The sequence below is a fragment of the Roseateles sp. GW821-FHT09G03 genome, assembly GCF_059416045.1.
This window is the reverse complement of record NZ_JBWKOK010000007.1, coordinates 1-57,671: the sequence shown is the minus strand read 5'-3', so window position 1 is coordinate 57,671 and position 57,671 is coordinate 1. Positions and strand designations below refer to the sequence as shown.

Genomic DNA, 57,671 nt, shown 5'->3' with positions numbered 1-57,671 from the left:
GCATCGACCTGGCGACGGGCGCGAGGGAAGTGATCCTCGAGCAGCAGGGCTGGCTCGGCCATCCGCAATACCGGCCGGGCGACGACAACACCGTCGCGTACTGCCACGAGGGACCGCACGACCTCGTCGACGCGCGCATGTGGTTCATCGACGAGGACGGACGCAACGTCCGCTGCGGCCGCCGCCACGATCCGGGCGAGAGCTGCACCCACGAGTTCTGGGTGCCGGACGGCTCCGCGATGATCTACGTCTCCTACCTGAAGGGGCAGCGCGACCGCTGGATCTGCTCGCTCGATCCGGTCACGCTGGAATCGAAGCGCCTGACGCGGATGCCGCCGTGCTCGCACCTGATGAGCAACCAGGACGGCACGCTGCTGATCGGCGACGGCTGCGATTCGCCGGCTGACGTCGCCGACACCGGCAGCCACCAGATCGCGACGGATCCCTTCCTGCACCTCTTCGACCTGAAGGCCGGCACCGAGCGCCGCGTCGCGCGGCATGACAGCTCGTGGCGCGTCTACAAGGGCAACCGGCAGGTCACGCACCCGCATCCGTCGTTCACGCCGGATGAGAAGCAGGTGCTCTTCAGCGCGGACGCCGAGGGCGAACCGGCGCTGTATCTGGCGGACCTGTGATGCGGATGGCTCGTGTCGCCGTGGCGGTGGTGGGCGCGATGACGCTGCCGGTCGCTTCGGCACAGGAGCGCCCGCAGCTCAGCGATGCACAAGCGGCCACGATGACCGTGGCGACCTACCTCGGCGACTGGCAGCCGGCGCCGCTCGATCCTTCGCGATGGGCGCCGACCTTCGTCGTTGCGCCGGACGGCAGCGGCACGCATCGCACCGTGCAGGCAGCGATCGACGCGTTGCCGTCGAAGACGGCAGGGGCGTCGGCCGCGCCGCGCGCCTACGTGCTCGTCAAGCCGGGAACGTACCGGGAACCGCTGTGCATCCAGGACAAGGCGCCGTTCGCGCTGTACGGCGCCGGCGATGCGTCCGAGGTCGTGATCGTCGAAGGCCGCTACAACGCGCTGCCGAAGGCGAAGGGCGAGGCGGCTCATCGCTGCATGCAGTTGCTCGACGCCGAAACTCATGGAACGCCGGGAAGCGCCAGCGTGATGCTGTTCAGCGACGACGTTCAACTCGCTCGCCTGACCATCGCGAACGATGCGATGGACCGCGTTCGCGATGGGCAGGGCTATCCGGCCGGCGTCGGTGAAAGCGGCGGTGCGCAAGCCGTGGCGCTGATGACGCGCGGCGACCGGATCCAGCTGGAGCAGGTGAGGCTCATCGGGCACCAGGACACGTTCTACGCGGAGCGCAGCGCGGCATCCGCATCCGCATCGGTGGGCGGGCACGCGCCGCACGGTGCGCCCGACGAGGCGCGCGTGCTGGTGCGCCGCGGCGAGATCCGCGGTGATGTCGATTTCATCTTCGGCGGTGCGACGCTGGTCATCGACGACAGCTTGATCGTCAGTCGCGCCGGTCGCCGCGTGCCGGGCCACGGCGGACACGTGATCGCGCCCAGCACGCCGAACGCGTTGTCGCGCGGTTTGCTGATCCAGGACTCGCGTTGGCTGGCGGAGCCCGGCGTGGCGCCGGCCAGCATCAGTCTGGGCCGGGCATGGGACCGCGGCGTCGCGCGCGGCGAATGGCGCGCGTCGCCGGCGATTCCGAACGGGCAGGCGGTGCTGCGCGGCAACCTGCTTGGTCCGCATCTGGCGCCGTGGTCCGTGTCGACCTCGCGACGCCCGTTCAGCCCCGTCGGTGAGGCCGCCAACCGGATGGCCGAGTACCGCAATGTCACGCTGCCCATCGCGGTGCCGGTCGCCGCGTTCGATGCGATCCGGTCGGGCGACGGCTGGGCATCGATGAACGGCGGCACGATCGGCGGCGCGAGGGCGAAGCCCGAGGCGGTCCGTGTCGTGCGCACACGGGCTGAACTCGAGGCGGCGCTGGCGCTCGGCGAGACGCCCAAGCTCATCGCGCTCGCCGCGCGCATCGACCTTGCCGCCGACGCGACCGGACGGCGTCTGAGCATCGAGGACTTCCGCGATCCCGCCTTCGACTTCGACGCCTTCGTGCGCCAGTACGACCCTGCGACGTGGGGCCGGCGCGCACCCGAAGGCGCGTTGGAAGAGGCGCGCAAGCGCTCGGCGAAGAAACAGGCCGCGCAGGTCGTCGTCAAGCTGCCCTCGAACACGACCATCGTCGGCATCACGCCCGACGCCGGCTTCGATGGCGGTTCGCTGATGCTCGACAAGGTCTCGCAGGTGATCCTGCGCAACCTGCGCTTCTCCGATGCCTACGACTTCTTCCCCGCCTGGGACCCGAACGACAACGGTCACGGCGAGTGGAACTCCGAGTACGACACCGTCTCGCTGCGCGAGGCCACGCAGGTGTGGGTCGACCATTGCGCCTTCGACGACGGCGAGCGGCCCGATCCGCGCGAGCCGGTGGCGCTCGGCCAGCGCATGCAGCGGCACGACGGCCTGCTCGACATCACGCGGCGCTCGGACTTCGTGACCGTGTCCTGGAACGTCTTCCGCCGCCACGACAAGACGATGCTGATCGGCGGCAGCGACGGGCATCGCGACGATCGCGGCCACCTGCGCGTGACGCTGCACCACAACCTCTGGGAGCAGCTCAAGGAGCGAACGCCGCGCGTGCGCTACGGCCAGGTGCACGTCGCCAACAACCTCCATGTCGCGGCTTCGGGCGGTGACTATCCCTACGGCTACTCGATCGGCGTGGGCATCGCGTCCCAGGTACTGAGCGAGGCCAACGCCTGGGAGGCCGCCGCGGACATCAGGCCTGAGCGCGTCGTGCGCCTGCTCAAGGGCGATCGACTCGAGGATCGCGGCTCGAGCTTCAACGGTGCCCCCTTCGATCCGGCGCGTCTGTTGCGCACCGCGAACCCTGACAAGGCTGTCGTCGGCGACGCCGGCTGGACGCCGCCGTACCGGCTGTCCATCGATGTTGCGGCCGATGTGCCTGCCCGGGTTCGCGCGGGCGCGGGGACGGGCCGGCTGTGGTGAAATCTCCCCTTTCCAGGAACACCTTGCGCATGGATGACGATCTGAACGATGGCAAGCAGCAGCCCGAATCGGTGGCCGCGGTGCTCAAGGTTTTCGCCATCCTGCAGGCCCTGTCAGAACGCAGTGATACCGGTATCTCGGAGCTGTCCGTGCGGCTGGCCATGCCCAAGGCGACGGTCTACCGCTTCCTGCAGACGATGAAGACGCTGGGCTATGTCCGGCAGGAGACCGACAGCGAACGCTACGGCCTCGCGATGAAGGTCTTCGAGATCGGCGCGAAGGCGCTGCAATACCCGGACCTGGTCGACCTGTCCAAGCACCACATGCAGATGCTGGCCGACGCCACCGGCGAGACGGTGCACCTGGGCACGCTGATCGACAGCGAGATCATCTACGTCCACAAGGTCGACTCGAAGCACATGCTGGGCATGTACTCGCGCATCGGCCGTCGCGCGCCGCTGCACTGCACGGCGATCGGCAAGGTGCTGATGGCCTGGGAGCATCCGGAGCGCCGCGCCCGCGTGCTGGCCGGGGCCGAGTTCCAGCGCTTCCGCGACAAGACCATCACCGAGCCGGCGGCCTTCCAGGCCGAGCTGGAGCGGGTGAAGGGGCAGGGCTTCGGCGAGGACCGCGAGGAGTTCGACGACCACATCCGCTGCCTCGGCGTGCCGATCTTCGACCGGCTGGGCCAGCCCATCGCCGGCATGAGCGTCAGCTTCCCGACCTTCCGCTACGACGACGCCAAGGCGCCGGAGGTCGTGGCGATGCTGCAGGCGGCCAGCCGGGACATCTCGGCCCGCCTGGGTTGCACGAAGTTTCCGCTGGACGCCGCCTGACGCACTCAGCGCATCCGGTCCGGGACAATGCGCGTCCCGCCTGCCGGCACCGCGCTCCGTCGCCGTCCCTCCAAAAACACGCTGCATCGGCGCGACACCGCGATAACGCGGTTGTCGTGTGGGTGCATGTTGTCGTACAACTGATCCCGTGATGAATGCTTCGCTGACCCGTTCCCGCCCGAAATCCCTGGCGCTCGGCCTTGTCCGTGCGCTGGAGGACCGGATCCGTGCGGGTGCGCTCGCCAACGGCGACAAGCTGCCGACCGAGGCGGCGATCATGGCCGAGTTCGAGGTCAGCCGGACGGTGGTCCGGGAGGCGATCTCGAAGATGCAGGCGGCGGGGCTGGTCGAGACCCGGCACGGCATCGGGACCTTCGTCCTGGGGCTGGGGGAGGGCGGTCCGTTCCGGATCGGCGCGGAGCAGATGGCGACGCTGCACGACGTCGTGGCGGTGCTGGAACTGCGGATCGGCATCGAGACCGAGGCGGCGGCACTGGCCGCGCAGCGGCGCAGCGATGCCCACCTGAACAACATGCGCGCGGCGCTGTCGGCCTTCGCGGAGGCGGCGCTGGCCGGCCGTGACGCGGTGGCGTCGGACTTCCAGTTCCACCTCGAGATCGCCCGCGCCACGGGCAACCCGCACTTCGAGCAACTGATGGCGACGCTGGGCGCGCCGAGCATCCCCCGCGCGCGTCTGGCGAGCCTGGCGGCCGCGGGCGACGAAGACCCGCTGGCGCAGCGCGACTACCTGCTGCGCGTGAATGCGGAGCACGAGAGCATCCTCGACGCGATCGCCTCGCGCGACCCCGAGGCCGCGCGCGCGGCCATGCGGACGCACCTGGCCAACAGCCGCGAACGGCGCCGCCGCGCGGCGCTGGCGTTGCAGGAAAAGCGCTGAGCTTGCGCGGCGTGATCAGGCTTCGACGGCCTGTTCGCTAGAGCCTTCCTTGGTCTCCTCGACCTTGAACTTCCAGCCCTTGCGGCCAGAGGTCGCCACGATCTTCTGACGCACGAGCCGCTCGACGGTCATGATCCGATCGAAGGCGGACCTGACGGTTTCGTCACCGGCGGCATGCGCGAGGAAGTACAGCCTCAACAGCGTGTCGTTGGCCCTGGGCACCTTGCCGTGCCGTTCCCATAGGCTCACGTTCTGTTCGCTGACGCCCTGGACCTTTGCCATGGCAGCTTGCGACAGGCGCAGATGGACGCGCAGGAAGCGGAACTCCTTGCCGGTGAGTCGCCCAGGCTTGTGTGCGACCCGGACAGCAATCTCTCGCAGCAATTCGTCAGCTGCGGTCACGGAGTAGGCCTTTCCATAGGCGGTGTCGATTTCGTTGTAGCCATTGGCGAGCCACACGTTGTCCAGGCCGCATTCGGTGTAGTGGTACATCATCAATTCCTCAGGCTAGGCGATCACCGTGACGACGAGCAGGCCGGGCCGGGCGTCATCGAGTGCGACGCAAACGACCAGATCGGATGAGGGGCCATACCAGTGCATCCTGCAAACCAGATCGCCGCTCTTCATGTCTTCCTCGCCGGGCGTCAACAGGCGCCCCAAACGCAAGCAGTCGAACACTTCCTCCTTCAGCACACAACGTTCACGCATTCGCGCCACCGCGTGCCTGGTCAGGTAAATCAGCCCGGTATCCCGTGCCGTCTGGCGGATATGTCGCTCCAGTTGGCTCAGGGTCAGTCGTTTGAACGTCACTTCAGTCGCGCCTCCGCGCCAAGTTGCTCCCCATAATTTTTATGGGTTGCATCGTAGGTGCGTCCGCGGAGGCGGCGTGAAAGCGGTGTTGCGTTCTTCCCATAGTTTTTATGGGTTGATTGCTGACTGCAATCGGTAGTTCTGCGTGTTTCCCCTCATCGTTGAGCGATTGACGCCGTCTTGTCATCCGCTCGACTCAACTTGTATGATGACTGACAACAAGACCGCCAAAGCGTCTCCGGATTGAGCCCGAAGTCGCACCAAGAGCGGTTTCCACGGTTCCTTCCCGGAGACAAACCATGACCGTTCTGACCCGCCGCCTGGCCGTCAAAGCCGGTGCCGCCCTCGGCGCCGCCGTCCTCTCCACCTTCGCGGCCGGCCTGGCCCACGCCAGCGGCTTCCCCGAGCGGCCCGTGACCATCGTGGTCCCGTTCCCCGCCGGCGGTTCCACCGACATGCTGGCCCGCGCCATGGGCGCCGAGCTGCAGAAGAAGTGGGGCCAGACCGTCATCGTCGACAACCGCCCCGGCGCCACCGGCACCCTCGGCACCACCCAGGTCAAGCGCGCGGCGCCCGACGGCTACACGCTGCTGGTGTCCTCGCTCGGCCCGTTCGTCATCGCGCCGCATCTGATCAAGGCCGTCCAGTACGACGCTCTCAAGGACATCGACCTGCTCACCGTCGCCATCCAGGCGCCCAACGTGCTGGTCGTGCCCGCCGCCTCGCCGCTCAAGAGCGTCAAGGACGTGATCGACACGCTCAAGAAGGAGCCGGGCAAGATGAGCTTCGCCTCCTCGGGCAACGGCTCTTCCGACCACCTGACCGCCGAGCTGTTCTGGCTGCAGACCGGCACCAACGGCCTGCACGTCCCCTACAAGGGCGGCGCCCCGGCGATCAGCGACCTGCTGGGCGCACAGATCGACGCCTCGTTCCAGAACGTCAACGCGGTGCTGCCGCACATCCTCGGCGGCAAGCTGCGCGCGCTGGCCGTGACCGGCGACAAGCGCTCCGCCGTGCTGCCCAACGTGCCCACGCTGTCCGAGTCCGGCATCAAGGGCGCCGACGTGTACTCGTGGCAAGGCGTCGCCGCGCCCAAGGGCCTGCCGCCCGCCGTGCGCACGCAGCTGCAGAAGGACATCGTCGCCGCGCTCCAGGACCCGGCGGTGAAGCAGAAGTTCTCCGACATCGGCATCGAGACCGTCGCCAACACGCCCGACCAGGCGCAGGCCTTCCAGAAGACCGAGTTCGCGCGCTGGAAGCAGGTCATCGAGACCCGCAAGATCACCGCCGACTGATCCACGATCGACCGCAGACCGACCAGGAGTTCCGCGTGAGCGCAAGTAGTCCCATCGTCACCTCCGCCCGCGCGATCCCGGTCGCCGGGCGCGACGGCATGCTCATGAACCTGAGCGGCGCGCACGCGCCGTTCTTCACCCGCAACCTGCTGATCCTCGAGGACAACGCCGGCCACGTCGGCATCGCCGAGATCCCCGGCGGCGAACCCATCCGCAAGACGCTCGAACAGGCCGGCGCGCTGCTCGTCGGCCAGCCGGTCGCGAAGTGGAACGCACTGCTCGCGCAGGTCCGCGAGAAGTTCAAGGGCCTTGACAGCGGCGGCCGCGGCCTGCAGACCTTCGACCTGCGGACCACGATCCACGTGCTCACCGCGGTGGAATGCGCGCTGCTGGACCTGCTCGGCCAGCACCTCGGTGTGCCGGTGTGCGAGCTGCTCGGCGAAGGCAAGCAGCGCGACAGCGTCGCGATGCTGGGCTACCTGTTCTTCGTCGGCGACCGCACGAAGACGGGCCTGGCCTACAAGACGCCCGAGGACGAGGCCGGCAGCGATGCCGCGACCGACGCCTGGCTCAAGGTCCGCCACCACGTCGCGATGACGCCGGAGACCATCGTCGAGCAGGCCGCCGCCGCGCAGGCGCGCTACGGCTTCAAGGACTTCAAGCTCAAGGGCGGCGTGCTGGCCGGCGAGGAAGAGGTCGAGGCGATCAAGGCGCTGAAGGCCCGTTTCCCCGACGCGCGCGTCACGCTCGATCCCAACGGCGGCTGGCTGCTGAAGGACGCGATCCGCCTGCTGCGCGACCTGGGCGGCGTGCTCGCCTACGCCGAGGATCCCTGCGGCGCCGAGGAAGGCTTCTCCGGCCGCGAGGTGATGGCCGAGTTCCGCCGCGCCACCGGCCTGCCGACGGCCACCAACATGGTGGCCACCGACTGGCGCCAGTTCACGCACGCGCTCAGCCTGCAGTCGGTCGACATCCCGTTGGCCGACCCGCACTTCTGGACGATGTCCGGCGCGGTCCGCGTCGCGCAGACCTGCCGCGACTTCGGCCTGACCTGGGGCTCGCACTCCAACAACCACTTCGACGTGTCGCTGGCGATGTTCACGCATGCCGCCGCCGCGGCGCCGGGCCGCCTCACCGCGATCGACACGCACTGGATCTGGCAGGACGGCCAGTTCCTCACCGAGAAGCCGCTGCAGATCGTGGACGGCGAAGTCGCCGTGCCGACCGCACCCGGCCTGGGCGTGACGCTCGACATGAAGGCCGTGGAAGCGGCCCACCAGCTCTACCTGCAGCACGGCCTGGGCGCGCGCGACGACGCCATCGCCATGCAGCACCTGATCCCCGACTGGAAGTTCGATCCCAAGCGGCCCTGCATGGTCCGCTGAACGATCCCCCCGAACGAAACCTGGAGAGAGACAACATGCAAGACAAGACATTCGCCCGCCGTGCCCTCATCGCCGCGGCCGCCGTCGCCGCGGTGGCAGGTGTTGCCCCCAGCGCCTTCGCGCAGGCCGCCTGGCCCAGCAAGCCGCTGAAGATCATCGTCCCGTACACCCCGGGCGGGTCCTCGGACATCATCGCCCGCATCATTTCGCCCATGCTCGGCGAGATGCTCAAGCAGACCGTCATCGTCGAGAACAAGCCCGGCGCCAGCGGCAACATGGGCGCCGACCAGACCGCCAAGGCCAACGACGGCTACACCATCATGCTGTGCGACGTCAGTGCGCTGGCCATCAGCCCGTCGCTGTACACCAAGCTCAACTTCGACCCGTCGAAGGACCTGAAGGGCGTGGCGATGCTGGCGTACTCGCCGCACATGCTGGTCGTCCACCCGTCGGTGCCGGCCAACAACCTGAAGGAACTGGTCGAGCTGTCCAAGAAGTCCAAGATCGACTTCGCCGTCACCGCGATGGGCAGCGCGCCGCACCTGGCCGGCTTCCAGGTCGCCAGCCTGACCGGCGCCAAGTGGGAATACATCCCGTACAAGGGCGGCTCGCAGGCCGTCACCGACACCATCGCCGGCCAGACCCAGGTGCTGATGAACGGCATGCTCGCGACGCTGCCCTTCGTGCAGCAGAACAAGCTCAAGGTCATCGGCGTCAGCAAGTCCACCCGCGTGCCGCTGCTGCCCAACGTGCCGACGCTGGCCGAGCAGGGCGCCACCGGCTTCGAGTCCGGCACCTGGCAGGGCATCCTGGCCCCGGCCAACATGCCCAAGGCCAACATCGACAAGCTGTCCGCCGCGCTGATCAGCATCATCCGCTCGCCGGAAGTCCGCGCGCGCCTGGCCGCGCAGGGCGCCGAGGTCAGCACGATGAACCCGACCGAGATGGACACCTTCTTCAACGCCGAGCGCAAGAAGTGGGCGGGCGTCGTGGCCAAGAGCGGGCTCAAGCTCGATTGATCTTCGATTGACGCATCGATAGCCGTATCGCTGGATGCGGTCGTTGATGTGGCTGTGGATGCCCGTTTTGATTCAGACCTGAGGAGCCCGTCATGCCGACGCCGACCACGCCTTACTCCGCCTTCCCCAACACGCTGCGACAACGCCTGATCGCCGGCGAACGCCTGATCGGCTGCTGGTGCTCGCTGGCCAGCCCGATCAGCACGGAGGTGCTGGGCCTGGCCGGTTTCGACTGGCTGCTGCTGGACGGCGAGCACTCGCCCAACGACGTCAGCAGCTTCGTGCCGCAGCTGATGGCGCTCAAGGACAGCGTCAGCGCGCCGGTCGTGCGGCCGAGCACCAACCACGCGGTCGAGATCAAGCGGCTGCTGGACGCGGGCTTCTCGAACCTGCTGATCCCCTTCGTCGAGTCCGCCGAGCAGGCGCTCTACGCGGTGCAGGCCACGCGCTATCCGCCGCAGGGCTTCCGCGGCGTGTCGGTCTCGCAGCGCAACAACCGCTACGGCACGGTGCCGGGCTACTTCCAGGGCATCAACGAGCAGATCGCGGTGATCGTGCAGATCGAGAGCCCGGTCGGTGTCGCCGCCGTCGCGGAGATCGCCGCGGTGGACGGCGTGGACAGCGTCTTCATCGGACCGCAGGACCTGGCCGCGGGGTATGGCCATCTCGGCAACCCGAGCCACCCGGACGTGCAGGCGGCGATGGCCGCGATCTTCTCGGCGTGCAAGGCGGCGGGGAAGCCGGTCGGCATCCTCGCGCCGGTCGAGGCCGATGCGCGCCGATATCTCGACATGGGCGCGACGTTCGTCGCCGTGGGCAGTGACCTGGGCCTTTTCCGCTCGGCGACACAGGGCCTGCGCGACAAGTACAAGGATTGATTCAGGAGTATCTCAATGAGCATCAAGATCGGTTTCATCGGCCTGGGCATCATGGGCGCGCCCATGGCGGTGCGTCTCGCGCAGGGCGGGCATCAACTCTTCGTCCAGACGCGCAGCAAGGTCCGCGAGGAAGTGGCCGCCGCCGGCGCCACCGTCTGCGCCAGCGCGACGGAAGTGGCCGAGCAGGCCGACGTGATCTTCACGATGGTCCCGGACACGCCGGACGTCGAACGCGTGCTGTTCGGTGACGGCGGGATCGCCGCCGCGTTCGCCGGCGGCAAGGGCGCGGGCAAGACGGTCGTGGACATGAGCTCGATCTCGCCGATCGCGACCAAGGACTTCGCGGCGCGCATCGAGGCGCTCGGCGCCGAGTGGCTGGACGCGCCGGTCTCCGGCGGCGAGGTCGGCGCCAAGGCCGGCACGCTGTCCATCATGGTCGGCGGCAAGGAGTCGACCTTCGCGCGCATCAAGCCGCTGTTCGAGCTGATGGGCAAGAACATCACGCTGGTCGGCGGCGCGAGCGCGGGTCAGGTCACCAAGGTGGCCAACCAGATCATCGTGGCGCTGAACATCGCCGCCGTGAGCGAGGCGCTGGTCTTCGCCTCCAGGGCCGGCGCCGATCCGGCCAAGGTGCGCGAGGCGCTGATGGGCGGCTTCGCCTCCAGCCGCATCCTCGAGGTCCACGGCGAGCGCATGATCAAGCGCACCTTCAACCCCGGCTTCCGCATCGCGCTGCACCAGAAGGACCTGAACCTCGCGCTGCAGAGCGCCAAGGCGATGAGCGTGGCGCTGCCCAACACCGCCAACACCGCGCAGCTGATGCAGGCCGCCGCGGCGCAGGGCTGGGACCAGCTCGACCATTCGGCGCTGGTGCGCGCGCTGGAAGTGCTGGCCAACCACGAGGTCGGTAGCACTACGGACGCCGGCTGAGGGGACAGGTCTCCACAATCGCCGGTCATGAGCACGCCCCACGACGCCTCCGCCTCTCCGGCCGCCTCGGCCTCCGCAACGTCTGCTCCAGGTTCGCCTGCTCCCGGTTCGCCGGAAGCGGCCGCATTGGTCGCGGATCCGCGCGCGCTGCTGAAGCACCTCTACCGCGTGGCGGTGGACCGGGCGCTGCCGGGCAAGATCCTGGCAAGCCACCTTCCGCCGCCTCCGAAAGGGCGGACGCTGGTGATCGGCGCGGGCAAGGGCGGTGGGTCGATGGCGCAGGCCTTCGAAGCCGCCTGGCCGGCGAGCGCGCCCATGACCGGGCTGGTCATCACGCGTTACGGGCACATCCCGCCGGACTACCGGCCGCGCCGCATCGAGATGGTCGAGGCCGCGCACCCGGTCCCCGACGCCGCCGGCGAACGCGCCGCGGCCCGGATGATGCAGAAGGTGCGCGACTTCAACCCGACCGCCGACGACCAGGTGATCTGCCTGATCTCGGGCGGCGGCTCGGCGCTGATGCCGCTGCCCGCGCCGGGACTGACGCTGGCCGACAAGCAGGCGGTCAACCGCGCGCTGCTGGCCAGCGGCGCCAACATCGTCGAGATGAACTGCGTGCGCAAGCACCTCAGCGGCATCAAGGGCGGCCGGCTGGCCGCCGCCTGCGCGCCGGCCAAGGTGCTGACGCTGATGATCTCCGACGTGCCCGGCGACGATCCGCAGGTGATCGCTTCCGGCCCGACCGTGCCCGACGCGAGCACCTGTGCCGAGGCGCTGGCGATCTGCCGCCGCTACCGCATCGCCTTGCCGCAGTTGGCGGTCGACGCGCTCGAGCGCGGCGAGTGGGAAACGCCCAAGCCCGGCGACAAGTGCTTCGACGGCCATGAGCAGCGCATCATCGCGGCGCCGCGCCAGAGCCTGCTCGCGGCCGCCGAGGCGGCGCGCGCGCTCGGCATCACCGCGCACGTGCTGTCCGACGAGATCGAGGGCGAGTCCCGCGAGGTCGGCCGCGTGCACGCCGCGCTCGCCCGCTCGGTGGCGCGTCACGGCGAGCCCTTCGCCAGACCCTGCCTGATCCTGTCCGGCGGTGAGACGACGGTGACGCTGGTCCCGCAGCCGGGACGCGGCGGCCGTGCGGGCGAGTTCGTGCTCGGCTGCGCGATCGCGCTGGACGGGCAGCCGGAGGTCTGGGGCCTCGCCGCGGACACCGACGGCATCGACGGCGTCGAGGACAACGCCGGCGCCTTCCTCAGCCCGAGCACCCTGGAGCGCGCCCGCGCGCTGGGCCTGAAGCCGGCGGACCTGCTGGCGGCCAACAACGGCTACGCGCTGTTCGAGGCGCTGGGCGACCTGCTCATCACCGGGCCGACGCAGACCAACGTCAACGACTTCCGCGCGCTGCTGATCCGCTGAGGCGTTTCACGGACATCCCCCCATCGAGCGAATCGAGGGGGAAATTGACCGGATGTTGACGCGCCTCAAGGCAATTTCCGCCGAGGGCGAGGACAGTCCGGCATTCCCGGTTTCCGAGAGTGCCCGTGATCGCCCATCTGATGTCCGACCCTGACGGATCCGCTGACGCCAGCGTGCCCGTCCCCGCTTCCGCCTCCATGGCCACCGCCGCGGCGCTGACGCCCGAGGCGGCCTGTCCAGCCGCTTTTCCCCCTGCGAGCGCCGGACTGATTCCCGGCCCGGGCCACCCGATCCCGTGGCGCGCGCTGCTCGGCGACGTGCTGCTGGACGGCGAGAGCTGGTCCGCGCTGGCCGCCATGACGCAACTGCGCCGCTGCAAGGCCGGTGAGCTGGCGGTCCGCCGCGGCGACGCCGCCGTGGCCATGCTGGCGCTGTGCGAGGGCAAGGTCGCCGGGCGCGCCCCGCTGACCGGTCCGCTGTGGCTGGACCTGCACACCGCCTGGCTCGAGGGGCGCTATGAGGAGGACGTCAGCGTCGTCTCCGCGTCGGCGCTGGTGATGACCTGGCCGATGTCGATGGCGGCGATGTGGCTGCGCTCGCAGCCGCTGGTGCTGGAGGCGCTGGTGCGCGCCACGGCCGCGCAGCTGCGGGACGCGCAGGACGCGATCCGCGGCCTGACGATGAAGGACGCCACAGGTCGCGTGGCCGCGTGGCTGCTGGCGCAGGCGGGCGTCGCCGAAGAACTGCAGTTCACCGAGCGCAAGCGCGACGTGGCGGCGCAGCTGTCGATCTCGCCCGAGACCTTGTCGCGCACGCTGCGGCAGCTGGCCGACCGGGGCGTCGTGGCGGTCCAGGGCTACCGCATCGGGCTGCTGGACCGGGTGGAACTGCTGGCGCTGGCGCGAGGTCGCTGAGCGGCTTAGACTCGCAGCCACACTTGTCGTTACGTTCTGAGGAGGCCAATGTGACGATCGCCAGCGTGACCCCCTTGAGCGCCGTGGTCCCCGCGACCACGACCGGTTCCCAAGCGGAACGTTTCTTCGCGGGGCATGCCAGCCTCCCCGTGATGCCCGAGGTCGGACGCAAGCTGCTGCGCAGCCTCGACGACGACGGTGTCTCGCTCGGCCAGATCGCCGAGCTCATCGGCAAGGATTCGACGCTCGCGGCCAAGGTGCTGCGCCTGGCCAACTCGGCGCGCTACAGCCCGTCGCACACGATCAGCACGCTGCAGGACGCGGCGATGGCGCTGGGGCTGGAGACGCTGCGCAACCTCGCGATGGCGGCCAGCCTGACGGGCACCTTCCCCGACGTGAAAGGCCTGGACCGCCAGCGCTTCTGGCGCCACAGCATGCGCACGGCCGGGTATGCGCGCTTGCTGGCCAAGCTGCTGCAGGGCGACGCGGACACCGCCTACCTCGCCGGCCTGATGCTGCGCACGGGTCAGTTGATGATGGCGATGACCGAGCCCGACCAGGTCGCCGACGTGGAGGCCCACGCGGGCGAACCGGGCAGCCGTTTCTCGCTGGAGTCCAGCCGCTTCGGCTGCACGCACGCCGACGTGACGGCGGCGCTCGCGGCGCACTGGCACTTCCCGGCCGATCTGGTCGAGGCCTTCAAGGACGCGAACGTGCCGCTGGAGGTCAAGCCCTTCTCGATGCTCGCGGCGATCCTGCACCTGGCCGAGGTCATCGCCGACGCCTGCGACCAGGACGCCGACCGCATCGCGGCGCTCACGACCGCGGTGCCCGAGCTGGTCGAGCATCTCCACCTGGACCTCGAGTTCCTGCGCCTGCGCCTGGACGGCTGCGGGGATCCGGGACAGGACGTCGAGCTGATGCTCAAGTGAGGCGGCGCTGAGGTAAGGTCTGCCGCTTCACGATCCAGACAAGAGCATCGGAGACGGCATGACGACGTACCAGGGAAGCTGCCACTGCGGCCGCGTGGCCTACGAGGTGGACGGCGAGATCGACGGCGCGATGGCCTGCAACTGCTCGATGTGCCAGCGCAAGGGCTCGCTGCTGTGGTTCGTGCCGCGCGCGCAGTTCCGGCTGAAGAGCGACGAGTCGGCGGCCGCGACATACCTGTTCAACAAGCACGCGATCAAGCACCGCTTCTGCACGGTGTGCGGGATCCATCCGTATGCCGAGGGCACGGACCCGAAGGGCAACGCGATGGCGGCGATCAACGTCCGCTGCCTCGAAGGCATCGAGCTGGAAAGCGTTCCGGTCACGCACTACAACGGCCGGGATGCCTGACGCTGCACGCCCTCTCCCGCAAGCGGGAGAGGGGTCTGGCTCAGCGCGCGATCACAGCTTCGTGATCCGCACCCAGTTCAGGTTCCAGCCGCTGGCCGGCGCGTAGACGCCGAGCGCGTAGGTGCCCGCGTTGACGGTCACCGTGTGCGACACCGTCGTCCAGTTCTGCCAGCCGCCGGTCGCGGGGATCGCGACCTGGCCGAGCTGGATGCTGCCGGCGTTCAGGTCCAGCGAGAGCCGCGCGCCGCTCGGGCTGGCAACGCGGTACTCGACGCGGTAGCTGCCGCTGCTCGGGAAGTTGACGTTGGCGTAGGCCATCCAGTCGCCGGTATCGATCCAGCCGACGCTGCGGCCGCCTTCGCTGCAGGCCTCGGTCTGCACGCCGCTCTGGCTGGTGAAGCTCTCGGCTTCGATCAGCTTGCTGGTCGCCGGCGGGGGCGTGGTGCCGCCGCCGATCTCCGAGCGGATCGCCGTCAGCAGGCTGTTGGCGCCGTTGCCGTCCTGCGCCAGCTCCCAGATCATCACGCCCGAGCCCTGCTGCAGGCCCAGGCGCGTCTTGGCCTTGATCGTCGGGATGCCGTTGTAGGTGATGTAGCCGCAACTGGCGCACAGCGTGCCGACCAGGTCCTTCTGCGCCGCCGCCGCGCCGAACTGGTTGACGATGTCGTTAAAGCCGTAGTCCGACGCATAGCCGTTGAAACCGTAGCCGTAGAACGGCACGCCCAGCACCAGCTTCTCCTTGGGCAGGCCGCGCGACTGCCAGGTCGCGACATCGCGCTGCGCCTGCGCGTAGGACGAGTGCTCCTGACCGACCTGACCCCAGCTCGGGCCCACGTTGTCGTAGGACATGATGGTCACGAAGTCGAAGTGCGGGATCGACGACACGGGCACCATCCCGCCTTCGTAGCTCGCCGTGGCTGCGGTGACCAGCTTGCCGGGCAGCGCGGCGCGCAGCGCCTGGATGAAGGGCGTGTAGTTGCCGGCGCGGTCGATGGCGGTCAGCAGGCCGCCTTCGATGTCGATGTCGGCGCCGTCCAGGCCGTAGCTGTTGACGAACTGCGCCAGGCTGTTGACCGTCGCCGCGCGGTTGCCCGGCTGCAGCAGCGTCTGCCAGTTGCCGGAGCAGCCGGGGATCCCGCCGCCGGCCACCGAGATCAGCACCTTCGCGCCGGCCGCGCGGGCCTTCTGCACCACGTACTGGATGTCGGCGCCGGAGGCGTCCATGCAGGTCGGGTTGCCGTTGCTGAGGAAGGCGCCGCTGGCCGACGGATTCGCGAAGGCGAGGTTGATGTGGGTGAGTTTGCTCAGGTCGGTGCGGTCGGCAACGGCGCGCAGGTTCTTCCACGCCGGGATGTAGCCGACCACCTTGGTCTGGGCGAGGGCGCTGGACGCCGTGCCGCACAGGGCGAGTGCGGCAATGGCGAACGAAAGGCCGGTGAGTGCAGGACGTCGGAACGATTGGGACAGTGTCATCGCGAGCTCCCTTGGGGTTGAGGGACCGGCCGGACCTGCGCGACGTTCGCGGGGCCTCGGTCGATCGCCGGCGATTCTGTGGGGTTTCGTGAAAACGCTTTCATCGTTGTCCCTGAATCGGCGACGCGCGTTCCGTATCGAATGCAACGAGGCGTTGTGCCCCCTGGCGGCCGGGAGGGCCCGTGTCCGCTGTGTAAAGCGTGAAAGCCTGGAAACCTGCTTGCGAGCGCTTACGAATCCGCGCGACCGGTTGCATGCCGTGCGCAGAGCGCTCCGAATAATCCGCCGCCTACCTCCAAAGGACGGATTCATGACCATCACCCCGCTGCGCCCGACCGGCGCTCTCCGCCTGCATCCGCTGGCCTTGTCCCTGGCCCTGGCCGGCGTGCTCGCCGGTTGCGGCGGCGGCAGCGACGGCGCCGGCGCGCTGGTCGGCGCGGCCCGCCAGAACGGCGGCACGACCGCGTCCACGGGCGCCACGGCGGCGGCGGCGGCGACGCAGGTCTGCTTCTACGAGCACGTGAACTACGTCGGCGCCAGCATGTGCCTGGCCGCGGACTCGGCCTGGGTCGGCTCGGGCTGGAACGACCGCATCTCGTCGGTGAGGGTGCCGGCCGGATTCAAGGTGCAGCTCTTCGCCGACATCAACTACGGCGGCAAGTCGATCACGCTGACGGCGGACAACGCCAACCTGGTGCCGTCGGGCTTCAATGACCTGGCGTCGTCGATGCGCATCACCGCGCCGCCGGCGGCCGCCAAGGTGACGCTGGCCTCGGTGCAGTTCGCGCAATCCATGCTCTACGGCAGCAGCGACAGCCAGCTGGTGCTGGTCGCCAACAAGCCGGCGCTGCTGAAGGTCAACGTGACCGCGCCGGCCGGCACGGTCGCGCCGACCGGCCTCGTGCGCGTGGACAACACGGTCGACGGCACGGGCCGCGACCTGGTGCTGGCCGCACCGCGCCGCGGTCTGCCGACGACGGTGTCGGAGACGCAATCCTTCGACGATGCCTACAGCGTGAGCATCCCGGGCGAGCTGGTGAAGAGCGGCCTGAAGGTGACGGTGAACGTCGCCGGCGCCGCGGCGCAGAGCTTCACGCCGCGCGTCGGCGGCGGCACGCCGATGCGCTTCGTGCCGATCCCGGTGCGGATCGCCGGCACGACCGGCCAGCTGCCGACGGACCAGAGTGCGCATCTGCGCGCGTTGTTCCCGGTGTCGACGGTCACGCTGCAATCGCACCCGGCCTTCGTGTCGAGCAAGGTCACCACGCTGCCGAGCACGGACGCGCAGTGGAGCGATGCCTTCGGCAAGATCCTGGGCGAGCTGGCCGACCTGCACCGCATCGAGGGCGCGGCCCGTCACGACTACTACTTCGGCTTCATCCCGAAGCGCACCTGGGGCCTGGCGGGCCTGGGCTACGTGCCGGGCAACTCGGCGGTCGGCTTTGACATGCCGAGCAATCCGGACACGGTGCGCGACGTCGTCGCGCACGAGCTCGGCCACAACTTCTCGCTGCCGCACGCGGCCTGCGGCGGTGCCGGCTCGCCGGATCCGAAGTACCCGTACCCGGACGCCAACCTGGGCAAGCCGGGCCGCTACATCTGGAGCTACCTGTCGGACACGAACGCGTTCTACGACCCGCGCCCGACCGACCGCCACGACATCATGAGCTACTGCGGCGGCACGGTGTTCTCGGACTACAACTACCGCATCATGCAGACCTTCCTGACGCCGGCCGACACGGCCAAGGCGCAGGCGGCGGAAGCCAAGGCGGTGGCGCAGGACGTGCTGCTGGTGAGCGGCAGCATCAACGGCCGCCAGGTCGAGATCAATCCGGTGAAGACGCTGTTTGCCAAGCCCGACGCGGCCTCCGGCCCGTACGTGCTGCGCGTGCAGACGACGGGCGGCCAGATCCAGGACCACGCCTTCACGGCGCAGGCGCTGGACCATGACGGCGACAACCAGCACTTCAGCGTGTTCGTGCCCAAGGTCGACAACATTGCCAGCGTCAGCGTGCTGAAGGATGGCGTGGTCCTGTCGCAGGCCCAGCCGCGGGTGAGCAGTGCCCGCGCGAAGGCGCAGGCGGCAGGCGGCGGCCGCGCGCAGGTGACGGTGAAGGAAGCCAGTGGCAAGGCCACGCTGCGCTGGGATGCGGACTCGGCGCCGTTCCTGAGCGTGACCTGGACGGACGGCACCCGCCGCCTGAACCTGGCGCAGGACCTGCAGGGCGGCGAGGCGACGCTGGACACGCATGAACTGCCGGCCGGCGGCCGCTTCGAGTTCATCGTGTCGGATGGCTTGAACGCGCAGCGCATCGAGTCGGCGCGCTGATCGATCCACGGCGCGCCTCTCGGCGCGCCGTGGACGGGGAATCTGGCGGAAGGCGCCGGGTTCCCCGTTGTCGTTTTGTGAGCGCGGCGACGGGGCTTGTTTTACGCCTGACTTCCGCAGTCTCTCTTGGGAAAAGGCTTTCGTAGACAGATTTAGTCGATCGGACGACTGTTGCCAGTGTGGGCAAACACTCGGATTTCGAGGACCCCCGGCCGTATGGGTGGGGAGTTCTAGGCGATGTTCACGGTCACGGTCACGGTCATGGTCACGATCCCGGTCGCCTCATTCAAGAAGCGTCTCGGGCGGCGCCTATCAACGCGGAGATTCGCTTTTGAACGGCAGCTCTTCCGGCCGCGCCGACGAGCAATGCTTGAGAAAGACTTCATAGGTCATGCTGGGCGGAAAATAGCTGAAAGACTTCAGGTCGAAGTAGTCTTGGCTGCTCATCATCGTTCGTGAGATGCCCAAAGCTAGTTGCATCGCTTCGCTGTGTGACATCGTCGCGCTGAGGTGCAGGTCAGCAAAGCCTTGCTCGTCCAACGAGGCATCTTTCACTGCACGAGTGCCATACTGCTTTAGGCCCGCGAGGAAGGACTTCGATTCGTCCCCGTAGCGGTAGATGATGAGTGGGCCTGCTGATACCCCTTTAATGAGGGCCGCGTTCTTGTCCAACCAGTTTCTGGTTGCGTCCAGGGTCTGTTCCGACTCGCCTGCATAGAGGAGCACGTTGACTTTGGTCCAAATGCCGTTGTCGTGGCAGGCCTGCAAGAGTTCAGACGCCTTGTTGAGGTAGACCTCCGGCGATCTGGTCTTCTCCATGATCTCAAGCTGCGTTCCGCTTGCTGATTCCAAGCCGAGATCCAACACTTTGAGACCGGCCTTCGCCAGAATTTCAACCTGGCGACCGGTCATGTGGTCAACGCGAGTTTCTGCGCGCCACTGAATGTCCAATTCTCGCGCCCTAAGCTCAGCCACCAGTTGACTGCTCCATTGCGTGGAAGGCTGGAAGAGCGATGCCTCAAAGTAGGCGTTGAAGCTCCTGTGGCCCAGAGCAAGCGTCGCCGCTTCAATCTCATCGGCTAGATCGGCCGCCGGCTTTGGCTGGCTAAGTGGAACCTTGGACTCCGCGCAGAACCCGCAATTGCGGCCACAACCCCGAGAGATCTCGAAGCTCGGAGTGAACTCATAAGCCTCGTCGAGGAGCGTGTAGTCCATCCGCGAGAGCGTTCCATTGGTGCCGGACAGCTTTGGCAGGGGTGAGATGTCCGACTCCGGAATCATCTTCCAGCGCTGTGGCTGCAGGACACGTTCGATGACGTGTTCTGCCGTACCGAAGATGACGAGATCAACGTCCGGGATTTGTGAGCGCAGCCACACGCCATCTTCGGCCACGACCCAGCGTCCGCCTACAACAATCTTTGAGCCTGGCCTGCGCTCTTTAATCAGTCGGCAGACGTCGCGCGACCAGCCAAGCGCATAGCTACTGGGAATCGATAAGAGGATCGGACGCGAGACGTCCAGCCATCCAAGTCCTTCGAGTCGGGCGACAAAGTCCGCAGGTGCCGTGAAGTTCCCATGGAAGACGCGTGGGGAGAAGCCCTTGGCCTTGAGGATGCCGGCTAGGCCGAGCAGTCCGTAGTTGAGATAGCGGTGAAGCGCGGAGAACGGATTTCCGGCTTTCTTGGGGCGCAGCATTCCGGCACCGATCATTAGAACGGAATGATCGACGTCAATCAGTAGACTCATTGGGTAGGTAGACAGCTTCGCGGAGGGGGTTGAACGTGCGAGCTCGTACTCAGCAGCATGCGCCGCCGTCAGGACGCGACGTTACTGCAGTGCTGAGCGAAGCCTCAGTCGAGGTTGCTCCGCTGGGGCCGGTGGGCGCGGGCCTTTCCGAGATATCCGGCGCCGGGCCAGGTGTTGCCGTTTGCGTGACGGCCGTCTCGGAAGGAACAAACGAGTCCAAGTCGACTCTGTAGAAATCGACTTCGATGCCAGCCTCTTCGAACATCTTGTGCGCCGAGATGCCGCTGATATCCCAACGTGAATCGCTTGTCCCCGGCGCCTCTGCAACGACTCGCTTTACGCCAGCCTGGATGATCGGTCCCGCACACCGGGCGCACACCGGTTTACCCCAGACATAGACTGTAGACCCGGCGGCCCTGGAGCCTGAAGCGATGAGTGCATTGATCTCCGCATGCACTACCAGCTCGAGCTTGACTTCTTTGTCAGTCAATCGCTCCGCTGAGTCCTCAACTCCCATCGGGAAGCCGTTATAACCGATTGAAATGCTCCCGCCCTTTTTTGAGAAAACGACTGCGCCAACCTTGGCATTCGGGTCTTTCGACCATCCGGCGATGTACTTGGCAAGCTCCACGAAGCGCTTGTCCCACTTTGACATCGGCTTAGTTGCAATCATGTATTCCACTAGAGAGTCCTTTGTTTGGGCGGTCATCGGAGGCGAGTTACTGCTGCAGCGCGCAAGGGAGACGAGTTCACCAATCCGGATGCCTTCGCAGTCATGCGCGACCGGGATTCAGACGGCGATGCGTCCCAGCACTTCCTCAAGCACCCTTTCTTGATTGGTTGATGTCAACTGCAGGCGACGCGTGCCGTATTCGGGGGCAAACACGCCGATGTGACGAGCTGCAGCCACTCGGAACGGAGCATCGATGTCTCGGCCCGGACCTAGCGCAATATTGGGATCGAGAATCGTCTCAATGACCAGGTCGTATTCCGACATGTATGCACGCGCAATGGCTCTGACTGTCTCCATTCGACTTGGCTGTGTAGAGCGACCTGAGACCTCGAGCGCAGCCTCGAGGTAGCCCAGCGCGTCCGAGACCGGACGGTCAATCAGGATCACGTCGGCCTTGAGGGCTGCGACGGCCTCTCGCTGGATGCACTCCGCGATGATCCAAAGCGTGCTGTCCACTGTATGCTCGCTCAATATCGGGAAACCTAGCGCGCGGGCCTTGACAGCGATACTTTGGAATCGCTCGACGACCAATCGTCTCTGCTTGAGTTGCTCTTCGACTTGGTCCAGGAATGTCGACTTGCCAGTCGAGTGTGTGCCGGTGATGGCGATCTTTATGGGGCGCTTGTTCAAATGAGGCTGCCTTGCGGTTGGTCGAAGATGTCGGCGCGGCGAAGGGCCGCTTCGCGCTGCTGTTCAGGAAGGTTGCGTAGCAGGTCTACCAGTAAGAGCGCCGCCAGGGCTGCGTCATAGAGTGCAGAGTGATGCCTCTGGCCGGTGATCTGTCGGGCTTGCTGCGACAAGGACAACAGCTGCCCAATTTTGTCGAGTCCGTACGAGGGTAGTCCGGGCTTCAAGGTTTTCGCGAGCCGCAAAGTGTCGATTGCGACTCTTGGACGCCAAGTTGGCAAGGCGCGATTGAGAAATGCCAGATCCACATGGACGTTGTGACCGACGATCAGACCTTGCCCGATGATGGACTCGATTTCATCCGAAAGCTCCAAAAACGACGGACAGTCGGCTACGTCTTGATTGCGGATGCCGTGAATGCCGGTGGCCATCTTCGTGATCGGTTGGTTTGGTTTAATGCGCCAGCTCCGTGCTTGACCCGTCAATTGCAGATCGAGGACTTCAACTGCGGCAAGCTCGACGATCTCCGGCGGTGTTGCGCCCGAGCCTTCGACGTCAAGCGCCCAATAGCGGCTTGTCACTATTGTCATGAGCAACTCGCCGTCACGAGCAGGACTGGCGCGACTTCTGAGTGCGAGCACATGGAGTGTGAGTAAGCATTGCCAGCGTTTGGCCTTACTTGGTAAAACGAACTCAAGCGTTCAAACCCGACATGCGAATCCCGAGCTCAGGGTATCTACTCAGGTCTAGATTGCGGAATTGAAAAATTGAATGACGGAGGGATGCAAATCAAATCAAAGGATGTCTCTGGCTAAGCGATCAACGTTGACTCTGCATCCAGTCAGAGGTATTGCATTTGAGGCTAGGAGCCGCACAGCTAAGGCCCGCATGCCTGGCGCTGCGGGCACGTCTGCTGCGACGCTCGGCGAGTGGCCGTAACCTGAAATCGCGTTCGGTCGTGCATCGCCGATCGTGAGAGGAATTTCATGAGTTCAGTGACGGGTCGTAGAAAGTCCGTGTCGTTGACCTTCCGAGGCTTTGAGGTCAAGGCCGAGGAAGTGGTCCGGCTCGCCGGCGCGGCGGCGTCAAGTTCCGAGAACCGGGGAGAGCCGGTGAGGCCGGGCGTCAAGACCTTGTTGACTCGGTCGTACGCGAGGTTCTCGACGGACTTCTCCAGCGATCATCAACTGAACGACATGCTGCCCGCGCTGCTGGCCGTGCTGGGAGGGGTCGATCGAATCGGGCAACTCAGAGAGCAAGTGCAGCCGGAGTTCCTCGAGATCCACTTCGATCTGCCGGCTCGACAGTCGGAGGACTCTCAAGAGGGCTACCTGGATGAATCCGTCATCGCCGCAGTGTTCCAACTGAAGGCCACGATCTCGTTCGGGTTCTTTTAGAGACCCGACCGGTATCGGCTTGCGATACCCCAGGACTTTCGTCCATTGACGCGGCGGGCCCCTGGCAGACACTGCGGTCCTTCTCCCGACCCGCTCCGGCCGTGCGCGACATGGACTCCTTCGAAGCTTTCTGCCTGCTCGCCGCCCTGGGCTATCTGTGGTGGCAGCTCACGAATGTGAAGCGGCGCGTCCGCCACCTGGAGGAGCAACTCGCGGCAAGGGACGCGGTGCCGCTGCCGCAGCCCGCCTCCGCCGAGACGGCACGGTCGTCACAGCCGGCATCGGCATCGGCAGGTGCGCCTAGCCCTGCATCGATGCCTGCAGGGACTACATCCATCGCGTCGGCAGCCCTGCCGCTGCCGCATCAAGCTCCGCCGCCAACGCGCCAACCCGACGAGGCGCCACAGGCGCCGGCGACGCTCGCCCCCGTCGATCCGATCCCAGTACCGATCTTGCCTGAGGCCGTGCCCGTCGTGGTCCCTCCAACGACGACCGCCACACGCCCGCCGGCAGCAGCGCGAGTTGCGCCGACACCGTCGGTCCCATCCGGTCCGCCGCAATGGCAGGTCGCCTTCTTCGACCTGCTGCGCAAGAACCTCTTCGCCGTCGCCGGGATCGTCCTGCTGCTGCTGGGTTTCGTCGTGCTGTTCCGCTCCATCGAGTGGGACCATCTGCTGTCGCCACTCGCCAAGGTGTCGCTGGGCTGGGCCGCCGCGGCGGCGCTCGGTTTCGCCGGCATCAAGCTGAGCGCGCGCAACGGGTTATGGGGTCAGGTCGTGCAGGGCGGAGCGGCGGCCATCGGATTCCTCGCGACCTACGTCGGCGCGTCGGGCTACGAAGTCCTCTCGCCCACGATCGCGCTGGTGCTCTTCACCGCGATCTCCGGCGCGCTGGTGTATCGCGCGCTGAAGGAGGACGCCAAGGTCCTCGCCGGCGTCGGCTTCCTGGGCGCCTATGCCGCGCCGCTGCTGGCCATGTACGGCCATGCCGGGCTGCTCTTCAACCTCGGCTACGGCCTCATCGTCACGGCCTTCGCGCTCTGGGTGAGCCTGTCGCGCCGCTGGCAGGAGATCGGCATCCACGCGCACGTCTGCGCGACCGGCCTGGCCTCGCTGGCCTACGCAGGCGCAACGAACGAACCCGCGCTCCCCGCGTGGCAGCAGCAGGCGCTGCTGCTGGCCTACGTTGCGCAGTTCGTGGGCTGGGCGCTGGCCTGGGCGCAACGCCACAGCCCCGCCGAGACGGCGCGCGGCGACCTGTCGTCCGCACCGGCGCGAGAGATCCCTGTCCTCAGCGCCTGCTTCTCGACGACGACCGTCGTGTTCCTCGCGCTGGAGAGCTGGCTGCTGGCGCCGGCCACGTTCATGGTCGTCGCCTTGGTCACGGCCGCGGTCCTGGCCTTCATCGGCCTGCGCGTGTTCCGCCAGAAGGCGCTGCGCGAGACCGCCTGGGTGCTGAGTGCGCTGAGCATCGCGGCCGGGCTGGTGCAAGGCGACCTCGCGCGCTCGGTCGCGAGCTTCGGCCTGTTCGCCGAAGGCGCCATCCTGATGCTGACGACGCGCGCGCAGTCTGTCATCCGGCGCGTGCTGGCGCGCCTGCTCTTCGCCGTGGGCGCGGTCGCCGTGATGGATGTCCCCGCCTTGTGGCCGGTCGCGCTGCTGCTGGTGGCAGGTCTTGCCATGTCCCTGCGCATGCAGCGCGAGGGCAGGGCGGTGGACGCTGCACTCGCAGCGGCCGTGACCGTCTCGGCGGCCGCGGCGTTCTCGTACCGGTATGCGGACCTCGACTTCCGCCTCCTGCCGGTGTTCACGCTGATCATGCTCGGAGCGACCGCGCTGGCGCACGTGCTGGGCCGATCGTCGGTCGCGTCGGAGTCGAAGCACGCGGCCGTCGGGTTCGTGCCGACGATCTACGCAGCGGTCCTGGCGCTGGGCTGGCTGCTCACGCTGACGGTAGCGCGGGAAGCACCGCAAGCCTTGGCGCTTGGTGCGCTGGTGACGCCCGTGGTCTTCGGTGCCGCGGTGGCGTTGAGGTCGCTGCGCAGGACGCTCAGCCCCGGCGCGGCCGAGCGCGCGAAGGCGCTGCTCTGGCTCGCGCATCTGCTGCCGGCGCTCGTGGCCTTCATCCTCAACAGCAGCTGGACGCTGGTCGCCTTGCTGGCCGTCGCGGGCACCGCCGCCTTCGCTCATGTGCTGACGCGACTGCGCGTCGATGCGCCGTCGGCCAAGGAGTTCTACGTCACGCCCTACAGCATGGCGCACGCGGCGTTGCTGGGATCTCCGATGCCGCTGGTGATCGCGGCTTGGCCCTACATGGGCACGAACAGCGTGGAATGGGTGTTGGGTGCAGCGACCTTCTATGCCGCGCTCGTGACCTGGTGGCAGCTCGGCGAGGGCGTGCCCGCGCAGGTCCGCAGCGTGGCCGCCTCGGCGGCGGGCGTGGCGATGGGCTACGTCGTCGTGCGCGGTCTCACGGATCCGCCTCAGCTGGCGTTCCAGCTCGCCTGGAGCAGCTACCTGCTGCCGGTGGCACTGGCTGCCGTCGGCGTGGGCTTCCTGTTCCTGAGCACGCGCAGCGGTCGCCGCCTGGCCTGGCAGGTCTCGGCCGTTGTCCTGGCGGGCTCCGCGGTCAAGCTGCTGTTGTCGCTGGGCAGCCTGGCGCTGTCGCCGATGGGCATCGTCGGCAGCCTGCTCGGCATGGGGGCGTTGTTCCTGCTGGCGGGCTATCTGGCGCCGCAACCACCGGCGAAGACGTAGAACGGGGCAAGATCCTCGCTGGGCTACGGTTGCGCGCCCACTGGCGTCTGTTCGCGCAATGCCTCGGCGTTTGCGTCGACAGACCGGGCCTGCAGAGGGACCGCCTGTGCCTGGGCCGTTTCCTGCATCGGAGTCACCGGCAAAGTCTTCTCGAGCGCCTTCTTGGTGGCGTGAGACAGGCTGAGTTCCTGTCCCTTGGCATACCAGTAGTAAGCGAATGCCCAGATGCCGGCGATCTCGACGGCGAGGACGAACTTGCTTTCGCCTATCGTCATGGTCGCAATCAAGGCGATCAGCGGCGCTGCGGCCATGAAGGCCGCGGCGATGCGGTACTTCCGCTTGAACGGCTTGACGTCGGCGCCGTCGGGCAGGTACTTCAAGGTGTCCATCGCGCGGAAGAAGACCACGTAGACCAGGCACGCGAAGAGGGCAATGGCGAAGAAGCCGTGGGGCGTCCATCTGCCACAACCCTCGCAGGTCCACCTCATCGGGAAGCAGGCGACACCAACGGCAAAAGCGCCGGCGGCATTCAGCGCCATGTTCTCCCGCGGCGTGAATCCCTTGTAGAGGTACAGGAACGCGGCAATTGCAAACAAGCCGCCGACGAAGACGATGCGGCTTGGATTGAACCCCGTGTTGGTCGCCCAGTAGTAGGCGCTCAACGAGTCCTGAAGGCCGAGCCCGGAGTCCGCCACGAAGCCGATGCCAATGACAAGCATGGGGAACACGAACGCAATCAGCGCCATGCCAGACCGCAGGCTGATGTAGGTGTCGAAAACATGGTCGTAGACCGTTTGATCGCTTTCCTTCTGAACGTCTTTTTTCATGGCCGGTTCCTCAGGGAGGCGCAGTGTCGCGCGGACGCATTGACATGCTAGTCAGCCGGACTCGCTGACACCTCCTCAGGATTGAGGACGGACATGGCCGCAGCGGTTGCAGCCTCCGGTCGAACCCACCTGGCAATGTCTTGCTGACCGCGCTCGCGTTAGGCGAACCGCCGCCGGTACTCCACCAGCGTGAGCCCCATCCGCCGGCTGAACGCCCGCCGGAAGCCGTCCACATTCGCGTAGCCGACCGCGTCGGCCAGGCGCTTGGCCGGCAGGTCGGAGTCCTCCGCCATTCGGCGCGCGGCGTCGATGCGGGCGTTCTCGACGAACTCCGCGGGCGTCGTGCCCGTCTCGCTGCGGAACACGCGCGCGAAGCTGCGCTCGCTCATGCCCGCGCGGCGCGCGAGCGCCGGGATGGACAGGTCCGCGCGCAGGTGGGCGAGCACATAGTCCTGGATCGTGCTCACGTCGGAGCGCTCCGCCGTCTGCGCGGCCAGATGCGCGCTGAACTGACTCTGACCGCCGGGCCGCTTCAGGAACATCACCAGCTGGCGCGCGACGCGCAGCGCGAGTTCGCGCCCATGGTCGTCCTCGACCATCGCGAGCGCCAGGTCCATGCCGGCGGTCACGCCCGCGGAGGTGAAGAGATTCCCGTCCTTCACGTAGATCGCGTCGGGCTCGACGCAGGCGCCGGGGTGGTCGGCGGCGAGCCGGTCGGTCGAGTTCCAGTGCGTCGCCACGCGCCTGCCGTCCAGCAGTCCGGCCGACGCGAGCGCGAAGGCGCCCGTGCAGACCGAGCCGTAGCGGCGCGCCGTGCGGGCCTGGCGTTGCAACCAGCGCCGCAGGTCCTCGTCGACCGCCATGTCGTCGCGCCGCGGGCTGCCCGCGATGAGCAGCGTGTCGATGCGCCCGCGATGCGTCGCCACCGTCGCGTCGACCGCCATGCGCAGGCCGCTGCTGCTGCGCAGCAGGCCTTCTGCCGTACTGATGACGCTCACCTGATACGCCTTGGGATCGCCGAGCTGATGGGACGCTTCCGCGAAGACATCGGCGGGCCCGGCCACGTCGAGCAGCTGGAAGCGGGGGAAGGCGAGGATGGCGATGCGCATGGCGGTGAATGCCCGGTGATTGGCAGGAAACGTCGTGCCGCGGGTGGGCGCGTTCCGGAGAGCTTGGCAGAAAATAACGTCACACGCAAATTCAGCCAACGACTCAGCCAGCCACCTGGCCAACCATCCGGCCAAGGACCCAGCCCAGGACATCGCCATGCACGCCTCGCCTCCCATGCCTCCACCCCTGTCCATGTCGACGCCGGTGGCCGCACCCATGAAGCCGGGCCTCTCGGCGTCTCCCGCCAGGTCCGGCGCCTCAATCCGCTTTCTGCCGGTGAATCTCTTCGCCTCCGTGATGGGACTGTCCGGACTGGCGCTGGCCTGGCGCCTCGCGCACCGGAACCTCGGCGCGCCCGCCGTCATCGGCGAGGCGGTCGGTGCCCTCGAGGTCGCAGTGTTCGTGCTGATGGCCGCGGGTTATCTGGTCAAGCTGGCGAAGCATCCGGACGCCGTGCGCGCGGAATTCCAGCACCCGGTGGGCGGCAACTTCTTCGGCACGATCGCGATCTCGCTGCTGCTGCTGTCGTCGCTGATCGAACCGTACGTCGCGTCTGCAGCGCATGCGTTGTGGACGCTCGGCGCGCTGGGGGCGTTCGGGCTCGCGTTCATCGCGGCCTCGCGGCTGCTGAAGGGGCAACTGGAGTCCGCGCTCGTGATGCCCGCGTGGCTGCTCTCTGGCGTGGCGACGCTCGACATCGCGGTCACCGGCCGCGACATGCCGATGGCCTGGGCGCCGGAGATGAACCTGATCGCCGGCGCGCTCGGCGCCATGCTGGCGCCGGTGCTGTTCGTGATGATCGTGAGCCGCTTGGTCCACCGCGAGCCGCTCGCGCCCGCGGTGACGCCGTCGCTGATGATGCTGGTCGCGCCGTTCGAGGTGGGCTTCCTCGCGTACACCAACCTGGTCGGCGGCGTCGACCGCTTCGCGGCGGTGCTCTTCTACTTCGGGCTGTTCCTGTTCCTCGTGATCGCGCCCAAGGTGTTCCGCCGGAGCATCGCGTTCTCGCCGGCCTGGTGGGGGATCAGCTTCCCGATCGCGGCGCTGGCGAGCGCGGCGCTGAAGTACGCGCATCACGCGGGCGGCCTGCCGCTCCAGACGCTGGCCATCGTGCTGCTCGGCGCGTTGAGCCTGGCGCTGGCGGTGCTGTTCGTGCGGACCGTCGCGATCGTCCTGAACGGACAGTTGTTCCGGTGATCGATCGTTGACGGTCCCTCCGGGGGGATTCCGGGGAGACGCCGTCGGCGACGGCGTTCTCCCGAGTTCTCCCGAGTTCAGCCGCACGTCGGCGCCTGATTGCGCCCGTCACCGGCCCGTTCCCCGCAAATCCTCCCGAACATCGTTCATGCCGGCGCAACTGCCGCTCCGGATGATGGCCGCAAACAGGATATGAATGCGGGGAGCATCGAATGGGCTGGAGTCGCTTCCACGGGTCATCCCGTCGTCCGCGGTCGACGCGGTCGACGCGCGGTTTCACCTTGATCGAGATCATGGTGGTGCTCGTCATCATGGGCGTGATGGCCGCGCTGGTCGTGCCCAATCTGATGGAGCGGCCCGACCAGGCCCGCGCCACCGCGGCGCGGCAGGACGTGGGCGCCGTCATGCAGGCGCTCAAGCTCTACCGGCTCGACAACGGCGAGTACCCGGCCAGCGCGCAAGGCCTGCGCGCGCTCGTCGAGAAACCCAGCGCCGGCAAGCCGCCCGCGAACTGGCACAAGTACCTCGAGCGTCTGCCTACCGATCCCTGGGGCCGGCCCTACCAGTACCTGAATCCCGGCACCAACGGCGAGATCGATGTCTTCTCGCTCGGCGCCGATGGTGAGCCCGGCGGCGAGAAGGCCAACGCCGACATCGGGTCCTGGCAGCTCTAGGCGCCGCCATGATCCGCGCGAACGCTCACGCCGCGGCCGCGCGGCGACGGTCCGGTCTTCCCGTCCGCTTTCCTGCCCGCCTTTCTGCCCGTGGCCATCGTGGTCTCCGCCCCGCAGGCGCTGCGTCGCGCGGCATGGCTGTGGTCGCGGTGCTCATGGTGGTCGCGGTGATCGCGGTCCTGGCGGCCGCGTTGCTGGGCCGGCAGTCGGCCGCGTTGCGTGCCGCGCAGGCCGAGCAGACCTGGGGCCAGGCGCGCTGGCTGCTGCGCGGCGAGATCGACCGCGCGCAGGCCGTGCTGCGCATCGAGGCGCGGCGGGAGGTCTCCGTCCGCCTGGACGGCGCCTGGCGCGTGCCGGTCAGCGGCCGGCCGCTCGGTGTCATCGAGGGCACGCCCGCGCTCGCGTTCACCGAGATCACCGATGAGCAGGCCAGGTTCAACCTCCGCAACCTGATGAAGACCGGCGAACTCGATCCGGTCGAGGCCGGTGCGTTCCAGCGGCTGTGCGCCCTCGTGGGCGTTCCGGCGGAGCAGGCCGCCCTCATCGCGCGCCGCGTCGCGACCAGTCTGGCCGACGCGGAAGCCGCACCGCCGGCGGGCGTCGCGCCCGCGGCTTCCACGGCCCCGTCCGCAGAATCGCCGGCCAATTCACCCGACGATCCCGAGGTGGACACGGGTCTCGCACGCCGCTGGGGACTGTCGCCCTTGCCCCCGCACGACCTGGCCCCGCGACTGAGAGGGGTCGACGACCTGCTCGGCGCTCCGGGGGTCGACGCCGGGGCCGTGGAGCGCCTGCGGCCGTTCGTGACCGTGCTGCCGCAACGGACCTGGATCAACGCCAACACCGCGAGCGCCGAAGTTCTCGCCGCCTGGGTGCCGGGCCTGAGCGTCGAGCGCGCCCGCGCCGTGCTGAAGACGCGCGACCAGGGCCAATGGTTCATCAATCGTGGCGACTTCGTGCGGCGGCTGCAGATGCCGGAGATCGACGACGTCGACGTGCTCATCGGGATCACGAGCGAGTGGTTCCGCGTGTCGACCGCGCTGCGGATGTCGCGCACCACGCTGCTGATGCAGGCGCTGCTGCACGACGACCGGCAATCGCTGCCTCGCGTCGTGTGGTTGAGGGAGGGCGCGTGATGCGGGCCGAACTGGGGCGGACCGAACTGGGGCGTGTCGATCTGGGACGCGCGGAGCCGGAGCGCATGGCGCCGACGCGGCCAGCCCCGATGCGGGCGGACCGCCTCCGGGTGACCTTGCTGCGGATCGCCTTGCCGCCGCGTGGGAATGCGGACGGACCGCCGGGGCCGATCGCCGCGTCCTGGCGCACGGCGGACGGCGAATGGCACGGCGAATCCTTCGACCACCTGGCCGACCTGGGTGGCCGGTTCGCGGCGACGCGTGTCGAGGTCTGCCCGCATCCGTCCGATCTGGCGATGACCGAGGTCGAGTTGCCCGCGCTGCCGGCGAAGCGGCGCCGCGAGGCGGTGCTCGGCGCGATCGAACTGATGACGCTGGACGGCGTCGAGCGCCTCGCGATCGGCTTCGGTCCGCGCGGGGCGCTTGGCGGCGTGCCGGTCGGATGGATGGCTTGCGACGTCCTCGCCGAGATCCTGCAGCAGCTGCGCGGCGCCGGCCTGGCGGTCGATGCGGTGCTGCCGCCGCCGGCTTTCCTGCCGGAGGCGACTTCAACGCCGGACGCGGCATCGACCTCGGCGCCGGAGCCGTCGCGGCCCGGTCCGAATAGGGCGCTCGACGGGTCATCGGCGGAAGCAACGAAGACGACGGCCACGGCCGTCCACATCGGCGATTGGGTGATCCTGCGCACCGGCGCCGCGCAAGGCCTGCTGGTGCCGAGTCCCGGGCGCAGTCCGGACGGGAACGGGCAAGCCGCGATTGAGCAGGCGCTGCGGACGCGGTACCCGGATCTGGACGCGATCCGCTGGGTCACCGGACGCGAGGCCTCGTGCGGCGCCGGATGGCCCTGGGCGCTGCCCCTCGCGTCGGATCGCGAGATCGGTCTCTCCCGCCGCTGGGCCGCGCCCGCACTGGGGTGGACCGCGGCGGCGCTCGCGATCGGCGTGGCGGGTCTCCACCTCCAGGCACAGCGGCTTGCCGCCGAGGGTCGGGCCTTGTCCCGCCAGATGAGCGCCGAAGTGAAGGCCGCGTTCCCCGAGGTCCAGGTCGTGCTCAACCCGCTGCAGCAGGCCCGGCAGATGCGGGACGCGCGCCGGGCCGGCGGCATCGGCGGGACCGGCACGGCAGCGCCGGACGTTGCGGCGATGCTGCGCGCGGCCGCCGCGCTGCTGACGCAGGCACAAGGGCAGGTGCAACGGATCGATGCGCAGGACGGACAGCTGCGGGTCCGATGGCGGGACGGCGCGGCGTTCGGGCAGGCCGAGCTGCGCGCGCTACAGGCCCGCGCCCAGCAGGCCGGCTTGTCGGTGGAGCCTGACGGCCACGGCCTGCGGATCCAGATCGACGCGACACGATCCTCCGCCGCCGAGGCCCGCGGCGCGGAGGTCCGCACCGCGCAGGGGCCGACATCGCCCGCCTTGGGAGCGACGCCATGAGCGCTCGATTCGCCGTGATCCTGGCGCCGCTGCGCGCGCGCGTGGCGCCGGTGGTGGCGCAACTGGGAGGACGCTGGCGCGAGCTCACCGAGCGCGAGCGCGTCCAGATCGTCGCGATGGTGATCCTGGTGATCGGCACGGCGACCTGGCTGCTGCTGGCCAAGCCCGCCTTGGAGGCGACCCGCCACTGGCAGGAGGAGCTGCCGAAGCTGCGCTCCCAGGCAGCGGCGCTCAAGGGCGTGCTGGCCGAGGCCGGCGTCGTCGGCGTCAACCTGGACAGCCCGACCGAGGACCCGCGCCGGCGGGTGACGGCAAGCCTGGACGCGGCGGGACTCGCCGGCCGCTACCGGCTGCCCGCGACGCAGCCTGCGGACGGCCAGGCGCCAGCGGGCACCGGGCGACCGATCGAGATCGAATTCCCGCAGACCGCCGATCCGGCGCCGGCCTTGTCGTGGCTGATGCAGGCCCCGCCGCGATTGGGGCTGGTGGTGGAACGGTTCTCGATCGAGCGTGACGCGGCTTCCGCGCCAGTCACGGCGCCTGCAACAGCACGGATCACCGCCACGCTGGTGGCGCAGTGATCGCCACGTCATGACCACGAAAGAGTCCACCATCATGCGATCCATCGGGGATCCGATACCGCGCGCCTTGGCGCTGGCCTGCTGTCTGGCGCTGGGTGGATGCGCCGGGGTTCCCGCCGGCCCTGCCGCCGGCGCCGCCACCAGCGGCACAGGCGCCGAGGTCCCCCCGCTGTTCCGCGACGGGACCTACGTGCCGTCGACCCGGCCTCCGCCGCCGGAAGCCGCATGGACGCGACCGGTCGAACCGCCGTCGGCGGCCGCGCCGGTGCCCGTGCCGGCCCCGCCGCCGGTCGCGGCGCCTCGCGCCACGCGCCGCGCGGCCGATCCGATGCTGCCGGGCCGCGCGCTGTCCACGACCGGCGACAAGGCCGTCATGAACTTCGTCGACACCGACATCCCCTCGGTCATCGCCGCGCTGTCGCGATTCCTGGGCCGCAACTTCCTGCTCGACCCGCGCGTGAAGGGCCAGATCACGCTGGTGTCCGATGGCGAAGTGCCGGCCGCCACGGCGCAGGAGATGCTGGTGTCCGCGCTGCGCATGCGCGGCTTCGCGATCGTCGACGTCGGCAACGTCAGCCGCGTCGTGCCGGTGTCCGATGCGAAGCTGCAGGGCGGTGCCGTCAACGCCCGCGCGCCCGGCGGCGGCATCGCGACGCGCACGATCCGGCTCGCCTACGAGAACGCCGAGGCGCTGCTGCCGGTGCTCAAGCCGATGATCGCGCCCGAGAGCAGCATCACCGCCCACGCCGCCAGCAACGTGCTGGTCATCACCGACTACGTCGACAACCTCGAACGCATCGCACGCATCGTCGAGAGCATCGACACGCCGACCTCGCTGGACACGGACGTGGTGAAGGTCGACAAGGGCGTCGCCGTCGACATCGCCGCGCTCGCCAACGAGCTGCTCCAGGCCGGCGGGGCCGAGGCGCGGCGCGACATCGTGCTGCTGGCCGACCCGCGCGCCAACAGCGTGATCGTGCGGTCCAGCAGTCCGGCGCGGACTCGGCTGGCGCGGGAGCTCATCGCCAAGCTCGACGGCGCGCAGGGCGATCCTGGGAACCTCCATGTCGTCTACCTGCGCAACGCCCAGGCCACCTATCTGGCGGGCGTGCTGCGCGGCATGCTGACCGGGGATGCCGGCACCACCGCGCTCGGCAGCGGCGACGCGTCGCGCGCCGCGCTGGGCGCCGGCGGCATGCAGTCCGGCGCAGGGGCTGCAGGCGGCGGTGCCGGCACGCGCGGATCGACGTCCTCATCTGGCACCGCGTCGTCCACCGGCGGCGGGGATGCGAACTCGCGCAACGCGGGCGGCAGCAGCCGTTTCCGCAACAGCGGCAACAGCGGCAACGGGTCATCGTCCGGCGGCAGCAACGCCTTCTCCGCCAACGGCGTGACGGTGCAGGCCGACGCCTCGACCAACGCGCTGATCGTCGCGGCGCCGGAGCCGATGTACCGCAGCATCCGCCGCGTCGTGGACCTGCTGGACCAGCGCCGCGCGCAGGTGATGGTCGAGAGCCTGATCGTCGAGGTCACCGACCAGGACGCCGCACAACTGGGCGTCCAATGGATGCGCAACAACGGCCGTTTCATCGGCGGCACGAACCTCGGCGGCGCGGGCCTGAACAACAACGCGACCAACACCATCGACTACCTGCCAGGCGGCCTGAACCTCGGACTGATCGACGGCCGCATCAACCTGCCCGGCGTCGGCGAGGTCCTCAACCTGAACCTGCTCGCTCGCGCATTGCGGACCAAGGGCAGCGTCAACATCCTGTCCACGCCCAACATCCTGACGCTGGACAACGAGGCCGCGTCCATCATCGTCGGCAAGACCGTACCCTTCGTCAGCGGCCAGTACATCACGCCGGGCGGCGGCGGCTCGGACAACCCCTTCCAGACGGTCACCCGTGAGGACATCGGCCTGCAGCTGAAGATCCGCCCGCAGATCTCCGAGGGCGGCACCGTCAAGCTCGACATCTACCAGGAGGTCTCCAGCATCGACGACCAGAACTCCGGCACCGCGGGCATCGTCACCAACAAGCGGGCGCTGGACACCAGCGTGCTGCTCGACGACGGCCAGATCATGGTGCTCGGCGGGCTGCTGGAGGACAGCGTCAACACCTCCGAGCAGTCGGTGCCGGGGCTGGGGCAGATCCCGCTGCTGGGCCACCTGTTCCGCTACGACAAGCGCCAGCGGGTGAAGACCAACCTGATGATCTTCCTGCGGCCCTACGTGATCCGCGACGCCAATGCCGGCCGCGGCCTGACGCAGGACCGCTACGACTACATGCGCACGCAGCAGAGCCGCGCCCAGCCGGAGAAGCACCTGCTGCTGCCGGACCTGCCCGCGCCCATCCTCCCGCCGGCGGACGTGCCGGTGATCGGCCGGCGCTCGGCGCTCGACCTGCGACCCGGACAGTGGGAGGAAACGCGCCAGCTCCCCGCGCCCGAGACCGGCGTGGTGCGCGAGGTCCGCGAGCGGCCCGCTGCCGACGAGGGCGGCCGCGAACCGCCGCTGCGCTCGAGGCTGCCGGGCAACGTCGGCGTCACCGGCGATCCGAACGTGCTCTACGCGGAGCCTCGCGATGGCAAGACAGTGCTGCAGGTGGCCGATGTGGCGGCCGAGGACGACGCGTTGCGCATCGCCCGGCGCGTGCGTGTCAGCGGCATGGCCGCCTACATCGTGACGGGGCCGGGTGGCACGGGCTACGCGGTGCGCGTGGATTCGCCGCGCGACGCGCGCGCCGTCGACACGACCACCGGCGTGCTGCGCGAGTTGGGCTACCGGCCCGAGATCGTGGTGACGCCATGACCGCGCGCCTGCCGCATGCGTGGGCGCGGGCACAGCGCATCGTGGTCGATCCCGGCCTGTCCGGAAGCGTCGGCGTGGCGGGAGCGGCCGTGGAGAGCGGCGATGGCGAGGCGGGAGGCGAGCGTGGCGCCGACGGTCGCATCGGCGCTGCATCGCCCGCGCTGGTCCTCACGGCGCTGACTCCCGGATGGGCGGTCGCCGAGGCGCGCCGCCACACGGGCATCGCCGTCTGCCGCGAAGTCGGCGAGGCCGAGATGGACGCGCTGCTGTCGGCGAGCTACGCCGAGACCGGCGGGGCCGCGGCGGTCGTCGACGCGGCGGAGTCCGAGGTCGACCTCGACCGCCTGATGCAGGACATGCCCGCGGTGACCGACCTGCTGGACGCGCAGGACGACGCGCCGGTGATCCGCATGATCAACGCGCTGCTGACGCAGGCCGCGCGCGACGGCGCGAGCGACGTGCACTTCGAGGCCTTCGAGACGCATTCGGTCGTGCGCTACCGCGTCGACGGCACGCTGCGCGACGTGGTGTCGCCGCGCAAGGCGCTGCATGCGGCGCTGATCTCGCGGATCAAGATCATGTCGCAGCTCGACATCGCCGAGAAACGCATCCCGCAGGACGGCCGCATCACGCTGCGCGTCGGCGGCCGGCCCATCGACGTGCGCGTGTCCACCGTGCCGACGGTGCACGGCGAGCGCGCCGTGCTGCGCCTGCTGGAAAAGGACGCGGGCCGGCTGCAGCTGGCGCGGCTGGGCCTCGCGCCCGACACGCTGCAGGCGCTCGCGCGGCTGATCCGTCAGCCCCACGGCATCGTGCTCGTCACCGGTCCGACCGGCAGCGGCAAGACGACGACGCTGTACGCGGCGCTCGGCGAGCTCGACAAGAGCGTCAGCAACATCCTGTCGGTCGAGGATCCGGTCGAGTACGACCTGCCCGGCGTCAACCAGATCCCCGTGCACGCGAAGATCGGCATGAGCTTCGGCGCCGCCTTGCGCGCCGCGCTGCGGCAGGACCCGGACAACCTCATGATCGGCGAGATCCGCGACCTGGAGACCGCGCAGATCGCGGTGCAGTCGTCGCTGACTGGGCATGGCGTGCTCGCCTCGCTGCACACGAACGATGCGATCTCCGCCATCACGCGACTGACCGACATGGGCATCGAGCCCTTCCTGCTGTCCTCGTCGCTGCTGGGCGTGCTGGCCCAGCGGCTGGTGCGCCGGTTGTGCCCCGCCTGCCGGCGCGAGGAGCGTGGACCGGACGGCGCGCCGCGCTGGGTGCCGGTCGGCTGCCCGCAGTGCAACCAGTCGGGCTTCAAGGGCCGCACCGGCATCCATGAGCTGTTCGTCATCGACGACGAGGCGCGCCGGATCATCCACGACGGCGGCAACGAACACGCCTTGCGCGAGGCCGCGCGCCGCCGCGGCATGCGCACCATGCGCGAGGACGGCCAGCGCTGGGTGGCAGCCGGCGTGACGACGGACGACGAGATCCTGCGCGTCACGCGCGACGACTGAGTCACGCGATGCCGCAGTTCCATTTCGAGGCCGCCGACGCGGCCGGCCAGATCCGTTCAGGCTCGCTCGACGCCGAGTCGATGCGCGCCGCGCGCCTGCAGCTGCAGGAGCGCGGCCTGACGGCGCTCGGCGTGCGCGCGGCCGCACCCTCCGGCGGCCCCTCGTGGCTGACGCCGCGCCTGTCGGCCGCAGACCTGTGCTGGGCCACGCGCGAGCTGGCGAGCCTGCTCGGCGCGAGCCTGCCGCTGGAAGCGGCGCTGAGCGCAACGATCGAGCAGGCGGAACGCCAGGTCGTCGTGGCGTCGCTGACCGACGTGCGCCGCCACGTGCGCGGCGGCATGCGCCTGGCGGACGCGCTGGCGCAGCGGCCGCGCGACTATCCCGCGATCTACCGCGCGCTGATCAACGCCGGCGAGGACTCGGGCGACCTCGCACGCGTGATGGAGCGTCTGGCCGACTACCTCGAAGGCCGCGACCACCTGCGCGGCAAGATGCTCACCGCCTTCATCTATCCCGCGGCCGTGGCACTGGTGTCGGTGGGCATCGTGGTCTTCCTGCTCGGCTACGTCGTGCCGCAGGTGGTGAGCGCCTTCACGCAGGCGCGTCAGGACCTGCCGACGTTGACGCGCGTGATGATCGAGGCCAGCGCCTTCCTGCGCGAATGGGGCTGGATGGCGCTCCTGTCGATCGCGGGGGCCGTCGCGCTCTCGCGCCGCGCCTTGAAGGACGTGGCGCTGCGGCTGCGCTGGCATTCGACGCTGCTGCGCCTGCCCGTCGTCGGCCGCTACGTGCTGGGCGTCAACACGGCGCGTTTCGCATCGACGCTGGCGATCCTGATGGATGCGGGCGTGCCGCTGCTGCGCGCGCTCGACGCCGCGCGCGACACGATGGGCAACGACCGCCTGCGCGACTGCGCCGCGGACACGATCGCGCGGGTGCGCGAGGGCGCGCCGCTCGCGGCGGCGCTGCGGCAGCAGAAGCTGTTCCCGTCCAACCTCGTGCACCTGGTCGCGAGCGGCGAGAAGACCGGCGCGCTCGCGCCCATGCTGGACCGCGCCGCGGCCAACCTGTCGCGCGACCTGGAGCGCCGCGCCGCGCGTCTCACCGCGCTGCTGGAGCCCGTGATGATCCTCGCGATGGGCGGCGTGGTGATGCTGATCGTGCTGGCGGTGCTGCTGCCGATCATGGAGATCAACCAGATGGTGCAGTGACGGGGTGGGACTTTCCCTGAGCGTTCATCGTGGATTCCCGGTTTCCGTCGTGTTTTCGCCCTGTCCTCACTGGCAGATGAACGGTGTTCGGGAGGATGGCCCGCCGCGGCGGTGAGGAAGCCGATAGGCACGCGTCGGGACGGCGCGAAAGCTCAGGTGAACGGGGCCGGATCCTGGGGAGTCTTGTACGGCTCGTCGTCATTGGTGAAACGAAGAATGACTTCATCGCCGCACACACCGGCGATGCGCCGAACGATCGGCGGGAGAGCAAGCAGAGGGACCGTCGGTGCGCCCGCAGGGGGAGGTCGACGGGTCCGGAATCCATCAACTCACAGGTTTGGAGCAAGTCATGCAAGTCTCGAAAATCAAGCTGAGCCGTCTGGCGATCGCCGCCGGTCTCATGGTCCTGGCCGGTGCCGCCTCGGCACAAGCGGTGACGTCGGGCGGCGCCACGCTGCCGCAGCTGATGTACCAGGACATCTTCACCAACGGCCCGATCCTGGGCACCTGGAGCTACAACGGCACCGGCAGCGGTGGCGGCAAGACGGCCTTCCTGACGAACAACGCCTCGCTGTTCGGCACGACCGGCACGGTGCACATCATCGGCAGCGACTCCGCGCTGACCTCGGCTGAAGTCACGGCCTACAACAGCGCCTACAACAACGGCGCCTCGTCGACCGTCGCCAACTACGGCCGCCTGGTGCAGATCCCCGCGATCGCCACCCCGGTGCTGCTGCCCTACAAGGAAGCCGGCGTCACGACGCTGAACCTGTCGACCGAGCAGATCTGCCGCATCTTCTCGTACGACAGCAACGCGCGTAACTGGAGCCAGGTCACGACGGCCGCCGACGACGGCGGTGTCGGCAGCGCCAGCGCCATCGAAGTGGTCTATCGCATCGAGACCAGCGGCACGACGGAACTGCTGTCGCGTTTCCTGAACGCCGCGTGCTCGCCGTACCTGCCGTCGGGCAAGTCGTTCACGATCTCCAACAACTTCAAGACCGTCGTGGCCAGCGCCCTGTCGCTGACCGCCGGTGACGACACCAACGGCGACGGCCTGCCCGACGCCTGGGTGGGCGCGTCCGGCAGCGCCGGCGTGAACACCGCGCTGGCTCAGCCGCATCGCCTGGGCTTCCTGACTCCTGACCCGAACGTCTACACCGGCCACGACAACAGCATCGTCGCCCGCATCAACAGCTTCCAGCCGTCCGCCACGGTGATCCAGAACGCGATCGCCGCGCTGACCCCGCCGTCGACCACGATCGCCCGCGGCAACCCGCTGAACTGGGTGCCGGCCTACTCGCTGCCGACCTCGTCGTACCCGATCTACGGCACCACCAACCTGGTGCTGGGCCAGTGCTACGCCGGCGGCGCCGGCTCGGGCACGTCCGCCGCGGCGGTCAAGGACTTCGTGACCAAGCTGAACAACGGCACGTACGACAGCTACATCAACGCGCACAACTTCGTGAAGCTGCCGGCCAACTGGAACACCGCCATCGCGCAGGCCTTCCTGACCGCCGGCAGCACGCTGGAAGTCAACGCCACCTCGGTGTGCGCTGGCATCGGCCGCTGATCGACGAGCGCTGACACGAGGGGCCGCTCTCCGGGAGGACCGTGGCCCCTTCCCACACAGCAACGCCAGGCGAGGCCCCGTGCCCCGCCTGGCGTTGCGCCTTTCCGGGCTCCACCACGACGCGCGGTCGTTGTCCGCGCAACTTCCAGGGAGAACAGACGATGACCACCGCCCCCCGCGCATTCAGCGCATTCAGCGCGCTCGGCGCATTCCGAGCGCTCCTCGCCTCCGGCGCCATCCTGGCGCTCACCGCCGCCGGCCTGCTCGTCACGGCGACACCCGTCCTGGCTCAGACCCCCGTGAACATGCCTGGCTCCACGCTGCCGCAGCCGCTGTATCTGGACGTCCTGCCCTTCGGCTTCAACTATTACGGGACCAGCAACGGGGCCGCGAAGACCGCGTTCCTGACCAACAACTTTGGTGGCATCGTCCCCGTGCACCTGGCCGCGGTCGAGTCCAGGCTGACCTCGGCGGAGATCACCGTCTACAACAGCGCCTACAACAACGGCGCCTCATCGACGGTGGCCAACTACGGCCGCCTGATCCAGATCCCGGCCTTCATCACACCGCTGCTGCTGCCGTACAAGGAAGCCGGCGTCACGGCGCTGAACCTGTCGACCGAGCAGATCTGCCGCATCTTCTCGTACGACTCCGCCGCGCGGAACTGGAGCCAGGTCACGAGCTTCGCCGACGACGGCGGTGCCGGCAGCGGCAGCGCCATCGAACTGGTCTATCCGCAGGAGAGCAGCGGCATGACGGACTTGCTCTCGCGCTTCCTGAACGCGGCCTGCGGCCCCTATCTGCCGTCGGGCAAGTTCTTCACCGTCTCGAACAATTTCAGCACCGTCGTCGCCACGGCATTGCCGACCTTGACCGCGGCCGAGGACGCCAACGGCAACGGTCTGCCGGACGTCTGGCTGCCGGTGACGGGCAGCGCGGGCATGAACGCGGCGCTCCAGGCCAACCATCGATTGGGTTTCCAGAGTCCGCATCCCTGGTACACCGGCAGCACCAACGACGTCGTGGCCCGCATCAACGGCTACCTGCCCCAGCCGGAGGTGCTGCGCGCGGGGATGCCCGCACCGCCCGCCACGACGATCACCCGCGCCAATCCGTTGAACTGGGTGCCGGCCTACGCGCTCCCCGCCTCGTCCTATCCGATCTTCGGCACCTCCAATCTGCTGGTGGGGCAGTGTTACGCCGGCGGCGCGGGAACGGGCACGGCGGCCAATGCGGTGAAGCTCCTGATCAGCCAGATGGTCAGCGGCGCCTGGCCGCAGGACCAGTACGGCTTCGCGTCCCTGCCGGCCGCGTGGCGGACCGCCATCACGCAGGCCTTCCTCACCTCGGGCAGCACGCTCGAGATCGGCAGCACCTCCGTCTGCGCCGGCATCGGCCGCTGACCCTAGCCTCCAGGAGCACACGATGACCGCATTCATCCGCAAGACCGTCGCGTCTGCCGCGACGGCGATCCTCGGCCTGCTCGCCACGGCTGGGGCCTCGGCCCAGATCGTCGCGACGGGCGGCTCGACGCTGGCGCATCCGGCCTATTCGCAGATCTTCCAGTTCGGCCCGATCAGCGGCTTCTGGCTCTACAGCGCCGTCGGCAGCAACGCCGGGAAATCCGCCTTCTTGTTGAACAATGCCGCGCCGCTGGGACTGTCGGGCAACGTCCATGCGGTCGCGACTGAGATGCCGCTGACGGCCGCCGAGCTCTCGGCGTACAACGCGAGCGGTTTGGCCACGACCCTCGGGCCGGTGCTGCAGATCCCAGCCTTCATCGCGCCTACGCTGCTCGCATACAACGAGCCGGGCATCGTCACGCTCAACCTGTCGACCGGCGACCTCTGCCGCATCTTCTCCTTCGACGCCTCCGCGCGGCGCTGGGACCAGGTGACGACCGCCGCGGACGACGGCGGCATCGGTAGCGCGTCGGCGATCCAGGTGGTGTTCCCGCAGCCCGGCGACACGATCGAGCGGCTGTCGCGTTTCCTGAGCGCGGCCTGCGCGCCGCATCTGCCGGCGGGCAAGACCTTCACGGTCTCCAACGACCCGCGGATCGTCGTCCAGTCGGCGCTGCCCGTGCTGAGCGCCGCCGACGACGCGAACGGCGACGGCATGCCGGACGTGTGGCTGACGGCCGCCGGCAGCGCGGGGGTCAGGACGGCGCTGCAGACGGCGCATCGGCTCGGCATCCAGTCGCCCGATCCCATGCTCACCAGCGGAGGCAACGCGGAGGTGGCGCGCGTCGACGGCTTCCTGCCGACGGTGGCGGGGCTGCAGGCGGCGTTGCCGGCGCCGCCGGCGAGCACCTTGCAGCGCGCCAATCCGTTGAACTGGGCGCCGGCTTATGCGGTGCCGGTCGGCGCTTACCCGATCTACGGCGTGTCGCAGTTGCTGATCGGCCGGTGCTACCTGGCCGGCACCAACGGCGCCGGCACGCCGGGCTACGCCGTCAAGGAGTTCGTCACCAACATCCAGAATGGCGCCTTCGATGCCACCTTCGTGCAACGCGGATTGGCGCCGCTCACCTCGGCCTGGAAGACGGCGATGCTGCAGAACTTCCTGGTGATCAACGCGCCGCAGGAGATCGGGAATCTCAGCGCTTGCGCAGGCATCGGTCGCTGACACCGCCTGTCGATGTCGATCGCCGACATCGACTGTCGACATCGACTGAGCGGGGATATCGGCTGCGGACCTCGATGTCGATGTCGACTGCCGATGGCGTCGTGCCGGCGCCATCACTGCAACGCGATCGCCTGGCGATAGCGCATCACGGGCCCCGTGCCGCGGCGCAGCGCCAGCGTGATCTCCAGCCCGGAGGCCGGTGCGGGCGCGGGGCCTGCGCCCGGCAATTGCTGCCAGCCCTTGCCCGGCGCCCAGGCGCGGACCTCGAAGGCCTCGACCTCGTCGAGCACGGCGACGCGGTCCGACGCGACGGGATCGGGCAGGGGATAGGCCGACGCGGCCGCGCCCGCCGCGCGGTACAGCGTCTCTCCCTGGCGCCACCATCGCACGCGCTGCCAGCGGCCCGGCGCGGCGGGTGCCGCGCGGACGAGTTCGATCACGAAGGGCGCCTGCGCGGATCGCTGCGCCGACATGCCGGCAGGCAGCAGCGGCACCAGGGCCGCAACGGTGCCAGGTCTTGCCTGCGCGGCCAGCGATGAGGCCGGGGCGGGCAGCTCCACCGTCGTGCGCCAGTCCAGGTCGCGCTCCAGTTGCTGCAGCACGCGCGTGAGCTGCGCGGTCTCCGCGGCGCGCTCCTCGAGCCGCGCCTGCGTGCGGCTCATGCTGTCCAGGCCACGCCAGGCGAGCAGGCTCAGCACCGCCATGACGACGATCGCGATCATCACCTCGATCAGCGTGAAGCCGCGCGGTGGTCTCGATGGCCTCATCCGCCGCGCTCCCCGATGCGCGACTCCAGGGTCACGATCCGCCGCACGCTGCCGCGATCCGGGCGCACCGTGACGGTCACGCGGCGCGTGTCCGCGTCGATGCCGCCGATGGACACGTCGCAGACGAAGGGGCGGTCGGCCTGCGGGCAGGGGACCTGCCGGTCGCCGGGCGGCGGCAGCGCATCCATGCGCAGTTCGTTCATGCTGTTCTGCGCCGACAGCATCGCCAGCGTCCGCATCTCGAGTTCCCCGGCACTCGCGGTCGACTGGCTGGTCAGACGCACGAACGCCGCCAGGCTGATGCTGACGATGGCCAGCGCGATCAGCACCTCGATCAAGGTGAAGGCGCGTTCGTCGCGCATCGCTGTCCTGGTTCGTGCCTTTGCGCTCATGGGTTCATTCCTGCGCGATCGCTTCGACCTGGCCGACGACGAAACGTCCCGACGCGTCGCGCGTCACGACGATCGCGTGCCCGTCGTGACGCAGCTGGATGTCGACCGGCGATCCGACCCACTCCGAGGTCAGCAGCAACGGCGCGGCCGGCGCGACGTCGACCGCGCCCGCGCGCCAGCGACGCGGGCGCAGTGCCTCGTCGCGATCGAAGCGATCCAGTTCGCCTGCCGTCGATACGGTCGGCACCACGCTGCCCGGCGCGTCGACCCAGGTGCCGCGCACGAAGCCGTAGCCGTCGCGTTGAGCTTCCCACGCGATCACGCGGCCGTCGATGCGCACCTCCTGCTGCGCCGCGGCCAGCCGCAGCGCGAGCTCGCGCGCGTCCTGCCGCAGCGTCGCGGCCGGATCCGGCGGCATGCTCAACGAGACTGCGGCCGAGGCGATGCCGATGATGACCAGCACCACCATCACCTCGATCAAGGTGAAGCCGCGCGCGCGAAGGATGGAAGACGTCGCGAGGGAAGACATCGCACAAGCCTAGGCGTGCGATATGGCGACGGCATGAAGGACTGACACGCGCCGCTCATTTGGCTCTGTTATCAATCGGGTCCCGCGCGGACAACGGCGACCAATGCCGGCCACGCGGATGAATGGTCAAGGAGGACATTCACATGCCTGCATTCCTGAAAGGGGCGAGGACGATCTCGCCCGTCTTCGTCGCGCACGTGGTGGGCGTCGCGGCGGTGGCCGCCGTCACCGGATATTGGGTGAAGCGCCTGGATCCGCCCGCGGCCCCGACGCCGGTCTCCGCGACGGCCGCGCCGTCCTCGGCCGCGCTGCCCGCCGATCCCGTCGCGGGCACCGTCGCCGGCTGGCTCGGCCCCGGCGCCTTGCGCATCGACATCGCCGTGCTTGGCCTCGCGGTCCGCGACGGCCGTGCCGTCGCGCTGCTGCGCGTCAACGACACGCCGCCCCGCGCGTACCTCGTCGGCGAAACGCTGACCCGTGGCACGACGCTTGCCGCGATCGATCCCGCCGGCATCACGATCGCGCGCGACGGCGAACGGCGCGTGTTTCCTGCGCCGGCTCTGCCCGCCGCACAACGCAATACCTCGGGACTGGTCCGCGTGCAGTGAGTCCGCAGTGAGTCCGCAATGAATCCGAAGTGAATCTGAAGCGGGCGCCTGCGGTTTCCGCGGGCCCCGTTCGTCTGGATGAAGAGTGGCACACCGCATCGCGATCGATGGTTGTCCGCGAGCGGTCGTCCACCATCAGGGATGGAGGAAATGAATGGGAAAAATGAGGCCGAAGCCCGATGTCCCAAACGACTACATGCAGGGCGTCTCGATGCAGACGCTGGACAAGGAACTGTCCCGGCATGTGGAGATCGCGCGGAGCAAGCCGGTCCCCGTCGACCGGTACGGCGTGCCATGGGTGTGGATCGTGTCGCATCCGCTGTGGATGGCGGCCGATCACCTGAAGTCCTTCGTGCCGGAGGACCACCCGCTGGTGGCGCTGCGCGAGGCCATCGACAGCACGCTGGCGTACGAGGGCCTGTTCATGAACGAGCTCACGCGGCAATGCCGCAGCGGGCTCGACGCGCGGATGATCACGCGCGCCTGGCTGCTGCAGGTCGTGTACTCGCTGTCCGACCCGCGCCGCGTGCGCGAGGGGCTGGTCTTCAACATGCTGTGGCGCTGGTTTGTCGGTTACCTGTTGCGGTCCGAGGCGCTGCCCGAGGTCGAGGCCTTCGTCGAGGACCTCAACCGCGTGGCCGGCGATCCGCACGTGATCGACATCGTCTACCGGTGCCTCAACACCGGCGCGATGCTGCAGGCGGACCACGAGGAGTTCCGCATCAACCGCGGGCTGCTGCACGCGCTGCGGACGCAGCATTTCGAGGTGCCGCCGCCGGGTCACGTCCCGGCCGCCAACGCGCCGCTCGGCAGGCCGAACGAGCACGGGGGCCGCGCCATGCTCGGGTAATCCCTCGCCGATAGACGCGCGCGCGAGACGTCGCGCAATCGTCATCGGGTCGCAACGTAACGCCGGAAACATCCGTCCCTTTGCAGAAGGTGTTCCTGGTGTGCTGATGCGATCCGCGGCCTGTGCGTGCGCGCTGTCCTTTGCCGGAGTTCCCGCCACCACGGCCGCCGCGCCCGCGGCGGGACCGGGTGCGGGATCGGTGACGGCGATGCCGAGCCGGCAGGATCCGCTGCCGCTGGACTTCGACATTCCCGCGCAGGACCTGGGGGCCGCGCTGGCGCGCTACGCCGTCGTCACCGACCAGACCGTGCTGTTCAGCGATGAGGTCGTCGCGGGGCGCGTATCGGCCGGCGTGCGTGGCCGTCACACGGCACGGGAAGCGCTGGACCTGTTGCTCGCCGGCACGCAGCTGCGCGCGGAGCGCGTCGGCGCCGGCGCGACGACGTCCTTCGTGCTGCGCGTGCTGGACGAGGCGCCGCTGCCTGTGTCCGCAGCGGCCGCCAACGACCGTCGTTATGACGGCCTGGTGCAGCGCCGCGTCTGGGAAGCGCTTTGCGCGCGCGGCGAGACCGCGCCGGGCCGTTATCGCGCGGTGCTGATGCTGGAGGTCGACACGGCGGGCCGGCTGCTCGCGCCTCGGCTGGTGGCGACGACCGGCAGCCCGTCCCGCGACCGGGCGATCGTCGACACGCTGCAGGGCCTGCGCCTGGATGCCGCGCCGCCGGCGCGTCTCGCACAGCCCTTGGCGCTGGTGATCCTGCCGCGCGCCGGCGGAGACGCCGACGGCGGCACGGCCTGCCCTGAAACGCAGTCGCCATCGCAAGTGCCGCCGCAACTACCGCCGCAAGCGATGCCGCCGACGCCGCCAATGCCGTCCTTCCCTCCGTCCACGCCGCCGGGACGCTCGCGGGGAACGCCACCATGAGCGAGGGCGTGATCCCGCAACTGCGCAACCTGCTGGTGCAGCGCTACGAGCAGATCCGCCAGAGCCTGGCGATCAAGCTCGGCAACGCCGATCTGGCCAGCGACGCGCTGCACGAGGTCTGGCTGCGGCTGCAGCGCGAGCCGACGATCTCCGGCCCGGTCCAGAACCCGCAGGCCTACCTGGTGCGCATGGGCATCAACCTGGCGATCGACGTGCAGCGCAGCCAGAGCCGGATGATGTCCAGCGAGGAGGTCGACGAGCTGATGCAGGCGTTGCCCGATCCGTCGCCGGGTCCGGCGGAGCTGGCCGAGGTCCGTTCCGAGATGACGCTGCTGATGACCGCGCTGACCGACATGCCGGCGCGCCGGCGCGAGGTCGTGCTGCTGGTGCGCCTCGAGGGCTGGCCGCAGAAGGAGGTCGCGAAGCACCTCGGCATCTCGCTGCGGACGGTGGAATCCGAGCTCAAGGCCGCGCAGGAGTTCTGCGCGGAACGTCTGGACCGCAAGGTCTGAATCCATGGCTTCACGATTGCGCGGTCCTCGCACCAAGACATTTTTTTGAAAAATCCGTTGCCGCGACTGCGGTTTCTGCCCGCGCCATCCGTCCAGGGGAAGTAAGGGTTTGAACGGGACGACCCCACCTCCCACCATCGACATGACGTTCTCCACCGACTCCCTGCCGACCGAGCTGCTCCAGGACGCGCGGGCCTGGGTCCGCAAGCTGCATTCCGGGCGCGTGACGCGCTGGGAGGCGAAGGCCTTCCAGCGCTGGGTCGACGCGGCGCCGGAGCGCCTCGCGGCGGTGCAGGAGGCGGCGCGCCAGTGGCAGTTGATCGGCGCAGCGGGCGCGGAGCTGCTGCGGGCCGATCCGGCGCTCGCGCGCCAGCACCGCGAGGTGCTTGCGCGGGCGCGGCCGGACCGGCGCGCGTTCATCGGATTCGCGCTCGGCGGCGCGGGCGCCGCGGCGGTGGCTGCGTACGCGCCACTGGACCTGTGGCCGTCCCTGCGGATGTGGGGGGCGGATGAGCGCACGGCCGCCGGCGAGCAGCGCGAGATCGACTTCGGCGGCGTGCGGGTCGCCTTGAATACACGCACCAGCGTCCGCCGTCTCGCCGCGGACCCGGGCGCGCCCGGCGGCCTCGAATTGATCGAAGGCGAGGCCGGTGTCGACGTGCCGGCGGGCAGTCAGCCCTTCCGCATCGTCGCGGGCGTGGGGCGCGTCATCGCCGCCGCCGGTGCCAGCGTCGAGGTGCGTCTGATCGACGGCCAGACCTGTGTGACCTGCGTGTCGGGCGCGGTGACCGTCGACCATCCGGCGGGGCAACGCACGCTGCGCGATGCGCAATTGCTGCGCTACCGCGCCGACGCGATCAGCGACATCGCCGCGGCCCGGCCCGCGGAGCTGTCGGCGTGGCGCCGCGGCGAGCTGGTGTTCCAGCAGACCCCGCTGCCGCTGGTGATCGACGAGATCAACCGCTACCGGGCCGGCCGCGTGGTGCTGGTCGGCGACGCGGTGCGGCGCCAGACGGTCACCGCACGCATCAAGATCGCGGAGCTCGATACGGCGCTGCTGCAGATCCAGCACTCGTTCAAGCTGGACGCGACCCATCTGCCCACGCACGTGCTGGTGCTCAGCTGAAGCCGCTCGCGTCGGGCTGAACGCGCCCGTCTCGCACCCATCGCGCACCCATCGCGCACCGCCGTCTCTCCTCGCCGTTTTTTTCGCCGTGCCCCGCTGCGGTTTCGCGCGGTCGCAATCGTCAAGGAGCAGGCACCACCGGCACGACAGAGGCCGGGGGACGCAACGGACCACAGCGATCACAGCGATTGGGCAGACGACTCATGAAGACCAAGCACAAGGGCCTGCAGGCGGGAGCGGGCGCGAACGACCGGGCATTCCAGATGGCGCCGCTGGCGCGCGCGGTGGCCCTGACGGTGGCCGTCGGCGGCACGTTCAGCGGGATGGGTGCCGCGCAGGCGCAGACGGCCTTTAGCCCCGCGTGGTTCGCGTCCAAGGGCGCGGCGCAGAACGCGGCAGCGCAGAGCGGCAAGTTGCCCAACGGCAAGCCCGCGGGACTGCCCGCGGCGCAGCAGCAGTCCGACGCGGCGCGTCAGAAGCTCAAGACCTCGATCGCCAACCTCGGCCTGACCGCGCAGTCGATCGCCGCGGAGCAGGCCCGCCAGGCCGCCGCGCGCGCCGCTGCCGGTGCGGCTGCGGGAGGCGCGGGCGCGGTGCCGGACGGCCTGGTCAAGGACGGCCTGGCCGTCGACACCAACAGCCTCACCGCCGGCTGGCTGGGCGCGAAGGCGCCGACGCAGACGGTCAGCGGCGGCAAGACCACGGTCGACATCGAGCAGACCGAGAGCCGCGCGATCCTGAACTGGGAGACTTTCAACGTCGGCCGCAACACGACGCTGCAGTTCCACCAGCAGGCCGACTGGGCGGTGCTCAACAAGATCAACGACCCGGCGATGCGGCCCTCGCAGATCCAGGGCCAGATCAAGGGCGACGGCACGGTGCTGATCGTCAACCGCAACGGCATCGTGTTCTCGGGCACCAGCCAGATCAACACGCGCAACCTCGTCGCTGCGGCGGCGCGGATCTCGGACGACCAGTTCCGCACCGCGGGCGTGTATTCGAGCGGATCGTCGCCCAGCTTCTTCGACGCGCTCGGCAAGGTCGAGGTGCAGGCCGGCGCGCGGATCGCGACCGCCAAACCCGCCACGTCCACGCAAGGCGGCGGCTACGCGATGCTGCTGGGCGCCGAGGTCCGCAACGACGGCGGCATCGCCACGCCGTCGGGGCAGGCCGTGCTGGCCGCGGGCGACGCCTTCGTCATCCGCAAGGGCGCGGGCACGGACGGCAATGCCGGCTCGACCACTGTCGGCAATGAAGTCACCACGACGCGCGCGGCGAGCAGCACTGCCGGCACCGTCGTCAACACCGGCCTGATCACCGCGGCCACCGGCGACATCACGCTGACCGGCCACGCGGTCACGCAGGGCGGCGTCGTCGTCGCCAGCACGTCCACCGCGAAGCGCGGCACGGTGCACCTGTCCACGCGCGCCAGCGACGACACCGGCACGGTGACGCTGGGCAAGGGCTCGACCACCGCGATCCTGCTGGACACGGCGTCCGGCACCGCGCTCGACGCGCAACGCGACGCGGCCTTGAAGGATCTCGGCACCGCGCCGGGCAATCAGGCGAGCGGCGTCTTCGACAACCTGAGCACGATCGTCGACCGCCGCGACCTGTCGCGGGTCGAGATCGTCAGCGGCGGCACGGTCGAGTTCCAGGGGAATTCGATGACGCTGGCCACCGGCGGCGAGATCGCCGTGCAGGCCGTCAAGCGCACGCTGGTCGACAAGGACGCGGCGCTGGACGTGTCCGGCGCGGTCGGCGTCAAGGTCGCGATGGAGAGCAACAACGTCCTGATCAACGCGCAGGGCAACGAGCAGCGCGACGCGCCGGTCAACCGCGACGACAAGAGCCTCAACAGCCAGGACCTGTGGGTGGACCGCCGCCAGCTGGTGCTGGTGCCGGCCGGCACCAACGGCTATGCGACCGACCGCTGGTACACCGCGGGCGGCCTGCTCGAAGTCTCCGGCTACCTGGCCACCGGCGGACACAGCGTCGGCGAATGGATGGCGCAAGGCGGCACGGTGTCGATAGGCGGCGGCGACGTGGTGACGCGCGCGGGCTCGCGCATCAACCTGTCCGGCGGCTCGCTGGACGTGGCCGCGGGCAAGATCCGCCAGACCTGGCTGCGCGGCGATGACGGGCAGCTCTATGAAGTCTCCAGCGCGCCGGGCGACATCCTCTACAAGGGGCTGTATCAGGGCTTCACCGGTGAACACGTCCGGTGGGGCGCCGGCGCGCAGGAGACCTACTACAACCCGCTGATCGCGCCGCGGGAGCGGCTCGAGAACGGCTACACCGTCGGCCGCGACGCCGGCACGCTGGTGATCGCGACGCGCAGCGCGGTGCTCGAAGGCACGCTGATCGGCGACACCTACCAGGGACCGCAGCAGACCCAGGCGCCGCAGGCGGGACTGGACGGCTACAACCAGTCGCAGCAGGCCGCCGCGCGCGGCGCGCAACTGGTCGTCGGCCAGTACCGGCCGCTCTTCGATACGAGCTCGGGCGTGCTGTCCCATCGCCTCGACGCGGTGGTCGACAGCGTGATGCTGAAGCCGACCGCGCCGGCGACGGCGGACACGGTCAAGCTGGGCGACGCGGTGGCGGCGGACCGCCAGGGCGTGATCGTGCTCGGCGCGGACAGCCTCAACGCGGCGGACCTGGGCGGCGTGAAGCTCGCGGCGAAGCGGGAGATCGGCGTGTCCGGCGCGTTGCAGGTCGCCGACGGCGGCGAGATCACGCTGTATGCGCCGTCCGTGGACGTCGCCGGGAACCTGGTCGCGCACGGCGGCACGATCCGCGTGGGCAATGTGCTGAAGCAGGCGCAGGCCGCCGCCAACACGCCGGCGCGGGATGACTCGCCGGTCACGCCTGCGGGCGGCAGGACGGGCGTGACCGTGCGCGGCGGCGTGACGCTCGATGCGTCCGGCCGTTTCGTCGACCTGCGCGCGGACGGCGACGCGCGGCAGGCGGCGCATCTCGACGGTGGCAGCGTCAGCATCCGCTCCACCGACAGCGTGACGCTCGAGAAGGGATCGACGATCGACGTGTCCTCCGGTGCCGCGCTGCAGGGCGACGGCAGCACCGTGGGGGGCAAGGGCGGTTCCGTGCAGCTGGGGTCGGGTCTTGTCAGCACCGGCCAGGGCAACGCCGCCGCCGTGCTGACGCTGGACGCGACGATCAAGGGTCACGGCGTCAAGGGCGGCGGCGCCCTGTCCATCGAGTCGGGCAGCGCCATCACCATCGGCGGCGAGGCCGTCGCCGGCGGCGTGCTGAAGGCGGGTCAGGCCGCCCTCGTCGATCTGATCCTGAAGGATGCGCAGGTCGTCGACGTGCCCAAGGGCGGTGTGCTGCCCATCGACTACCAGTACACGGTGAACTGGGTGCAGCCGGGCGAGGTCGTCGGCCCCACGGGCTTCAAGCCATCCGCTTCCATCGTGACCGCGACGGACTGGCTGCCGCCCGCGGGCAGCTACGGCTTCCAGCTCGACGGGCGCTCCGCCAGGCGGACGGCGACGGGGCTGGAGGTCAACATGGGCCTGGGCGTCCCGCCGCTGCTGCTCGATCGCGTGCCGGCGGGCGCGAGGCTCAGCTTCGACAGCCGTCCCGAAGTCTTGGCGGCTTTCGCGGGTTATGTCATTCCCGCGAGCGTGTTCCCCAACGGCGTGCCCATCGCGGACCGCGTGAACCGCTTCCACGCCGGCGACGCGGCGCCATTCCAGCTGACGCTGACCCTGGCCGCGGGCACGCGGCTGGCGGCCGGCGTGAGCCTGCCGACGGACGTGGCCGTGGGCGCGACGACCTCGCTGTCCACCGCGTTGTTCCAGAGCGGTTTCTCCCGCTACGACGTGCGCGGCCGACTGGGCCTGAGCGTCGCCGACGGCGCGACGGTGGAAGCGCTCATGCCGGTGCTGCGCGCGGACCGCTCGGCGCTGCCGGTCGGCGCCGATCCCGCGGCGGCCTTCTCGCCGTGGCTGCCGGCGCTGTACCAGGAAAACGCATCGACGGGCGTCATGACGCAGCGCCAGGGCGCGAGCCTCTCGCTGTCCGGCGGCGTCGCGAACGACCAGGCCACCAACGTCCCCGTCGCCGACCGTTTCAGCGGCGCCGTGACGGTGGGGCAGGGCGCCACCGTGCGTGTCGATCCGGGCCAGTCCCTCACCCTGGCGGGCCGGGGCGGCGTCCAGGTCGACGGGCGCCTGGAAGCCAGGAGCGGTACGGTGACGCTGCTGGGTCCGCAGGACTCCTTCAGCGCCAGCCTGACGCAGGGGGACCTGCAGGGGAGCGGCTGGGCCAGCCAGCGCGCCATCACCATCGGCAGCCAGGCCGTGATCGACGTGTCCGCGGCCTCGGCCGTGGCGACCGATGCGCTCGGCCGCCGGTACGGACTGATCGGCGATGGGGGAACCATCGTCGTCGGCGGCACCCTGCAGGAGCCGCAGGGCCGTGCCATCGCCTCGGACGCGTTCATCGTCGTGCGCGAAGGTGCGCTGCTCGATGCTTCCGGCACCTCGGTGGACCTGGACCTGCCGGGCGTCGGCCGCCGCAGCGTGGCCAGCGACGGCGGCAGCATCCAGCTCGCGTCATCGAACGGCGTCTATCTCGAGGGCACCGCGCGGGCGCAGGCCGGCGGCGCCGGCGCCTCGGGCGGCCAGTTGCTGATGGCGCTGGAATCGCCTCTCTATCTCTCCACCGGGCTCTCCAACGAGGTGTTGGCGCTGCGCGAACTGACGATCTCGCAGCAGCACGGCGCGGCGTCCTCGCAGACGGGCCTCCAGTACGGCCACGGCGCGCTGGGCGTCGACCAGGTGCGCGACGGCGGCTTCTCGTCGCTGAGCGTCTACAGCAACGGCGCCGTGACCTTCGCGGGCGACGTGGACCTGGCGATGGGCCGGGAGCTGCGCGTGTACTCGGCGGCCTTGACCTCGGGCCGCGAGGCCGGCGGCATGTCCGATGTGCGCCTGTCCGCACCCTACCTGATGCTGTCGGGCGTCGCCGACAACGGGGCGCAGGAAGGCTACGTGCGTCCGTTCTACCAGGGCGTCACGGCCCTGGGATCGCGCTCGACCTTGACCGCCAAGGGCAGTCTGTTGGACGTGAAGGGCACCGTGACGCTGGGCCTGGACGGCGCGGTGACCGGTGCCCCGCTCTCGACGGCGCAGCGGGCCGGCTTCGACCAGCTGCAGCTGCTCAGCGACGGTGACCTGCGCTTCATCGGCGGCGGACGCATGGGGGGCACGGCGAGCACGGCGAGCGACGCCGAACTGCTGTCGACCGGCAGCATCCTGATGCGCGCGGCGCAGATCTACCCGGCCACCGGCGTGTCCGCGCGGGTGATTGCCGGCCGGCAGTTGACCGCCGGTTTTGCGCCCGGCACGCGGCTGGTCATCGAGCGCACGGATGCGAACGGCCCCGCGCCGGCCGTGCCGTACTCGGTCTTCGGCAGCCTGACGCTGGATGGCGCGCACATCGACCAGGATGGCGTCGTGCGCGCGCCGCTGGGCCGGCTCACGGTAGGCTCCGGCGACACCCGGTCCGTGACCTTGGGCGAGGGCAGCCTGACCTCGGTGAGCGCCGCCGGCCTGGTGATGCCTTACGGCGGCACCGCCGACGGCGTGAGCTACACCGTGGACGGCAAGCCGGTGGCGCTGCAGGGCGTCGGCAACGGCTCGTGGATCCAGTTGTCCGGCGAGCAGGTCGGCGTCGACGCGGGCGCGGTGCTCGATCTGTCCGGCGGCGGCGACCTGCGCGGCGCGGGTTTCGTCTCGGGCCGCGGCGGCTCGACCGATGCGCGGATGAATCCGCTGGTGCGCGTCGACGGCGATGGCTTCCAGTTGCCGGGCCTGGGCACTAACCCGGTCTACGCCATCGTGCCCGGCCAGACCTCGGGGTACGCGCCCGCCGACAAGGGCGGCGCCGTCGATCCGCGCATCGGCCAGCAGATCACCATCGGCGCGCATGACGTGCCGGGTCTGCCGGCGGGCACCTACACGCTGATGCCGTCGACTTACGCGTTGCTGCCGGGGGCCTTCCGCGTCGAGCTCAACGGCGTGGCCCCAGCCCAGTCGCCGGACCATGCGATCGCGATGCGCAACGGCTCGTTCGCGGTGACCGGCACGCTGGGCATCGCCCACACCGGCCTGCGCGACGAGCTGCCCAGTCAGGTGATCATCACGCCGGCCGATGTGGTCAGGCGCTACTCGCAGTACAACGAGACCGGCTACGCCGACTTCGTCAGGCAGCAGGCGGTGCTCAACGGCACCGTGCGCGCGCTCACGCCCGCCGATGCGAAGGACCTGTCGATCCGGCTGAGCCCGACCGACCAGGGCCGCCTGAGCTTCGAAGGCACCGCGAACTTCGCACCCGCGCAGGGCGGCTACGGTGGCACCGCGTCCTTGACGACCCTGGGCACGCCGGGCACGGGCGGGATCGAGGTCCTGGCCGACGGCGCCTCGGCGACCGCGGGCTTCGACGGCGTGTCCGTGCATGCCCGCGACCTGAACGCGCTGGGCGCGGCGCGGCTGCTGGTCGGCGGGTCGATGAGCTCGAGCTACGGCGCGCAGAGCAACGGCGTCAACCAGGGCGGCTTCGTCGATCTGGTGCCCCAGGCCGGCACCGTCGCGTTGCGCGAGGGCGCGATCCTGCGCGCGCCTGAGGTCTTCCTGCTGGCGGGCGCTGCCGACGGCGGCATCACCATCGCCTCGGGCGCCGGCATCAACACGATAGGCGCGGGCAAGGTGGCCTTCGATTCGACGAACGGCTACGTGTACCGGCCGGGCCGGGTGGCCGTGGTCGCCGCGTCGAACGGCGTGGTCGACATGCTGGCGCCGCTGGCGGACTCCCTGCCGCAAGGCGCCGGGGCGATCCGCATCGGCGGGGACGAGACGCCCGGGACCGGCGCGTCGCCCGCGCAGCTGTACGCCGAAGGCACGCTGGTGGCGGCCACGCGCCGCGATTTCCAGATGGGCGACGACGTGCGCTACGGCGCGCGCAACCTGGTGCTGGCCGTGGGCGCGATCAACGCGGGCAGCCGCGAGGACCTGGCCGCCGCGCAGGCGAGCGGCGCGCTCACGCCGGGCCTGATGCTGAACCAGTCGGTGCTGGACCGTCTGCTCAAGGGCGACACCTCGACCGGCGCGCCGGCGCTCGAACGCCTGGTGCTGACGGCTGCGGAGTCGATCAACCTGTTCGGCAACGTCAGTCTCGACACGATAGATTCGGCCACGGGCAAGTCGACACTCGCCAACCTCGTGCTGTCGACGCCGGCGATCTACGGCCACGGCGACGCGGGGGACGTGGCCACCATCGCCACCGGCCATCTGACCTGGGCCGGCACCGGCGGTGTGGCGCCGGCGCCCATCGTCGGCGGACGGGGCAGCGGCGACGGCCAGCTGCGCATCCTGGCCGACGTGATCGAGTTCGGCTACGGGCCGCAGGCCCAGCCGAACAACGTGGACGACTTCGGTCGCACCATCCTCGGTTTCGCCGACGTGCGGATGACCGCGGGCGAGCGCATCACGGCGAACCACAAGGGCTCGCTGTCGGTGTACCACTCGCTGGCGGCGGGCGCCGACGGTCCGGTCTACGAGGGCGGCAAGCTGACGCTGACCGCGCCGCTGGTGACCGGGCAGGGCGGTTCGATCAACCGCATCACGGCCGGCGGCGCGTTGGAACTGCTGGCGCCGTCGGGCGGGCCGCTCGCGGTCTCCCCGAAGGACGCGCAGCTCGGCGCCGAGCTGGACCTGAAGGGGGCCAGCGTGCGCATCGACACCGCCGTCGCGCTGCCCAGCGGCAAGCTGGTCGTGAAGGCCGACGGCGACATCGTCCTGACCGATCGCGCGCGGCTGGACCTGGCCGGACGCGAGGTCGCGATGCAGGACGTCACCCGCTTCTCCTGGGGCGGCGACGTGCTGCTGCAGAGCGAGCACGGCAACGTCACGCAGGCGGCGGGCTCGGTCATCGACCTCTCCGCGAAGAACAACAACGCGGGCCTGCTGAGCGTGGTCGCCCTCGACGCCGCCGCTGGCCGCGTCGACCTCGATGGCCGACTGCTCGGCAGTGCCACCGGCCACTACGACGCAGGCGGCACGCTGGTGCCGTACAGCGCGGGCGGGCTGGACCTGCGCGCGCAGAAGCTCGGTGACAGTGGCCTCGGCGGCGACCTCAGCGGCGAGTTCGCCACGCTCAACCAGCGCCTCAACGACGGCGGGTTCTTCGGCGAGCGCAGCTTCCAGCTCAAGCAGGGCGATCTGACGATCGGGGACGGGCTCAAGGCGCGCCAGATCAACGTGTCGCTGGACGGCGGCCAGTTGACGGTCGCCGGCAAGGTCGACGCCAGCGGCGAGCAGGTCGGCGCCATCCGCCTCGCGGCGGCCGACGGCGTGACGATCGCCGGCACGGCGGTGCTGGACGCGCACGGCACGGTGCTGCGCGTGGACAGCCGCGGCCAGGTCATAGACAGCCCCAACCGGGCGATGGTGACGCTGGACGCGGGCACCGGCACGCTGACGCTGGGCGACGGCGCCCGCATCGACCTGCGCCACGGCACCGGCTCGACGGGCGGCGACGGCGCCGCGCGCGGCACGCTGGATCTCTACGCGGCCCGCATCGGCGGGACCGGCCTCGCGAGCGACGCCGATGCGGCGACCTTCGGCGACATCGCCATCGACGCGCGCGGCCGCATCGACGTCCTGGGCGCGAAGTCCATCGCGGTCTACGGCAAGCAGGTCTATACCGACGCGCCGGTCGGCACGGATCCGGTCGCCGGCGGCCGTCCGTACCAGGTCGTCGACCAGGCCTACCTGGACGCGAAGCACGCCGAATCGACGCGCTTCATCGACGCCGCGCTGGCCAACGGCGCGCTGCTGGACGGCAAGCTCGGCGGGCTGACCCACGCGGCCTACGGCGATGTGCTGCACCTGCGTCCGGCCGTCGAGATCGACAGCGCGACGCCGGACGGCGACATCGTCGTGCGCGGCGATCTCGACCTGTCCGGCCAGCGCTACGCCGGCCTCAATCCGAAGACGCCGCGCACGGCCGTCTACGGCTCGGGCGAGGTCGGCATGCTGACGCTGCGCGCGGGCGGCAACCTGTCGATCTACGGCAGCATCAACGACGGCTTCGCGCCGCCGCCGGAGACGCCGGACGACGCGGGCTGGATCCTGACCCCGGGCGTGCAGCGCTTCGGCGGCGACGTGGTGGTGCCGGTGTCCGGCGTGACGCTGGACGACGGCACGGTCTATCCCAAGGGCAAGACGCTCAACTACGCCATCACGGCGCGCAACGTCACCTTGCCCGCGGGCCTGGTGCTGCCGACGGCGGTCACGCTGGACGCCGCGCTGACGCTGCCTGCCGGGACCGTGCTGGCGGCCGACGTGCGCGCGTCCGACGGCACCGTGCTGCTGGCCGCGGGCCGGGTGGTCGGCGCGGGCGGGCTGGCCCTGCCGGCC

General features: G+C 69.5%; 45 protein-coding genes (1 of these 45 running past the window's edge). 33 read left to right on the top strand and 12 right to left on the bottom strand.

Annotated features, from left to right (window positions below):
• The 4 genes from AC07OZ_RS23280 to AC07OZ_RS23265 form a co-directional block, all read left to right on the top strand.
• On the top strand, nt 1-635 hold the 3' portion of the coding sequence (locus AC07OZ_RS23280; RefSeq protein WP_495469450.1) for an oligogalacturonate lyase family protein. Its footprint begins 517 nt before the window's first position; only the last 635 of its 1,152 coding nucleotides appear in the window; the start codon falls outside the window, past its left edge; its stop codon occupies nt 633-635.
• Nucleotides 635-3,037: a pectate lyase family protein gene (locus AC07OZ_RS23275; protein ID WP_495469449.1), complete on the top strand. Its 2,403-nt coding sequence runs from the start codon at nt 635-637 to the stop codon at nt 3,035-3,037. Before AC07OZ_RS23280 ends, AC07OZ_RS23275 begins: the two co-directional genes overlap by 1 nt.
• Before the next feature lie 29 nt (nt 3,038-3,066).
• Nucleotides 3,067-3,873 carry a DNA-binding transcriptional regulator KdgR gene (kdgR, locus tag AC07OZ_RS23270; protein WP_495469448.1) on the top strand — a complete coding sequence of 269 codons (807 nt, stop codon included), beginning with the start codon at nt 3,067-3,069 and terminating at the stop codon, nt 3,871-3,873.
• Between the two features lie 151 nt (nt 3,874-4,024).
• On the top strand, nt 4,025-4,771 hold the full coding sequence (locus AC07OZ_RS23265; RefSeq protein WP_495469447.1) for a FadR/GntR family transcriptional regulator: 747 nt from the start codon (nt 4,025-4,027) through the stop codon (nt 4,769-4,771).
• Between the two features lie 15 nt (nt 4,772-4,786).
• Here the strand turns inward: AC07OZ_RS23265 and AC07OZ_RS23260 are convergent, their stop codons facing one another.
• Together AC07OZ_RS23260 and AC07OZ_RS23255 are read right to left on the bottom strand one after the other, a co-directional pair.
• Entirely contained in the window at nt 4,787-5,263 is a 477-nt protein-coding gene (locus tag AC07OZ_RS23260; RefSeq protein WP_421033088.1) for a hypothetical protein, read from the bottom strand.
• Between the two features lie 15 nt (nt 5,264-5,278).
• Nucleotides 5,279-5,581 (bottom strand): DUF4258 domain-containing protein, encoded by a 303-nt coding sequence (locus AC07OZ_RS23255; RefSeq protein ID WP_495469446.1) that lies wholly within the window; start codon nt 5,579-5,581, stop codon nt 5,279-5,281.
• A 299-nt stretch (nt 5,582-5,880) separates the two neighbouring features.
• Between AC07OZ_RS23255 and AC07OZ_RS23250 the strand changes: the two genes are divergently transcribed.
• The 9 genes from AC07OZ_RS23250 to AC07OZ_RS23210 all read left to right on the top strand — a co-directional run bounded on the left by AC07OZ_RS23250 (nt 5,881) and on the right by AC07OZ_RS23210 (nt 14,756).
• Nucleotides 5,881-6,876 carry a Bug family tripartite tricarboxylate transporter substrate binding protein gene (locus AC07OZ_RS23250; RefSeq protein WP_495469445.1) on the top strand — a complete coding sequence of 332 codons (996 nt, stop codon included), beginning with the start codon at nt 5,881-5,883 and terminating at the stop codon, nt 6,874-6,876.
• Nucleotides 6,877-6,974: 98 nt separating this feature from the next.
• Entirely contained in the window at nt 6,975-8,261 is a 1,287-nt protein-coding gene (locus tag AC07OZ_RS23245; protein WP_495469667.1) for an enolase C-terminal domain-like protein, read from the top strand.
• 35 nt (nt 8,262-8,296) lie between these two features.
• Nucleotides 8,297-9,280 (top strand): Bug family tripartite tricarboxylate transporter substrate binding protein, encoded by a 984-nt coding sequence (locus tag AC07OZ_RS23240; RefSeq protein ID WP_495469444.1) that lies wholly within the window; start codon nt 8,297-8,299, stop codon nt 9,278-9,280.
• A gap of 92 nt (nt 9,281-9,372) precedes the next feature.
• Entirely contained in the window at nt 9,373-10,158 is a 786-nt protein-coding gene (garL, locus tag AC07OZ_RS23235) for a 2-dehydro-3-deoxyglucarate aldolase (protein WP_495469443.1), read from the top strand.
• A gap of 15 nt (nt 10,159-10,173) precedes the next feature.
• Nucleotides 10,174-11,088 (top strand): 2-hydroxy-3-oxopropionate reductase, encoded by a 915-nt coding sequence (gene glxR, locus AC07OZ_RS23230; protein WP_495469442.1) that lies wholly within the window; start codon nt 10,174-10,176, stop codon nt 11,086-11,088.
• 27 nt (nt 11,089-11,115) lie between these two features.
• Complete coding sequence (locus tag AC07OZ_RS23225; RefSeq protein ID WP_495469441.1) at nt 11,116-12,501, top strand: glycerate kinase type-2 family protein; 1,386 nt, start codon at nt 11,116-11,118, stop codon at nt 12,499-12,501.
• 140 nt (nt 12,502-12,641) lie between these two features.
• Nucleotides 12,642-13,415: a Crp/Fnr family transcriptional regulator gene (locus tag AC07OZ_RS23220; RefSeq protein ID WP_495469440.1), complete on the top strand. Its 774-nt coding sequence runs from the start codon at nt 12,642-12,644 to the stop codon at nt 13,413-13,415.
• A 50-nt stretch (nt 13,416-13,465) separates the two neighbouring features.
• A complete protein-coding gene (locus AC07OZ_RS23215) occupies nt 13,466-14,347 on the top strand; it encodes an HDOD domain-containing protein (protein WP_495469439.1) in 882 nt (293 codons plus the stop codon).
• A gap of 58 nt (nt 14,348-14,405) precedes the next feature.
• Nucleotides 14,406-14,756 (top strand): GFA family protein, encoded by a 351-nt coding sequence (locus AC07OZ_RS23210; protein WP_495469438.1) that lies wholly within the window; start codon nt 14,406-14,408, stop codon nt 14,754-14,756.
• 51 nt (nt 14,757-14,807) lie between these two features.
• Here AC07OZ_RS23210 and AC07OZ_RS23205 read toward each other — a convergent pair whose 3' ends face one another.
• Nucleotides 14,808-16,229 carry a carbohydrate-binding protein gene (locus tag AC07OZ_RS23205; RefSeq protein WP_495469437.1) on the bottom strand — a complete coding sequence of 474 codons (1,422 nt, stop codon included), beginning with the start codon at nt 16,227-16,229 and terminating at the stop codon, nt 14,808-14,810.
• 310 nt (nt 16,230-16,539) lie between these two features.
• Between AC07OZ_RS23205 and AC07OZ_RS23200 the strand changes: the two genes are divergently transcribed.
• Complete coding sequence (locus tag AC07OZ_RS23200; RefSeq protein WP_495469436.1) at nt 16,540-18,558, top strand: peptidase inhibitor family I36 protein; 2,019 nt, start codon at nt 16,540-16,542, stop codon at nt 18,556-18,558.
• Nucleotides 18,559-18,870: 312 nt separating this feature from the next.
• Here AC07OZ_RS23200 and AC07OZ_RS23195 read toward each other — a convergent pair whose 3' ends face one another.
• From AC07OZ_RS23195 to AC07OZ_RS23180, 4 genes are all read right to left on the bottom strand, one after another.
• Nucleotides 18,871-20,253 carry a B12-binding domain-containing radical SAM protein gene (locus AC07OZ_RS23195; protein WP_495469435.1) on the bottom strand — a complete coding sequence of 461 codons (1,383 nt, stop codon included), beginning with the start codon at nt 20,251-20,253 and terminating at the stop codon, nt 18,871-18,873.
• A gap of 100 nt (nt 20,254-20,353) precedes the next feature.
• Nucleotides 20,354-20,977: a dCMP deaminase family protein gene (locus AC07OZ_RS23190; RefSeq protein WP_495469666.1), complete on the bottom strand. Its 624-nt coding sequence runs from the start codon at nt 20,975-20,977 to the stop codon at nt 20,354-20,356.
• Nucleotides 20,978-21,094: 117 nt separating this feature from the next.
• Entirely contained in the window at nt 21,095-21,667 is a 573-nt protein-coding gene (locus AC07OZ_RS23185) for an AAA family ATPase (protein WP_495469434.1), read from the bottom strand.
• Entirely contained in the window at nt 21,664-22,254 is a 591-nt protein-coding gene (locus AC07OZ_RS23180; RefSeq protein WP_495469433.1) for a 3'-5' exonuclease, read from the bottom strand. Before AC07OZ_RS23180 ends, AC07OZ_RS23185 begins: the two co-directional genes overlap by 4 nt.
• 426 nt (nt 22,255-22,680) lie before the next feature.
• On the opposite strand from AC07OZ_RS23180, the gene AC07OZ_RS23175 reads away from it, so the two are divergent.
• Nucleotides 22,681-23,061: a hypothetical protein gene (locus AC07OZ_RS23175; RefSeq protein ID WP_495469432.1), complete on the top strand. Its 381-nt coding sequence runs from the start codon at nt 22,681-22,683 to the stop codon at nt 23,059-23,061.
• 110 nt (nt 23,062-23,171) lie between these two features.
• On the top strand, nt 23,172-25,817 hold the full coding sequence (locus AC07OZ_RS23170) for a DUF2339 domain-containing protein (protein WP_495469431.1): 2,646 nt from the start codon (nt 23,172-23,174) through the stop codon (nt 25,815-25,817).
• Between the two features lie 23 nt (nt 25,818-25,840).
• Here the strand turns inward: AC07OZ_RS23170 and AC07OZ_RS23165 are convergent, their stop codons facing one another.
• Nucleotides 25,841-26,644 carry a hypothetical protein gene (locus AC07OZ_RS23165; protein WP_495469430.1) on the bottom strand — a complete coding sequence of 268 codons (804 nt, stop codon included), beginning with the start codon at nt 26,642-26,644 and terminating at the stop codon, nt 25,841-25,843.
• A 158-nt stretch (nt 26,645-26,802) separates the two neighbouring features.
• Nucleotides 26,803-27,753 (bottom strand): GlxA family transcriptional regulator, encoded by a 951-nt coding sequence (locus tag AC07OZ_RS23160; RefSeq protein WP_495469429.1) that lies wholly within the window; start codon nt 27,751-27,753, stop codon nt 26,803-26,805.
• Between the two features lie 217 nt (nt 27,754-27,970).
• Here AC07OZ_RS23160 and AC07OZ_RS23155 point away from each other — a divergent pair, with 217 nt between their 5' ends.
• The 11 genes from AC07OZ_RS23155 (at nt 27,971) to AC07OZ_RS23105 (ending at nt 42,513) form a co-directional block, all read left to right on the top strand.
• Nucleotides 27,971-28,951 (top strand): SLAC1 anion channel family protein, encoded by a 981-nt coding sequence (locus AC07OZ_RS23155; protein WP_495469665.1) that lies wholly within the window; start codon nt 27,971-27,973, stop codon nt 28,949-28,951.
• Nucleotides 28,952-29,163: 212 nt separating this feature from the next.
• Nucleotides 29,164-29,625, top strand: a complete 462-nt coding sequence (gspG, locus tag AC07OZ_RS23150; protein ID WP_495469428.1) for a type II secretion system major pseudopilin GspG — start codon at nt 29,164-29,166, stop codon at nt 29,623-29,625.
• 134 nt (nt 29,626-29,759) lie between these two features.
• Nucleotides 29,760-30,761, top strand: a complete 1,002-nt coding sequence (gene gspK / locus AC07OZ_RS23145; RefSeq protein ID WP_495469427.1) for a type II secretion system minor pseudopilin GspK — start codon at nt 29,760-29,762, stop codon at nt 30,759-30,761.
• Complete coding sequence (gspL, locus tag AC07OZ_RS23140) at nt 30,761-32,194, top strand: type II secretion system protein GspL (protein ID WP_495469426.1); 1,434 nt, start codon at nt 30,761-30,763, stop codon at nt 32,192-32,194. Before gspK ends, gspL begins: the two co-directional genes overlap by 1 nt.
• Nucleotides 32,191-32,775: a type II secretion system protein M gene (locus AC07OZ_RS23135; protein ID WP_495469425.1), complete on the top strand. Its 585-nt coding sequence runs from the start codon at nt 32,191-32,193 to the stop codon at nt 32,773-32,775. Before gspL ends, AC07OZ_RS23135 begins: the two co-directional genes overlap by 4 nt.
• A gap of 10 nt (nt 32,776-32,785) precedes the next feature.
• Complete coding sequence (gene gspD, locus AC07OZ_RS23130) at nt 32,786-35,587, top strand: type II secretion system secretin GspD (protein ID WP_495469424.1); 2,802 nt, start codon at nt 32,786-32,788, stop codon at nt 35,585-35,587.
• Complete coding sequence (gspE, locus tag AC07OZ_RS23125; protein ID WP_495469423.1) at nt 35,584-37,101, top strand: type II secretion system ATPase GspE; 1,518 nt, start codon at nt 35,584-35,586, stop codon at nt 37,099-37,101. The genes gspD and gspE overlap by 4 nt, the downstream gene beginning before the upstream one ends.
• A gap of 8 nt (nt 37,102-37,109) precedes the next feature.
• Nucleotides 37,110-38,312 carry a type II secretion system inner membrane protein GspF gene (gene gspF / locus AC07OZ_RS23120; protein ID WP_495469422.1) on the top strand — a complete coding sequence of 401 codons (1,203 nt, stop codon included), beginning with the start codon at nt 37,110-37,112 and terminating at the stop codon, nt 38,310-38,312.
• Nucleotides 38,313-38,661: 349 nt separating this feature from the next.
• Nucleotides 38,662-39,885 (top strand): substrate-binding domain-containing protein, encoded by a 1,224-nt coding sequence (locus AC07OZ_RS23115; RefSeq protein ID WP_495469421.1) that lies wholly within the window; start codon nt 38,662-38,664, stop codon nt 39,883-39,885.
• 161 nt (nt 39,886-40,046) lie between these two features.
• A complete protein-coding gene (locus AC07OZ_RS23110; protein ID WP_495469420.1) occupies nt 40,047-41,288 on the top strand; it encodes a substrate-binding domain-containing protein in 1,242 nt (413 codons plus the stop codon).
• 22 nt (nt 41,289-41,310) lie between these two features.
• Nucleotides 41,311-42,513, top strand: coding sequence for a substrate-binding domain-containing protein (locus tag AC07OZ_RS23105; protein WP_495469419.1), 1,203 nt, complete (start codon nt 41,311-41,313; stop codon nt 42,511-42,513).
• Between the two features lie 113 nt (nt 42,514-42,626).
• Here AC07OZ_RS23105 and AC07OZ_RS23100 read toward each other — a convergent pair whose 3' ends face one another.
• From AC07OZ_RS23100 to gspH, 3 genes are read right to left on the bottom strand one after another with little or no spacing between them, the layout of a single operon-like run.
• A complete protein-coding gene (locus AC07OZ_RS23100; RefSeq protein ID WP_495469418.1) occupies nt 42,627-43,280 on the bottom strand; it encodes a type II secretion system protein GspJ in 654 nt (217 codons plus the stop codon).
• On the bottom strand, nt 43,277-43,672 hold the full coding sequence (gene gspI / locus AC07OZ_RS23095; RefSeq protein WP_495469417.1) for a type II secretion system minor pseudopilin GspI: 396 nt from the start codon (nt 43,670-43,672) through the stop codon (nt 43,277-43,279). The genes AC07OZ_RS23100 and gspI overlap by 4 nt, the downstream gene beginning before the upstream one ends.
• Before the next feature lie 4 nt (nt 43,673-43,676).
• Entirely contained in the window at nt 43,677-44,201 is a 525-nt protein-coding gene (gspH, locus tag AC07OZ_RS23090) for a type II secretion system minor pseudopilin GspH (RefSeq protein ID WP_495469416.1), read from the bottom strand.
• Between the two features lie 122 nt (nt 44,202-44,323).
• Here gspH and AC07OZ_RS23085 point away from each other — a divergent pair, with 122 nt between their 5' ends.
• The 6 genes from AC07OZ_RS23085 to AC07OZ_RS23060 form a co-directional block, all read left to right on the top strand.
• Nucleotides 44,324-44,809 (top strand): hypothetical protein, encoded by a 486-nt coding sequence (locus AC07OZ_RS23085; RefSeq protein ID WP_495469415.1) that lies wholly within the window; start codon nt 44,324-44,326, stop codon nt 44,807-44,809.
• A 163-nt stretch (nt 44,810-44,972) separates the two neighbouring features.
• Complete coding sequence (locus AC07OZ_RS23080) at nt 44,973-45,659, top strand: transposase (protein WP_495469414.1); 687 nt, start codon at nt 44,973-44,975, stop codon at nt 45,657-45,659.
• 106 nt (nt 45,660-45,765) lie between these two features.
• The gene (locus AC07OZ_RS23075) at nt 45,766-46,584 is read left to right on the top strand and encodes an STN domain-containing protein (protein ID WP_495469664.1); all 819 of its coding nucleotides are present in this window, start codon (nt 45,766-45,768) and stop codon (nt 46,582-46,584) included.
• Nucleotides 46,581-47,096: an RNA polymerase sigma factor gene (locus AC07OZ_RS23070; RefSeq protein ID WP_495469413.1), complete on the top strand. Its 516-nt coding sequence runs from the start codon at nt 46,581-46,583 to the stop codon at nt 47,094-47,096. The genes AC07OZ_RS23075 and AC07OZ_RS23070 overlap by 4 nt, the downstream gene beginning before the upstream one ends.
• A gap of 142 nt (nt 47,097-47,238) precedes the next feature.
• The gene (locus tag AC07OZ_RS23065; RefSeq protein ID WP_495469412.1) at nt 47,239-48,222 is read left to right on the top strand and encodes a FecR family protein; all 984 of its coding nucleotides are present in this window, start codon (nt 47,239-47,241) and stop codon (nt 48,220-48,222) included.
• A 203-nt stretch (nt 48,223-48,425) separates the two neighbouring features.
• A partial coding sequence (locus AC07OZ_RS23060) for a two-partner secretion domain-containing protein (RefSeq protein WP_495469411.1) occupies nt 48,426-57,671 on the top strand: 9,246 nt, incomplete at its 3' end.

Coding starts and splice junctions, on each gene's coding strand:
- AC07OZ_RS23275 (WP_495469449.1), top strand. CDS start 635: ATGCGGATGGCTCGTGTCGCCGTGGCGGTGGTGGGCGCGATGACGCTG.
- kdgR (WP_495469448.1), top strand. CDS start 3,067: ATGGATGACGATCTGAACGATGGCAAGCAGCAGCCCGAATCGGTGGCC.
- AC07OZ_RS23265 (WP_495469447.1), top strand. CDS start 4,025: ATGAATGCTTCGCTGACCCGTTCCCGCCCGAAATCCCTGGCGCTCGGC.
- AC07OZ_RS23260 (WP_421033088.1), bottom strand. CDS start 5,263: ATGTACCACTACACCGAATGCGGCCTGGACAACGTGTGGCTCGCCAAT.
- AC07OZ_RS23250 (WP_495469445.1), top strand. CDS start 5,881: ATGACCGTTCTGACCCGCCGCCTGGCCGTCAAAGCCGGTGCCGCCCTC.
- AC07OZ_RS23245 (WP_495469667.1), top strand. CDS start 6,975: ATGCTCATGAACCTGAGCGGCGCGCACGCGCCGTTCTTCACCCGCAAC.
- AC07OZ_RS23240 (WP_495469444.1), top strand. CDS start 8,297: ATGCAAGACAAGACATTCGCCCGCCGTGCCCTCATCGCCGCGGCCGCC.
- garL (WP_495469443.1), top strand. CDS start 9,373: ATGCCGACGCCGACCACGCCTTACTCCGCCTTCCCCAACACGCTGCGA.
- glxR (WP_495469442.1), top strand. CDS start 10,174: ATGAGCATCAAGATCGGTTTCATCGGCCTGGGCATCATGGGCGCGCCC.
- AC07OZ_RS23225 (WP_495469441.1), top strand. CDS start 11,116: ATGAGCACGCCCCACGACGCCTCCGCCTCTCCGGCCGCCTCGGCCTCC.
- AC07OZ_RS23220 (WP_495469440.1), top strand. CDS start 12,642: ATGTCCGACCCTGACGGATCCGCTGACGCCAGCGTGCCCGTCCCCGCT.
- AC07OZ_RS23210 (WP_495469438.1), top strand. CDS start 14,406: ATGACGACGTACCAGGGAAGCTGCCACTGCGGCCGCGTGGCCTACGAG.
- AC07OZ_RS23205 (WP_495469437.1), bottom strand. CDS start 16,229: ATGACACTGTCCCAATCGTTCCGACGTCCTGCACTCACCGGCCTTTCG.
- AC07OZ_RS23200 (WP_495469436.1), top strand. CDS start 16,540: ATGACCATCACCCCGCTGCGCCCGACCGGCGCTCTCCGCCTGCATCCG.
- AC07OZ_RS23195 (WP_495469435.1), bottom strand. CDS start 20,253: ATGCTGCGCCCCAAGAAAGCCGGAAATCCGTTCTCCGCGCTTCACCGC.
- AC07OZ_RS23190 (WP_495469666.1), bottom strand. CDS start 20,977: ATGATTGCAACTAAGCCGATGTCAAAGTGGGACAAGCGCTTCGTGGAG.
- AC07OZ_RS23180 (WP_495469433.1), bottom strand. CDS start 22,254: ATGACAATAGTGACAAGCCGCTATTGGGCGCTTGACGTCGAAGGCTCG.
- AC07OZ_RS23170 (WP_495469431.1), top strand. CDS start 23,172: ATGGACTCCTTCGAAGCTTTCTGCCTGCTCGCCGCCCTGGGCTATCTG.
- AC07OZ_RS23165 (WP_495469430.1), bottom strand. CDS start 26,644: ATGAAAAAAGACGTTCAGAAGGAAAGCGATCAAACGGTCTACGACCAT.
- AC07OZ_RS23160 (WP_495469429.1), bottom strand. CDS start 27,753: ATGCGCATCGCCATCCTCGCCTTCCCCCGCTTCCAGCTGCTCGACGTG.
- AC07OZ_RS23155 (WP_495469665.1), top strand. CDS start 27,971: ATGAAGCCGGGCCTCTCGGCGTCTCCCGCCAGGTCCGGCGCCTCAATC.
- gspG (WP_495469428.1), top strand. CDS start 29,164: ATGGGCTGGAGTCGCTTCCACGGGTCATCCCGTCGTCCGCGGTCGACG.
- gspK (WP_495469427.1), top strand. CDS start 29,760: ATGGCTGTGGTCGCGGTGCTCATGGTGGTCGCGGTGATCGCGGTCCTG.
- gspL (WP_495469426.1), top strand. CDS start 30,761: ATGCGGGCCGAACTGGGGCGGACCGAACTGGGGCGTGTCGATCTGGGA.
- AC07OZ_RS23135 (WP_495469425.1), top strand. CDS start 32,191: ATGAGCGCTCGATTCGCCGTGATCCTGGCGCCGCTGCGCGCGCGCGTG.
- gspD (WP_495469424.1), top strand. CDS start 32,786: ATGACCACGAAAGAGTCCACCATCATGCGATCCATCGGGGATCCGATA.
- gspE (WP_495469423.1), top strand. CDS start 35,584: ATGACCGCGCGCCTGCCGCATGCGTGGGCGCGGGCACAGCGCATCGTG.
- gspF (WP_495469422.1), top strand. CDS start 37,110: ATGCCGCAGTTCCATTTCGAGGCCGCCGACGCGGCCGGCCAGATCCGT.
- AC07OZ_RS23115 (WP_495469421.1), top strand. CDS start 38,662: ATGCAAGTCTCGAAAATCAAGCTGAGCCGTCTGGCGATCGCCGCCGGT.
- AC07OZ_RS23110 (WP_495469420.1), top strand. CDS start 40,047: ATGACCACCGCCCCCCGCGCATTCAGCGCATTCAGCGCGCTCGGCGCA.
- AC07OZ_RS23105 (WP_495469419.1), top strand. CDS start 41,311: ATGACCGCATTCATCCGCAAGACCGTCGCGTCTGCCGCGACGGCGATC.
- AC07OZ_RS23100 (WP_495469418.1), bottom strand. CDS start 43,280: ATGAGGCCATCGAGACCACCGCGCGGCTTCACGCTGATCGAGGTGATG.
- gspI (WP_495469417.1), bottom strand. CDS start 43,672: ATGAGCGCAAAGGCACGAACCAGGACAGCGATGCGCGACGAACGCGCC.
- gspH (WP_495469416.1), bottom strand. CDS start 44,201: ATGTCTTCCCTCGCGACGTCTTCCATCCTTCGCGCGCGCGGCTTCACC.
- AC07OZ_RS23085 (WP_495469415.1), top strand. CDS start 44,324: ATGGTCAAGGAGGACATTCACATGCCTGCATTCCTGAAAGGGGCGAGG.
- AC07OZ_RS23080 (WP_495469414.1), top strand. CDS start 44,973: ATGAGGCCGAAGCCCGATGTCCCAAACGACTACATGCAGGGCGTCTCG.
- AC07OZ_RS23075 (WP_495469664.1), top strand. CDS start 45,766: ATGCGATCCGCGGCCTGTGCGTGCGCGCTGTCCTTTGCCGGAGTTCCC.
- AC07OZ_RS23070 (WP_495469413.1), top strand. CDS start 46,581: ATGAGCGAGGGCGTGATCCCGCAACTGCGCAACCTGCTGGTGCAGCGC.
- AC07OZ_RS23065 (WP_495469412.1), top strand. CDS start 47,239: ATGACGTTCTCCACCGACTCCCTGCCGACCGAGCTGCTCCAGGACGCG.